This is a genomic window from Segatella maculosa DSM 19339 = JCM 15638 (assembly GCF_000382385.1).
GTDB classification, from domain to species: Bacteria; Bacteroidota; Bacteroidia; order Bacteroidales; family Bacteroidaceae; genus Prevotella; species Prevotella maculosa.
The window spans coordinates 1-57,671 of the sequence record NZ_KB908326.1 but is presented as its reverse complement, the minus strand read 5'-3'; the positions used below and the strand labels follow the sequence as shown (position 1 = coordinate 57,671).

The following is a 57,671-nucleotide window of genomic DNA, read 5'->3' as shown; positions in this document are numbered from 1 at the left end:
GTAATCAACAAGGGAAATGTTGCTGAATTCAAGTGGAAGTAGTTGTTTGGTGTTGTCACATGTTCCCTTTTTCCCGTCTTTTTTAACGATGAAATAGTCTAAATTGCGTCTCATAATCGTATCGGCATTGGTGATGATTGGTTTATTATGGGTGCCGATCAGTTTGTATTTACCGTTGGATTGGCGTACGATTACAGCGTCTTCTTTATATTTCTTAATGACTATCCGGGCTTGTGACAGTGTTGACAAGAGGGCTGCAAGGGTAAGAGTGAGGGCGACTTTCTTTTTCATCATCGGGATATTGCGAGGTCAGGGTAGGGAGGTTGCGTTTGAAGAAGGCAGAAACGCCTTCCTTTCTACTGCAGAAAGGAAGGCGTTTCGAGCCGTTTTTCAGAAGAATTTGGTCTCTTTCCCGAGGATTTCGCTGAGCAGGAGGTTGGTCAAGCGGCTGGTTCCCATGCGGAACCACTTGTTGGTGAGCCATTGTTTGCCAAGGACTTGCTGCACGATGGTGTAGTAGATGACGGCATCCATGACCGTGTTGATGCCGCCGGCAGGCTTGAATCCGATTTGAATGCCGGTCTTTTCGTGATATGCTTTGATGGCCTGACACATCACATATGCGGCTTCGGGCGTCGCACTTACCTTCTCCTTGCCAGTTGAAGTCTTGATGTAATCGGCCCCGGCATACATGGATAGCAAGGCCGCCTTCTTGATATTGCTGGCCGTTTCGAGGTCGCCGGTTTCGAGAATCACCTTCATCGGGGCGGCTCCGCAGGCTTGTTTCATCTCCGAAATGTCGTCGCAAACGCCCTCATAGTCGCCACTTAGGAACTTGCCTACGGGCAGAACGATGTCTATTTCGGTGGCCCCGTCGGCCACAGCCAGCTGGGTTTCGGCCACTTTCACCTCCATTCGGGCCTGTGAGGAGGGGAAGTTGCCGCAAACGTTGGTGATTTCTACGCCGTCGACCTCAAGGCTTTTGGACACCAATTCGGTGAAAACGGGATAGACGCAAACGGCTGCAACGTGGGGAATGTCGGGATATTCACGGTCGAAACGGTTGACCTTTTCCACCATGCGAAGTACTTTCTCCTCGGTGTCTGTGGTGTTGAGCGTGGTGAGTTCAATGCTTCCGAAGAGGAACTTCTTTACATCGAGGGTGTCGTTCTGCGGCACTTTCTCCTCAATAATCTGCTTTACGGCAGCCTGAACTTCGGCATCATTGAGGTTGGTTTCGTACAGTTCAAGGGCTTTTTCATATTTGCTCTTGTCGTTGTTTTGCGTGTTTTCGCCTTCGTTTTGCGGCAAAATGGTCTTTGTGTATGTCATATTGTGTGTTGATTGATTGTTATTTCAGCTTATTGTTGTTCAGATGGCGGTCGTGATCGCGCAAGGTTTTCTTGTCAAAACTCTTTTGTAGTTCGGTCGTGAGGTCCACTCCGGTTTGGTTGGCAAGGCAGATGAGCACCCAAAGTACGTCGGCCATTTCTTCACCAAGGTTGGCTTTCTCACCCGTTTTGAAGCTTTGTTCGCCGTATTTTCGGGCGATGACGCGTGCCAGTTCGCCCACTTCTTCGGTGAGGCACGCCATGTTTGTGAGCTCATTGAAGTAGCGTACGCCATAAGTTTTAATCCATTCGTCGACGGATTGCTGTGCTTCTTTAAGGGTCATAGTGGTGTAATATAAAATACCTCGCCTTAAATAGCTTCACTCTCAGCCCCTTTCTGGAGAGAAAAGGGAGTGATATGCTTGCTAACTTGAGGTTATTTTATGGTTTTATACTCGTTTATTGTGACTTTTATAAGTTTGATATCGTTTCCAAATAAATGGGATATCCGTTCGCTTCTTTTATTATTTATCTTTCATTTCCATTGGAAAAATCATATTATTCTCCTCCCTTTTCGGGGCGAGATAGGGGGAGAAGCCTACTCTCTCGCCTTACTGTCCATGCAAATCGTGACGGGACCGTCGTTGATGAGTGTCACTTTCATGTCGGCTCCAAAGCTTCCTGTGGCGACGTTTCGGCCGAGTTGGGCAGACAGTTCGGTACAGAAAAAGTTGTAGAGTGGCACGGATATGTCGTGTGTTGCGGCCCGAATCCATGACGGTCTGTTGCCTTTTTTGTAGCTTGCAAGCAGGGTGAACTGCGAAACGACAAGGATTTCGCCTTGTATATCCATGATGGATAGGTTCATAACACCTTGTTCATCGTCGAAGATCCTAAGGCCTATTATTTTGTGAATCAGCCAGTTGGCGTCGTCTTTTGTGTCGTTTTGCTCGATACCGACCAAGATAACGTAGCCCTTACCGATAGCTGCCGTGACCTGATTGTCGATGGTTACGGAGGCGTTGGTGGTACGTTGAATGACGATTCTCATAGGGCAAATATACTAAAAATTATTTTGTTTCGGCTGTTTCCGGGTGAAAATGTTGATAAACGAGGCTGCCTTTGACCTTTCCTAATATAGATATAATGCTTTGATTATCAGCTGCTTGTATCTGTTTTACGCTCTTTAGTTGCTTTAACAAAGCCTCTTTGCCTTTCGGACCGAGTCCTTTGATGTCGTCAAGTTCGCTATGTAGTGCGTGTTTTGAGCGTTTGTTGCGATGGAAAGTGATGGCGTAGCGGTGCACTTCGTCTTGTATTTGGGTGAGCACCTTAAAGAGTTCGCTCTTTATATCGAGTCCGATGGTCTGCGGAGGTTGGCCGTAAAGCAGTTCGTTCGTGCGGTGGCGATTGTCTTTAGCGAGTCCGGCAATGGGGATATCAAGGTGGAGTTCGCCTTCAATAACAGCTCTGACGACGTCCATTTGTCCTTTTCCTCCGTCGGTAATGATGAGGTCGGGCAGGGGTTGCTGCTCTTTTAACATGCGACTATAGCGGCGACGGACGACTTCTTGCATGGAGGCATAGTCATCAGGTCCCGTAACTGTCTTGATATTATACTTGCGATAGTCCTTGCGAGAGGGCTTCATTTTCTTGTAAACAATGCAGCCTGCCACGGCATCTGTGCCCGAAATGTTGCTGTTGTCGAAGCATTCTATGTGATAAGGTAGCTTGGGAAGTTTAAGTTTGTTTTGCAGTTCCTTCATCAATCGGGTCTGTCTTTGCTCGGGATTGAGCTTCTCTGCCTGTTTCAAACGGTCGAACTTGTATTGCTTCCCGTTCATTTCTGAGAGTTCAAGAAGGTGTTTTTTGTCACCTTTCTTAGGGATAATGAAGTCTGCATCTTTCATTCTCCACTCCATATCAAACGGTACAATGATTTCTTTGGCACGGCTGTTGAAGCGCTCTCTTATATCGGGTATGGCCGTAATCAAGAGTTCTTCGTCACTCTCTTCCAGCTTTCTTTTATACTCGAATGTGAAGCTTTGGTTGATGGTTCCCTTGCGAACGTGTATATAATTAATGTAGGCATTCCGCCTATTGTCGTCATCTACGATGGTGAATACGTCCACATCGTCAATCGTGTGACTGACGACTTCGCTCTTAGAAACAAAGTCATTGAGTAGTGATATCTTTCTTTTTAGATCTTGTGCAACCTCAAATTTCAGGCATTCGGCATTCTTTATCATTAGCTCATAAAGTCGTTTTCCGACCTCACGTGTGTTTCCTTTGAGGATTTCGCGAGCTTGATTCATGTTCTCCTGATAGTCTTCATAACTCTGTTTGCTGATACATGGAGCATCACAATTGTGGATATGGTATTCTAAACACGGCTTGTATTTACCTTGTTGTATGCCTTCTTTTGTAATAGGTTGGTGGCAGGTACGTGGCTTGTAAAGCTGTTTGATGATGTCAAGAATGGCATTCATGCTTCCGATATGTGGGAAGGGGCCATAGTAAGTTCCATAATTTTTGTTGATAGTTCGGGTCTTAAATATCCGCGGAAAGTATTCGTTGGTGATGCAAATACTTGGATATGTCTTTCCATCCTTAAGTAAAACGTTGTACCGTGGATTGTATTTTTTGATCAAACTGTTCTCAAGTAGGAGTGCATCTTCCTCTGTATTGACGACCGTATAGCTGATGTCTCGGATTTTAGATACCAGCACTTTTGTCTTAAATCGGTCCACTTCTTTATGGAAGTAAGAAGAGACTCGCTGTTTAAGTCGCTTGGCCTTGCCCACATATATAATAATGTGTTCCTCATCATAAAACTGATAACTGCCCGGTTTGTCAGGCATATTGAGTACGATGTTCTTCAAATAGGCCAGCCTTTTTTCGTTTTCTTCGTATGTCATACCTGTGCATTTCCTTTATATAAAAGGGAAGATTAAAATCTTGTTTCACGTGAAACGGGAGTGATTTGTGCTTCCTAGAACTTCAACAATGATGTTATTTCTACATCTTTGTCAAAGAGCTCTCGGCTATTCGGGAATTCTGAAGAAAGTTCTATAATGAAATTGCAATAGATTTTCTTTGGGTGGAACTTCTTAACAAGGTTACATGCGGCCTTCATCGTGCCTCCTGTTGCAAGTAAATCGTCGTGGAGAAGAATGGTGTCTTTCTCACTTATGGCATCTTTATGAATTTCGATAGTGTCTATTCCGTACTCTTTAGCATAACTTTCTTGAACGGTTTCACAAGGTAACTTACCGGGTTTTCTACACAATACAATGCCTGCACCTAATTTAACTGCAACAGCTGAGGACATGACAAAGCCTCGGCTTTCTATCCCAACGATTTTTGTTATCTTTTTGTCTTTATAAAGTTCAAACATCTCGTTAGTGATTTCGTTTAAGGCTTCCGGGCTTTTAAATAAGGTGGTAACGTCTCTAAAGTTGACACCTTTAATTGGCCAATCCGGAATGCAACGCAGATGGTCTAATAATAATTGATTGTTCATGTTCTATTTTTATTATTTTTTTTGTTTTGTCTTCTGTTAGTTCTGCTGCTTTAAGCATTTTGTGAATGTCTAATTTTCATTATATCAGAGTTTTATTTGTTGTTCGGTTTCACGTGAAACGCAATTATTGCATATCAATCTTACTTTTATTCTTGTTGAAAATGTTTAGCGTCCTAATAGTATTAAGAGTACATTAATGTCACTTGGAGATACTCCGGGAATTCTGCTTGCTTGTGCTAATGTCTCTGGATTAATCTTTTCAAGTTTCTGTCTTCCCTCTGTTGAAATCTCATGTAGCTCTTTGTATCTGAAACGTCCCTTGATTTTGATGTTCTCTAATCTGTGCATCTTGTCGGCGATAGCTTTTTCTCGTTCGATATATCCTTTGTATTTTATCCGAATCTCTGCTGCTTCTGCAATTTCTTCTTTTCTGTTTTCTGGTAGATTCATAGCTCTTTTAAGTGCAGGAATACTGTCAGATAGATTTTGAAGTGATAGCTGAGGACGTGCGATTAGGTCCGAAAGTTTACACCCGGCACGGAGAGGTGTTGTTCCTAATGCTTCTAATCTGGGATTGATTTCTTTTGGTTTGATAGGATATTCCATACAAAAACAAATCAAACGCTTAATGGTCTCTTCCTTTTGTAGCCACCAATCATAACGGTCACGTTTGGCTATTCCTATGTTATATGCCATTTCTGTGAGACGTGTATCTGCATCGTCCTGACGCAAAAGAATACGGTATTCCGCCCGAGAGGTAAACATTCGATAGGGCTCGTCTACACCTTTGGTGGTTAAATCGTCAATAAGAACCCCAATATAGCTTTGATCTCTTTGCATAATGAAGGGTTTCCCACCGCTACAATGTATAGCTGCATTGATACCGGCAGCGATTCCTTGGCCGCCAGCCTCTTCATATCCAGTGGTTCCATTTACTTGGCCAGCAAAAAACAATCCGTTTAGAACCTTAGATTCCAACGAATGTTTTAATTGTGTGGGGTCGAAGTAATCATATTCAATGGCATAGCCGGGACGATATATTTTGGCTTCGCGCAATGCTGGTATCTGATGAATAGCATTTAATTGAATTTCCATCGGCATACTCGATGAAAAGCCGTTCAAATACATTTCATTGGTGTTTTCTCCTTCCGGTTCAAGGAACAAAGGATGTTGTTCTTTCTCAGGGAATGTTATCAGTTTTGTTTCGATTGATGGACAATAACGTGGACCCGTGCTTTGAATTTGTCCGTTGAAAAGGGGAGAATATAGGAGTCCTTTCTGTAAAACATCGTGTACATTACTATTAGTATAGGTTGTCCAACAGGGTAATTGGCGGAGTTTTCTCTGTTCACTCGTCATATAGCTGAACTGATGGAAGTCGGAATCCCCTTGTTGTTCTTCCATATCTTCAAAATGTACACTTCGTTTATCAATTCTTACCGGGGTCCCTGTCTTCATTCGGGCGGCCCGAATGCCCCAACGTGTAATGCTTTCTGTGAAGTGATGGACCGCAGGTTCTGCACAGCGCCCGCCTTCAATCATTTTCTTTCCTATATGCATCAGTCCGTTAAGAAACGTTCCTGCGGTAATAACGATGCTTTTTGCGTGGAATTCGGCACCCCAGATGGTTTTTATGCCTATAGCTTCGTTGTTTTTAACAATAAGTTCGTTAGCTTGGTCTTGCCAAATGTCGAGATTTTCGGTACAATCAAGTGTGGAACGCCATTCCCAAATATACTTTTCTCTATCACATTGTGCTCGTGGACTCCATACGGCAGGGCCTTTTCCGATGTTCAGCATTCGGAATTGAATTGCTGTTCTGTCTGTTATTATTCCCATTTGACCGCCTAAAGCATCTATCTCTCTAACGATTTGGCCCTTTGCAATCCCACCTATTGCCGGATTACAGCTCATTTGACCTATCTTATTCATGTCCATTGTTATCAAACATGTATGAGCTCCCATTTTCGCAGAAGCTGTCGCAGCTTCACATCCGGCATGACCGCCCCCGATAACAATTACATCATAATTAAAAAGCATGTGAATTCTGTATGTATATTTTTCGCAAAAGTAAGAAATTAAATTGGATTTTTTATGAAATCGCTTTGAATTATCACTAAAATATAGTATTTTTGCACTGTATTTTAGGGGATAATTTACCCTTCATAAAGGTATGTCCTACCTAATATAAGGTATTAAGGAAGATGATTTTTCTATTTGTGCGCTCAAGATTATAAAATAATCCGATTATATTTTAAGTAGTTAAATAATTAAAAATCAATCATTTATGTGGTTAATCAATTCATCTATTGGTAGAAAAGTAGTGATGTCCGTGACCGGAATAGCACTGATTCTATTCATGACATTCCACTGTTGCATGAACATTGTTGCGCTTTTCTCCGGAGAGGCTTACAACATGATCTGCAAATTACTGGGCGCCAATTGGTATGCTGTTGTGGCTACGGCTGGCTTGGGTGCACTGGCGGTTTGTCACATTGTTTATGCATTCTTGTTAACGGCACAGAACCGGCGTGCTCGTGGCGCAGAGCGTTATGCTGTCACTGAAAGACCGGATAAAGTAGAGTGGGCCAGTCAGAACATGCTTGTTCTTGGCATCATTGTTTTATTAGGGCTTGCACTTCATCTTTTCAATTTTTGGTACAACATGATGTTTGCAGAGCTTGTTGGTATGCACACTGCACTTGAACCTACCGATGGTTTTGGTCTGATAGTGGAAACTTTCAAGAACAAACTCTATGTCGTTCTTTACATTATTTGGATTGTAGCACTGTGGTTCCATCTCTCTCACGGTTTTTGGAGTGCCATGCAGACCATTGGTATCAATGGTAAGGTGTGGTTTGAGCGTTGGAAGATCATCGGAATTGTTTATGTAACATTGTTGATGCTCGCTTTTCTTGTTGTAGTTCTTGCATTTGCTTTTGGTCGTGCACCAAGCTTATGTTGTGCTGCATAATAGCAATCTAATTATGAAAAAATTAATTCGGAACAATCATGACTAAGACATTAAATTCCAGAATACCCGAAGGACCGGTAGCAGAGAAATGGACTAACTATAAAGCTCATCAGCGGTTGGTTAATCCAAAGAATAAATTGAAGTTGGATGTTATCGTTGTTGGAACGGGACTTGCCGGTGCAAGTGCTGCAGCTTCTCTTGGTGAGATGGGCTTCAACGTGTTGAACTTCTGCATACAAGACTCTCCTCGTCGCGCACACTCTATCGCTGCGCAGGGCGGTATCAATGCCGCCAAGAACTATCAGAATGACGGCGACTCGATTTATCGCCTATTCTATGATACAGTTAAAGGCGGAGACTATCGTGCACGCGAGGCTAACGTATATCGTTTGGCCGAGGTTTCAAACGACATCATCGACCAATGCGTTGCACAAGGCGTACCTTTCGCGCGTGAATACGGTGGTATGCTGGCCAACCGTTCGTTCGGTGGAGCACAAGTAAGCCGTACTTTCTATGCCAAAGGGCAGACAGGCCAACAATTGCTGCTGGGTGCTTACTCTTCATTGAGTGCACAGATTCAAGCAGGAAAGGTGAAACTCTTCGCCCGTTACGAAATGGAAGATGTCGTTATCGTTGATGGTCACGCGCGTGGTATCATAGCTAAGAACCTTGTTACGGGCGAACTCGAACGCTTTACGGCCAATGCTGTGGTCATTGCTACAGGCGGTTACGGTAATGCCTATTTCCTTTCGACCAATGCCATGGGCTGTAACTGTACGGCGGCTATCCAATGCTATCGCAAGGGAGCCTATATGGCCAATCCATCTTATGTCCAAATCCACCCGACCTGCATTCCTGTGCATGGCGATAAGCAGTCCAAGCTGACCTTGATGTCAGAGTCGCTGCGTAATGATGGGCGTATTTGGGTTCCAAAGAAACTTGAAGATGCGAAAGCTTTGCAGGCCGGCACGAAGAAAGGCTCGGATATACCTGAGGAAGATCGCGACTATTACTTGGAACGTCGCTATCCTGCATTTGGTAATCTCGTTCCCCGTGATGTGGCTTCTCGTGCAGCTAAGGAGCGTTGCGACCATGGTTTCGGTGTCAATAACACCGGTTTGGCCGTGTTCCTCGATTTCTCTGAGTCTATCAACCGGCTTGGTATTGATGTTATTCTCCAGCGTTATGGCAACCTCTTCGATATGTATGAGGAAATCACCGACGTTAATCCGGGCGAACTTGCCAACGAAATCAATGGCGTGAAATACTATAACCCAATGATGATCTTCCCTGCCATTCACTATACGATGGGTGGTATTTGGGTCGATTATGAGTTGATGACCACCGTTCCGGGCCTGTTCTCCATCGGCGAGTGCAACTTCTCTGACCACGGAGCCAACCGTTTAGGTGCATCAGCTTTGATGCAAGGATTGGCCGACGGCTACTTCGTTCTGCCTTACACCATTCAGAACTATCTCGCCGATCAGGCACTTTGGGGCAAAATTCCAACGGATCGTCCCGAGTTTGATGAGGCAGAGAAAGCCGTTCGTGCTGAAATCGAACGTTTGATGAGCATTCAAGGCAAGCGTTCTGTTGATTCTATTCACAAAGAACTTGGGCATATCATGTGGGAACACGTAGGCATGGGACGCACTAAGGAGGGACTTGAAGAAGGATTAAAGCTATTGAAAGCACTTCGTGAAGAGTTCAATACCAACCTTTTTATACCCGGTAAGAAAGAAGGACTCAATATCGAGCTTGACAAGGCTATCCATCTTCGCGACTTTATTCTTATGGGTGAGCTTGTTGCCTACGATGCACTGCATCGTGAAGAAAGCTGCGGCGGACACTTCCGTGAGGAGCATCAGACCGAAGAAGGAGAGGCTAAGCGCGACGACGAACACTTCTTCTATGTCGGTTGTTGGGAATATCAAGGTGATGACACCAAGGCTCCGGAGCTCATCAAGGAGCCTCTCGAGTATGAGGCAATTAAGGTACAAACACGTAACTATAAGAATTAAACGATTATGGCAAAGAACATATCATTCACAATCAAGTATTGGAAACAGAACGGTCCTAAGGAACAGGGACATTTCGATACACGCGAGATGAAGAATATCCCGGATGACACCTCATTCCTTGAGATGCTCGACATCTTGAACGAAGAACTTATCGCCGAAGGACAAGAACCTTTCGTCTTCGACCACGACTGTCGCGAGGGCATTTGCGGTATGTGCTCGCTTTACATCAACGGAACTCCGCACGGAAAGACTGAGCGTGGCGCCACAACCTGCCAGCTCTACATGCGTCGTTTCAATGATGGCGATGTCATTACCGTAGAACCTTGGCGCTCGGCAGGCTTCCCTGTCATCAAAGACTGCATGGTTGACCGGTCTGCTTTCGACAAGATCATTCAGGCCGGAGGCTACACTTCCATTCGAACGGGGCAGGCTCAAGATGCCAATGCCATTCTTATTGCCAAGGAAAATGCTGACGAAGCCATGGATTGCGCCACGTGTATCGGCTGCGCAGCCTGTGTTGCTGCCTGCAAAAACGGCTCAGCTATGCTCTTTGTAAGCTCCAAAGTAAGCCAGTTGGCCCTCCTTCCTCAAGGCAAACCCGAGGCTGCAAGGCGTGCAAAGTCAATGGTAGCCAGAATGGACGAGCTGGGGTTCGGCAACTGTACCAATACGCGTGCCTGCGAAGCTGTTTGTCCTAAGAACGAAAGGATAGCCAACATCGCTCGCTTGAACCGCGAGTTCATCAAGGCAAAGTTCAACGATTAGGCCTCGTTTCGCCTCGCTTTCCGAAGCGTCTGCGGGCTTATGATAAAAGAGGATGTGCCATTTTTCCGGCCATCCTCTTTCTTTTTTCCAACCGTTTGAATGCTTTCTCCGCTCCCGTGTTTCCATCTTGCATTTCAGGGGCTCCCATTCTGCTTTCCAATATCAGCCATTTCATCGTGTAATATCAGCCATATTGTGCGGTAAAATGGCCCATATTGTACGGTAAAGTGGCTGATATTGAAACGTAAGACATAAGTTGTTGATTATCAACGAAGCTGGCATCACAATCTGTTTATGCATATGTAGGGACGCACGGTTCGTGTGTTCGTTCAACACGGCCTGTTTATAGCCCGATTACTGTCCACTTGTTAACCCGTTTATTCGTCCATTTGTTCACTCACTTCGTTTGAGCGGACGCACGAACCGTGCGTCCCTACATGCCGAATAACAATCAAATTATTCACCCGTTTACGCATCAACTGTCAACTGAAACAATGGGTTTCACGTGTTCCTTGGCTGTCTATGGCTCCGGCGCAACGAATTTTATGGGGCGAATAAGCTTACGTAACGGCTTGATATTGAGTTTGAAGAGGTCGAAAGCAAAGTGGGCTTGGTCTTGTTTGTGCTCAACCATGATGCGAACCACGTTTTTCTCTTCGAGAACACCAGTGTTGGGAACAAGCTGTTGATAGACTTTCTTGTAGTATTCTTGTTGATTGCAGGCGTCCATACGCAAGCAAACGAAGACGATTTTGCCATCAATCAGGAAGTAATGATTAGGATATATGTCATCAATCGACCATTCTCCACCCTCGAAAGCCTCGCGATAAGCGGGGTGAAAATAGAACACATCGTTGTTAATGCTCACGCCGTTTGTCAGCGTTCCCCGGTCTTCATACAAGTAAGAACAACTCAATATGAATGCCTTTTGCTTGGGAAAGAAACCTACAGCTTGATGAATGAGTTTCAGAAAAGCAGGCTTCATGTGCGTGGTGTCCACGCGTTCCAAGCTGTCCAACAAGCTCTTTTGCTGGGTTTCTTGCGTGTCAGCCTTACAAGTCACCCACAATAGAATGGAAAAAAGACCGATAAAAAGGGCAAAAATGGCAGTTTTTTGTCGTTTCATAGGCATGACGGTTTAGTGATGTAACAAAGATAAGTCTTCTTTCTGACAAATCCAAATCGGTCGTATGGTTTGTTTTGTGGCAGAAGGCTCGCTTTCTTCTTGCATCATCGGGCGCATCCTGCACGCAACTTTCGTTCATTCTCTTTCCCCCGATGATGTTACAAACAAAAAAGAATGTGCTACATCAGGGCTTGACAGATTGGAAAATAAAATCTATTTTTGCAAAATGAAGGTTTAATAATCATCCTAATATGAAAAGAAAAGCATTCTCTTTACGGCGCATGTTGGTTTGCGTTTTGTTGTCAATCACCGCTTTGACCGCACGTGCGGCAGCCGACCCCGACTTCTACATCTTCCTTTGTTTCGGACAATCCAACATGGAAGGCGCGGCAAAAATCGAGCCGCAAGACCTTGTGGGCATCGACAGTCGCTTTCAAATGATGGCGGCAGTGGACAACAATCGGTTGGGTAGGAAAATGGGTCAGTGGTATACGGCCGTTCCACCGCTTTGTCGGGAAAACACGGGACTGACTCCGATAGACTATTTCGGCCGGACGATGGTGGAACATCTGCCAAAAAATATCCGAATAGGCGTTATCAACGTAGCAATCGGCGGATGTCATATCGAAACATTCATGCGCGACTCCGTTGCCAACTATGTTCGAACCCGTGCACCGCAATGGATGAAGGGCATGCTCAAGGCTTATGGCGACAATCCATACGACAGGTTGATCGAACTTGCACGTAAAGCACAGCAAGTTGGCGTCATTAAAGGGATTCTTTTGCATCAGGGAGAGTCGAACACAGGCGATAAAACGTGGCCCGGAAAGGTGGCTTTCGTCTATCATCAGCTCATTGCCGACCTGCAACTCAAGGCGGAAGACGTGCCATTGTTGGCCGGAGAAGTGGTCAGAGCCGATGGTCGGGGCAAGTGTATTGCCATGAATCCCATCATTGATGCGCTGCCCCAGACCATTCATACGGCCCATGTCATCTCTTCCGAAGGCTGCACCAGCGGCCCCGATGACTTGCATTTCGATGCCGAAGGCTATCGGGAACTGGGCAGACGCTATGCTTCGAAGATGCTTTCGCTCTTGGGTTATCCGATATATAAGGCTGTCGACATCCCGAAAGATGCCGTTGTGGCTGCTACGGCCGTGCCGGGAAACGACTTTCCGAAGCTGGATACGGCACGACGTGGCTATTTTCGGCTGAATGCCCCATCGGCAAAAAGCGTGAAAGTGGACATCTGCGGCAAGAAATATGACCTGCAACGCGATGAAAAGGGTGTCTGGACAGGGGTTACCGAACCGCTTGTCGTGGGCTTCCATTACTATTTCTTCTGGGTAGATGGCGTGCAAGTGACCGATCCGGCAAGTGAAACTTTCTTCGGATGTTGCCGCCAGTCGAGTGGAATAGAGGTTCCCGAAGGCCGTGAAGGCGACTATTATCGTCCGCAACAAGGCGTTGCCAAGGGGCAAGTTCGGTCGGTGCAATATTTTGCTACGTCCACTCAAGCGTGGCGAAGGGCGATGGTTTACACGCCGGCCGACTATGAAAAAGGCAAAAAGCGTTATCCTGTTCTTTATCTGCAGCATGGAATGGGTGAAGATGAGACAGGTTGGAGTCGTCAAGGGCTGATGCAAAACATCATGGACAACATGATCGCAAAAGGAGAAGCCGTTCCGATGATTGTTGTCATGGAAAGTGGCGACCTGAAAGCGCCTTTCCGCGGCGGAAGCAGGGATGTGGAACACAGTACTTACGGCGCATCGTTCTATAAAGTGCTGCTTTCCGACCTCATTCCCATGATAGATAACACGTTCCGCACCCAATCCGACCGCGAACATCGAGCCATGGCAGGACTTTCGTGGGGTGGACATCAGACCTTTGATGTGGTTTTCACCAACCTTGACAAGTTCGCTTATGCCGGCAGTTTCAGCGGCGCCATCTTCGGATTGGACGTCAACAAGACCTATAATGGCATTTTTTCACGGCCGAATGAGGTGGACAGCAAGCTGCACTGCCTTTTCTTGGGCTGCGGAACAGATGAAAACATGGGTACGGCCAAACTGATTGACGACTTGGGGGCGGCCGGAATAAAGGTCGACAGCTATGTTTCCAAGGGTACCGGCCACGAATGGTTGACATGGAGAAGGTGCTTGAAAGCATTTGCAGGCAAGCTATTTAAATAGGGAAAAAAACCGATTTCATCGTAAATATTTGCAGAAAAATCTGCAGCATGAGGCGTTTTGAATAGCAATGGCTATTAAATAAAAACATATGAAGCAACTTAAACAACAATATTTCAGGCCAGTTCTCCCTCTTTTTCGGGAGCATCGGGCCGGACTTCTGGCTTGTCTTGGCTGCCTGTGCCTTCTTTTTTCAGCGCTTCCGCTTGCTGCTGCCGACCGCTTTGTCAGCTTTTTAAATGGTGACTTCCTGTTGAACGAAGGCGGGAAAGTGGGCATTTTTGTCGATGAAACCGATCAAAAAGGCATTTCTTTGGCGGCATATAACCTCGCAGAAGACCTGAAAAAGGTGTGTGGAGCACAGGTTGTTTTCACCGAAGCAGCGGCTGCCCGCATCGTCATCGGCTCCATCGGACACTCCAAAGCCATCGATAAACTCATCAAAGAAAAGCGACTGAATGGGGCTTTATTGCGTGGAAAACGGGAGAAATTTATACTGCAACGCATCGGAAAACAACTGATCATAGCCGGTAGCGACCGTCGTGGAACGATCTATGGTATCTATGAATTGTCGCAACAAATGGGTGTTTCTCCGTGGTATGATTGGGCAGATGTGCCCATAGAAAGGCATGATAAAATATATATTTCGGCCGGGATTTATACGGACGGAGAGCCTGCCGTGCGCTATCGCGGCCTCTTTTTAAATGACGAAGCGCCCTGTCTGACCTCGTGGGTGAAGCATACTTACGGCACCGACTATGGCGATCATCGCTTCTATGCACGCGTGTTTGAGCTCCTGCTGCGGTTGAAAGGCAACATGCTTTGGCCTGCCATGTGGGGTTGGGCATTCTATGCCGACGACCCGGAAAACAGCAAAACGGCCGATGAAATGGGCATTATCATCGGTACATCGCACCATGAACCGATGGCACGCAACCATCAGGAATGGGCTAGAAAACGCAAAGAATACGGTGCATGGAATTACCAAACGAATCAAAACGTGCTGGATCAGTTTTTCCGCGAAGGCATCCGGCGCAAGGGAAAAGAGGATATCGTGACGATAGGCATGCGGGGTGACGGCGACGAAGCGATGAGTGCAGCGGCCGATACAAGGCTTCTTGAACGCATCGTCAGTAATCAACGCCGCATCATCAGGGAGGTTTCGGGGCGTCCGGCCGGTGAAACACCGCAGGTGTGGGCCTTATATAAAGAGGTATTGGAGTATTATGATAAGGGCATGCGCGTGCCGGATGACGTCACCATCATGCTGTGTGACGACAATTGGGGCAACGTGCGCAGGGTGCCAAATGAACGGGAACGCAAGCACAAAGGAGGCTGGGGACTCTATTATCACGTTGATTATGTGGGTGCACCCCGCAATACCAAGTGGCTCAATGTGACCCCGACACAGCACATGTTTGAGCAACTTCAGCTCGCTTATCAGTACGGATTGGACCGCATTTGGATATTGAATGTGGGCGACTTGAAGCCTATGGAGTATCCCATTTCACTATTCATGGACATGGCATGGAACCCAAATGAATTTGCCATTTCGGCCATTACCGACCACACTTTGCGCTTTTGTGCAGAGCAATTCGGCGACAGTCAGGCCCCTGAAGCGGCCCGCATTCTGAACCTGTTGAACAAATATAACGGGCGCATCACGGCCGAAATGCTCGATAAAGACACTTATAATCTGGCCACGGGTGAGTGGAAAACGGTCGTCGGTCAGTACGAACAATTGGAGATGGAAGCCCTGCGTCAGTTCATCACTTTGCCTCCCGAGCAGCGAGATGCCTATCAACAATTGATTTTGTTTCCGCTGCAAGCGATGGGAAACCTCTATAACATGTACTATGCACAAGCCATGAATCATCGGCTTTATGCACGTAACGACCCCGACGCAAACCTTTGGGCCGACCGTTGCGAGGCTGCTTTCAAGCGTGATTCCATGCTTTGCCGGGCTTACAATCGGGATATTTCGGGCGGCAAATGGAACGGAATGATGACGCAGAAACATATCGGTTACACGAGTTGGAACGATGATTTCGCCCACGACATGCAGCCGAAACTCTACCGCATCAGCGACACTTCGGCCGGTGGTTTCAGCTTTGTCGGCCGGCAAGGTGTCGTTTCGATGGAGGCCGAACACTATCATACTGCCACCGATGCAGCACGGGCCAAATGGACAATCATTCCCTTTATGGGGCGCACTTGCAGTGGAATTACGCTCACGCCTTACACGGAAAGCGTTGCCGGTGCACGGCTTTCTTATCGTTTCTCGATGCCTGATTGCACCACCGACAGCGTGAAGATACACGTCGTTGTGAAGTCTACTTTGGACTATCTGAACAAAGGCAGCCTCACGTATACCGTGAAATTAGACGATGAAATGGGCGAAAACGTGCGGTTCAATGCCCGCCTGAACGAGAAGCCGGAGAATATCTACAGCATCTATTATCCCACGGTTGCCCGTCGGGTTATCGAACATGTCGTGACACTTCCCGTCAAAAAGGCCGATTGGCACACGCTGACGCTTGAGCCGTCAGATCCAGCCATCGTGTTTGAAAAGGTGATCGTAGACTACGGAGGCTATCAGACTTCCTATCTCTTCATGGAAGAAAGTGACCACAGACGCTGAAAATGCTTGACGGAACAGAATGCGAGAACGCACAAAATCCATGGGGCGCAGCATCCGGTTCAAGTCGTATGAGCGCCGTCAGGGAGCCGGTTTGTATCGTTTCGGGCTTTCTTTTCAATGATAACTTTGATGAAATACCAATGGTTTATGACGCATCGTAGATTTCTGATGGCGGTGGTTTTTATCGGTTTCACCGCTTTTCCATCGGTTGCACAAATGCCTCGACCGCTGCCTTCGCTCCATGTTGAGGGCCGAAACATGGTCGACAGACATGGCAACAAAGTGTTGCTTCATGGCGTGATGGATACACCTCATCCCTATTTCAATGGCGGAAGATGGGGTTGGAATATTGATGACAGCAGCGTTCCGGCCTGTCTGAACTATTTTGAAAAGCTCTTTCGGGGCCTGACCGATGCTTCGCAGGGCGCTTATTGCAATGTGTTCCGCCTGCATCTCGACCCTTGTTGGACCAATGATCCGGCCAAACCGCTTGTCGGAAAAAAGGGCGAAGAGAACATTTCGCAGTTCAGTGCCGACCGACTCCGGCGCTATTTGCAATCGCTTTATATCCCCTTGATGCAGAAAGCCATGGCGCATGGGCTCTATGTCGTGGTGCGTCCGCCGGGCGTCTGCCCTCATGAAATCCGTGTAGGCGATGCTTATCAGCAATATCTAACGACGGTTTGGGACATCGTTTCGCGTGAAGCTGTCGTTCAGCAATATGCCGGTCAGATTTCATTAGAGCTGGCCAATGAGCCCGTAGTCGTTAAGGATGCGACGGGAAATGCGTCGGATCATGCGCTGCGCGACTTCTTTCAACCCATCGTTGACAAGATTCGCGGCAACGGATTTAAGGGTATTCTTTGGATTCCCGGCAGCAGTTGGCAGGGCAATTACGTGGGTTATGCCCGCCATCCCATCACGGATGACAACTTTGGCTATGCCGTTCACGACTATCCCCGCTGGTATGGTATGAGCGACGAACGGCCAAATGCCGAAGAAGGTATACGCCGGTTTAAAGGTCTTGTGCCCGTTGTCGAGCCCCGACCTGTCATGATTACAGAGGTGGATTGGAGCCCCGAAAAGGCGGGAGAAGGCCATTATGACGAGCATGGAAAATGGGTGAAGGCCAATTACGGCACGTGGGCTACGGCCTCAACAAGCAAATGGGGCGTTGCCTATAAGCGCATGATCGACCATTATGGCAACATATCCATGACGCTTTCGGGCACGGGTTGCTATCTCGATATTGATGAATTGGTTGGCAAAGGACGTGTGGTTGCAGCCTTTGGCGAACTGAAAGAAGCCTGCGGTGCGGCTTGCATGGGGTGGTATAAAGCCTACAACACCACCGCAAAACCCTATCCCGACGACTATGTGTTCAGTGCTGCCGAACGCCGAATCGACAGTATATGCTGGGCATTGAAAGACACCTTGCTCATGCCGGGCGATTCCTATCATGCACCACTTACGCTTTTCTTCCCCGGCGGAAGAAGCGTGGAAGTATTGCCGAAAGCCATTCAATATACCGTTTCGGCACCCGATGTCGTGGGGATAACGGATGGGGTAATCCATGCAAAAAGCGATGGAACCGCACAAATCACGGCCGTTTATACGACCGAAACCGGTGAGACGTTATCGCGAAAGATAACCGTTCGGGTGCAGATGTTCTCGTTTGAAGCCTCGGCCATAAGGACGGATATTTTCGATCATGGCACGTATGACGAGACCAAACGAGTCTTCCAGCCCGGCAAATGGGGGCAGATGGGGTGGCAGTTCGATGGCGGCATCGGGCTTTCGAAGCATTATCTGGTGTTGAAACTCGACAAACCGCAGACCTGCGGCGCCAAATTGATGCTGTTCCCTCAACAAAGTATTTGGGGAGACAACTATGAGATTGCGTTGGAAAATAAGACGACTATCGTTGTAGACCTGACCAAGGAAAAGACCAAACAGGGCAAGGTGCTTGGCCACACACCTATTTATATCGTGAGCTTATGGGGCAACGGAGCAGGAGAAATAGACGTAAACAACCTCTATCTGACCGATAATGCCGACGATATGCCCACGGCTATCACCCCCATTGTCAATCCAAATCCCGACTTCACCGACGTTTATAACCTTTATGGAATACGTGTGCGTTCGCACGTTTCCACCGAGATTGCCACTGCGGGGCTTCCTCCCGGCATCTATATTGCAGGCGGGAAGAAAGTGGTGGTGAGGTAAATCAGGGTGCAGTTGCCTTCCCTTTCGTTCGTTCGATTATGCAAACAAGGTGCGACAAAGGGTGATGGCGACACGAAGGAAAATTCAACTTTTCGTATTCAATCATTATTTTCATAGCAACCATGAACAAAATCAAGACCATTCTTTTGTCGTTCGTGACCGTGATGACGGCATCATCGGCATTGGCGCAGCCGTCGCTAACCGGCATGGCGTATCCGTATCAGAATCCAAACCTTAGCGCCTTGACACGCGCACAGGATTTGTTGAGTCGCTTAACCCTTGAAGAAAAAGCCCTGTTGATGCTTGATGAGTCGCCGGCCATACCGCGGTTGGGCATCAAGAAATTCTTTTGGTGGAGCGAAGCCTTGCATGGTGCGGCCAACATGGGCAACGTGACCGTGTTTCCCGAGCCCATTGCGATGGCGGCTTCGTTCAATGATGCACTGTTATATAAGGTGTTTAGCGCAGCAAGTGATGAGATGCGGGCTCAGTATCATCATCGAATAAGGAACGGAGGCGAGGATGAAAAGTTCCATAGTCTGTCGGTTTGGACACCCAATGTGAATATTTTTCGCGACCCACGATGGGGACGTGGACAGGAAACCTACGGTGAAGATCCCTATCTGACGGCTGTTATGGGAACGGCGGTTGTGCGTGGTTTGCAAGGACCTGAAGACAGTAAGTATCGCAAACTGTGGGCTTGTGCAAAGCATTATGCCGTGCACAGCGGGCCCGAATATACGCGTCACACGGCCAATCTGAACAATGTGTCGCCGCGTGATCTGTGGGAAACCTATCTTTCCGCATTCAAAACGCTCGTTGAGGAAGCCAAGGTGCGCGAGGTGATGTGTGCTTATCAGGCGCTCGATGACGAACCTTGTTGCGGAAACAGCCGACTGCTGCAGCAAATTCTGCGCGACGAGTGGGGCTTTCAGTACTTGGTAGTGAGCGATTGCGGTGCCGTGAGTGACATTTGGCAGAACCACAAGACCTCAAGTGATGCTGTTCATGCCACAGCCAAGGCCGCGCCGGCCGGAACCGACGTGGAATGCGGTTTCAACTACACCTATAAGTGTATTCCCGAAGCTGTGCAGCGCGGCCTGATCAGCGAGAAGGAGGTCGACAAACATGTGCTTCGTCTGCTTGAAGGACGTTTCGACCTTGGCGAAATGGACGACCCGGCGCTTGTTCCATGGTCGAAAATCCCTTGTTCTGTAATGGATAGCAAGGCTCACCGCCAACTTTCGCTCGATATGGCACGCCAATCTATCGTGCTGTTGCAGAACAAGCGAAACATGCTTCCACTGAAGAAAAACAACGAACGCATCGCTGTGATCGGCCCGAATGCCGATAATGTGCCGATGATGTGGGGCAATTACAACGGTACCCCCAACCGTACGGTGACCATCCTTGACGGTATACGGGCCAAGCATAAGAACGTGAAATACATCAAAGGCTGCGATCTTACCGACACAATGGTGGTCGATCCGTTGTTTGAAGCATGCATGATAGCCGGCAAACGCGGGCTACGTGGTACCTTTTGGAACAATACAACGATGACCGGGAAACCTGTTACGACACAATATTATCATGGTGAAGTGGCTGCAACGACAGCCGGTATGCACAGCTTTGCGCCCGGTGTAAAAGTAGAAGGCTTCTCGGCCAAATATGAAACCGTGCTGCGATCAAAGCGTGATGGCGAGGCCGTTTTGAAAGTAGAAGGGTGTGGCGACTTTGAAGTATGGGTCAATGGCAAGCAGATGCAGCACCAACACACATGGCGAACAACACCGACTCGTACACCTATTCGGCTTGAGGCCGGCAAAGACTATCGCATAGAAGTGCGCTTTACCTATGTGAATACATGGGGTGCAAACATTCGAATCAATATCGGAACCGAGCGACCTATTGACTACCAGGAAGTCATTCGGGCATTGAAGGGCATTGAAAAAGTGGTCTTTGTAGGTGGTATCTCACCTGCTTTGGAAGGCGAAGAAATGCCTGTGGACATACCGGGGTTCAAGGGAGGAGACCGAACAGACATCGAACTTCCACGTGTTCAGCGGGATTTCATCAAGGCCCTTCACGCTGCAGGCAAGCAGCTTGTCTATGTGAACTGTTCGGGGTCGGCTATTGCTCTGGAGCCGGAAACCACAGCCTGCGACGCCATTGTACAGGCATGGTATGCTGGGCAAGAGGGCGGAACGGCCGTTGCCGATGTGCTCTTCGGCGATTATAATCCTTCGGGAAAACTGCCCGTCACCTTCTATAAGAACAGTAATCAGCTGCCCGATTACGAGAATTACAGCATGAAAGGGCGCACTTATCGTTATTTCTCCGACCCGCTCTTTGCTTTTGGTCATGGCCTTAGCTATACAACGTTCAATATGGGAACGGCTGAAATCATCAAAAAGGCTGATTCCATCGTGGTGCGTATTCCCGTAGAAAACGTTGGCAGTAAGGACGGAACAGAGACCGTTTTACTGTATATCAAGAACCATCAGGACCCGAACGGGCCGATAAAATCACTGCGCGGCTTCAGTCGTGTCTTTGTGAAAGCCGGACATAAGGCCGTAGCAGAGCTTGTATTGACACGTAAGTCGTTTGAGTTCTTTGACGAAAACACAAATACCGTGCATTTCAAGGAAGGAAATTACGATTTGCTATATGGTGACAAACGCGTCGAAATAAGAATGTAGTGACCCTAAACCCTTGCATAACATTCACTTTGTTACATGGCGCAAAATGAATGTTACAATACCATGTATGCTGTTAAAAAGGTATTGAATATCTTTGCAAATGTGAAATCTAATTCTAACCTAATAATTAAAAAATGAGACAAGTACACAGACTTTTTCAACGCTTTTCGCTGATCGTGGCCATGCTGTTCGCGTCGATTGTGGCGGCTTTGGCGCAAAACACCATTCGCGGAACGATCTTAGACGCCGGAGGTGAGCCGTTGATCGGGGCCACTGTCGTCATGAAAGGAAAGCCTTCTGTTGCCGCTGTCACCGATTTTGACGGTAATTTCGAACTGAAGACGCCGGCTAAAAAGGTCACACTCGTTGTTTCTTACGTGGGAATGGTCACCAAGGAGGTTGTCGTTGTCGAGGGACATGCGGCAAAAATCGTCCTGAAAGACGACGATCACACCCTTCAAGAGACCGTTATCGTGGGCTACGGCCAGCAGAAGAAGGCCAGTGTCGTGGGTTCTATCACTCAAACAACGGGGGCTGTGTTGGAACGTGCGGCAGGTGTGAGCGACATCGGAGCCGCTTTGACGGGCAATCTTCCCGGCGTTGTCACCATACAAGGCAACGGTATGCCCGGAGAAGAGGAGCCCCAGATCATCATTCGCGGCTCCAGCACATGGAACGGTAGCGACCCTTTGGTGCTGGTTGACGGTATCGAACGCCCAATGAGCAGTGTCGACATCGCTTCGGTGGCCAATATCTCTGTGTTGAAAGATGCATCTGCGACGGCCGTTTACGGTGTAAAGGGAGCCAACGGCGTTATTCTTATCACGACAAAGCGTGGCACGGAGGGCAAAGCAAAGATAGATGTGGGCTTCAATGCTACGTTGAAAGCCCCCTCGAAGCTACCGAACAAATACGATTCATACGATGCTTTGATGCTTCGCAACCGGGCCGTGGAGCACGAACTGGGTGTTTCTCCCGAGTCATGGTCGTATGTTCGTCCGCAATCCTTTATCGATAATTACCGAAATCAATCAACCTTGGAACAACGTGAGCGTTATGCGAACGTAGATTGGCAGGACGCGCTGTTCAAAAAGTCCACGATGTCTTACAATACGAATGTGAACATCAGTGGGGGCACCAAGTTTGTGAAGTATTTTGCGTCAGCCGACTTCGTACATGAGGGAGATTTGTTCCGAGAATACGACAACGGACGCAACTATAAGGCGGGTTACGGTTACAACCGCATCAATGTTCGCAGCAATCTTGACTTTCAAATCACGAATACCACAACGCTTCGGGCCAACATTTCGGGCTCCAATGGCGTAAAGAAGTCGCCATGGAGCAACTCCGTGGACAGTGAATGGCAGATAGGACAGCAGTGGGCGGGTGCCTATAACATTGCGCCAGACGTGTTCCTGCCCAAGTATGCCGACGGGTCTTGGGGCTTTTACCCCAATGCCTCTAACGTTTCGAACTCCGCGCAAAGCCTTTCCATCGGCGGTGTACGCCAAATGACGACGACACGCATCAACACTGACTTCACACTTGAGCAGAAATTGGACTTCATTACCAAGGGTCTGAATGCCCGAGGAACGGTTTCTTGGGACAATATCTTCGTGGAGACAGGTCGCGGCATCAACGATCTTTACAACACGTCTCCCACAAAATACATCGATCCGGAGACCGGAAAGGTAACCATCGGCAAGGAACTTGAAGGCAATAATAAGTTTGATTGGCAGCAAGGAGTCAACTGGTCGACCGAAGGAGGCACTGTAGATAACAACGCAACTGTGCGTAATCTCTACTATCAGCTGCAATTAAACTGGGCAAGAAGGTTCAGATTGCACGACATTTCGGCCATGGGACTGTTCTCGCGTCAGGAGAATGCGCGTGGAAGCGTGATGCCAACCTACCGAGAAGACTGGGCTTTCCGTGCCACCTACAACTATGCGGGTCGTTATTTCATCGAGTATAACGGCGCATACAACGGTTCTGAGAAGTTCGGTAAGGACAATCGCTTCGCATTCTTCAGCTCCGGGGCTCTCGGTTGGACGGTTACGGAAGAGAAGTTCATGGAACGGCTCCGCGAAAAAGGCCTCATTGACTTACTGAAGTTGCGTGCTTCGTACGGCGAAATCGGCGACGATAACATCGGAGATCCATTCGATTCTTCGCGACGGTGGCTTTATATGAGCCAATGGGCCTATGGTGGGCATACAACAATGGACCTTGACCACACCGAAAGCATCTATACTTGGTATCGACAGAGCGCACTTGGCAACGAGAAAGTGAGGTGGGAAACCGTTCGAAAGACCAACTTTGGCTTGGATTATGGCTTCTTGGGCGGTCTGATTGCAGGCTCCATAGACTTCTTCTGCGACCGTCGTAACGACATTCTCATTTTTGGTAGCGGCCGTTCTGTGCCAGATTATTTCGGAACCACGGCTCCGACTATCAACAAGGGCAAGGTGCGAACGACGGGTTATGAGCTTGAGATAAGGCTCAACAAGAAGTGGACAAACGGCTTGCGCCTGTGGGGAAACTTCAATATGACCCATGCCAAGAACAAGGTGCTGCTCAAAGACGACCCAATTTTGCGGCCGGCCTATCAGAAAGACGCCGGGTTTGCCATGGGACAGTACCGCTCTTACCTCGATAGAGGCTTCATTAACAACATCGACGACCTTATCGGTTCGCCCGCACATGAGTCGAATGACAACCATAGGCTCGTGGGTGACTACTACATTGCCGACTTCAACGGCGACGGAATCATTGACAATAAGGACGCGGCGCCTGTGGGTTACAGTGCTTCTCCAATGAACACCTACAACGCAACGATAGGTTTTGAGTGGAAAGGACTGTCGGCCATGGCACAGTTCTATGGTGTTACCGACGTCACCCGCGACGTTACGCTGACCAGTTTCGGCAATAAGCTGAACAATGTCTATGACACTGGCACTTGGTGGAGCAAGGATTCGCCCGATGCCGACGTCATTGTGCCGCGATGGGGAGCCAATGAGTCGAGCTATAGCAATGGAACACAGTTCCTTTATGACGGCTCTTATGTTCGTTTGAAGAACGTTGAAGTGGCTTATACATGGACCAATGGCTGGATAAAGCACTTGGGTATCAACTATCTCAAGCTCTATTTGAACGGTAATAACCTTTGGCTTTGGACGCGAATGCCTGACGATCGCGAGGCAAACCTCGGGGGCGGAGGCAATCTCGGCGCCTATCCTACCGTCAGACGCTTCAATGTCGGCGTTAAATTCTCATTGTAGTATTAAACAAAACAGACAAATGAAAACGAACATAAAAACCATTTTGATGTTGATATGCGCCTTGTTTGCACTCAACACGGCGTTGGTTTCTTGCGAAGACTACTTGGATAAGGAGCCCGACTCAACCGTTTCGCCCGACGATGCCTTTGTCAACTTCCGCAATTTCCAGGGTTTCGTGGAAGAAATCTACAATTGTATCCCCGATAAAGAGAAATGTAACTGGTGTCCGTCGTGGAATTGGGGCGATGATGAGGTCTTTAATCCCGAGGCCGACAACCGAATGACGCATCAAGTTGACCTTGGTAACTTCCGTGCATGGGAGACTACGGGTAACTGGCTCTATAAGACAGGGAGCAATCCCACCTCAACCAACAAGTTTGAACACTCGCTTTGGCCACACGCATGGTACTGTATTAGAAAGGCAAACCTTGGCCTGAAGAAGCTCGACAAGCTGGTTGCGGCTTCCAAAGAAGAGAAAGATATGATCGCAGGTCAGCTTTATTTCTTCCGTGCTTGGTGGCATACGGAGCTCATGCAGTACTTCGGAGGCCTCCCTTACGTTGACGTTTACTTGGATGCCAATGCAGAACTCAACCTTCCGAGGCTTTCTTACCAAGCTTGTGCCGACAAGGCTGCGGCCGATTTCCGCCGAGCTGCCGACCTGCTTCCCGTCAATTGGGACCACACGAGTGCAGGGGCTGCGACGCAAGGAAAGAACGATTTGCGCATCAATAAGGTCATGGCCCTTGGCTATCTGGGTAAGACTTACTTGTGGGCGGCAAGCCCTTTGATGAAGAACGGGGCGCAATTGGGGGCCTCGAAGAACGGGAAAACCTACGACTATGACCAAGCTTATGCCGCGAAAGCGGCCGAAGCCTTCGGTGAATTGCTGAACCTGACGGAGTCGGGGCAGGCACCTTACGCGCTGGCCCAGTTCAAATATAAGGACATTTACAACCATGAGAGGGCCTCAGGTGCCACAAGTTGTTTCTCAGACATCTTCTATACGACCAAACAGAACTGGAAAATGCCCGGCTCAGTCGAGGCTATTTTCCGCGGACCTTCAGCAGATTATAACGGATCGAACTGGAATACGTCCAAAGTATTCGGGCCGAAGGTCGATAAAGTCGTTGCCCACGACAACGTAATCCATCAACCTACGGCCAATCTTGTAGAGATGTACGGCATGGCTAACGGCCTTCCGATCACCGATCCCGCCTCGGGTTTCGATCCAAACCACCCATTTAAGGACCGAGATCCACGCTTTTACCACGACATTGTCTTTGATGGTTTCAAGTATCTCAATGGAACGCCCGGCCAATATGCCCGATTACAGTATTGCGAACTCTTCACCGGAGGCAGCATGCGCCCTGTGGCAAACGCCAGCCGGACAGGATATTTCATTCAGAAATTGGTGCCCCACACTTGCAATGAGGTTGACAGAACCTATGATTGGGGCGGAAATCTGCACTGTTATCTGCCTTATATGCGACTCGCCGACATCTATTTGATGTACGCAGAAGCCTGCGCTGCCGTGGGAGGTGCCACGGGTAAGGCCTCTAATTTCAATAAGACGGCCGCCGATGCCATCAATACACTGCGCGATCGTGTAGGGGCTGGCCATGTAGGGAGCGCATACTTGGCCGACAAAAACAGGTTTATGGACGAAGTCCGCCGTGAACGTGCCGTCGAACTCTCCTTTGAAGGCTTCCGATTCAACGACTTACAGCGATGGTTACTCCTTACGGAAGCTCCCTATAATGAGAAGTATTCGCAGGAATTCGACCGTGTTGAGGCCTCTGATTTCTACAAGACACACGACCCAAAGGACGCACGTGTGGCCAATTACCGCAAGGAATTGATTCTCACCCGCGACTTCGATACGAAGCATTATTGGTTCCCTTTGCCCATCAAAGAGGGCTATTATTATCCCGAACTCTATCAGAATCCGGGTTGGTGACACCATCGTTTTACGTTTATTTCCATCTACCGACCGACAAAAAGAAATGAGACCGAAAACCAATGAAAAGACCCTTCGCAGCCACCTGTGCCCGAACCGCGAAACAAGTTGGGCCACACTGCGTTGCAAAATGGGCCATATTGCGCGCCAATATCAGCCATTTTACACGGTGAAATGGGCCATATTGCACGGTAAAATGACCCATATTGCAAGCCGATGTGCAAGGCATTGGTTATCAAGCTGCTGCACATCGAAAGACAAGGGCTGCAGCGTTGGTTCCGTTTCTTGCTCGTCCGCGGGACGTTTCTCTCCAAACAGGCCGTCTCCGTCTGCCGGAAATCTATTTTAAGTAGCACAAAACAGAAGAAAAGACCCTATGAATCTGAAAATCAAATCATGTAAATCGAAGTTCCTGCTGGCAGGTCTTGTTGCGTTGGTTCCTGTCAGCATCGACGCCAAGGCAGCCACAACGCCTGCGAACGACACGGCCGATGCCAATAAGGAAATGGTGCAGGTGACCTATCGCAAGGTAGGCAGGCGGGATATCCTTGGCGGTGTGGCCGTTGTTGACGTGGCCCAACTGTTGAAAAAGAACTACATCACCTACAGTCTTGACAACATGCAGGGCTATATCGGCGGTTTCAACGGTAATTCCCTTTGGGGAATGGACAGCAACAACGCCGGTTATCTGGTGTTGGTTGACGGTGTTCCCCGCGATGCCACCAACGTTATGCCGAGCGAAATCAGCCAGATCACCTTCCTGAAAGGCGCACAGGCGGTCGTACTCTATGGCAGTAAGGCGGCCAAGGGTGCCGTGCTTATCACGACAAAGCGCGGGAATAACGACGGACTGAAGGTAGAAGTGCAGGCCAACACGGGCCTGAACGTGGCGAAATCTTTCCCCGAATACCTCGGTTCGGCAGAGTATATGACGCTCTATAACGAGGCGCGCGCCAACGACGGCCTGGCTCCTCTCTATTCATCGACCGACATTTATCATCATGCTTCGGGCCTTAACCCCTATCGTTACCCTAATATCGATTATTATTCTTCGGATTATATCCGCAAGATGTACGCCCGTCACGAGGCAATTGCAGAGATTAGCGGTGGCGGAAAGCTTGCCCGCTTCTACAGTAACATTAATTACTATCGCAGCGGCGACTATTTTAAGTTCGGAGAAGCCCGTAATAACCATGTTTCTCGGTTCAGTGTGCGTGGCAATGTCGATGTAAACATCAGCGACGACATCAAGGCTTGGGTCAATTCCAATGCAACTTTCTACGATTCCAGCACGGCTAAGGGCGATTATTGGGGCGTTGCGTCGACGATGCGGCCCAACTTCCCACAGAACGCCTATCCTTTGATACCGAAAGACATGGTAGATCCGCATGCAAAGGCCGCATGGGACTTGCTGGGCGTAGCCAAATTGATTGACGATAAGTATTTCCTTGCGGGTTCACAGGCCAATGCTTCGTCGCTGTTCGGCGATATTTATGCCGCAGGAAAGCGCAAATGGACAAGTCGTCAGTTCCAGTTTGACACGGGACTTAACATCGGTTTGGGGAAAGTATTGCCGGGATTGTCTTTCGAAACACGCTTCGCCGTGGACTATGCCACCGCTTATACGACATCGTTCGACAACAGTTATGCCGTTTATATCCCCACATGGTCGCATCATAACGGCAAGGACGTCATCGTCGGACTGAAGAAAGAGGGCGAAGACAAGCGTTCGGGCAATCAGAACATCAGCGGCAGCACCGATAACCAGACGATGTTGTTCGCAGCGCAGCTCAACTACGCCAATACCTTCAGCAACGTGCACAATGTTTCAGCCATGTTGATTGCCTCAGGCTACCAACAAGCGAAGTCAGGTCAGTATCATAAGACCTCAAGTGCCAACATGGCGTTCGATGCTTCCTATAACTTCATGCAGAAGTATTACGCAGATTGGGGCCTGGCGGCCATACATTCGGCGCAATTAGCACCCGGTCATCGCGAGGCTTTCTCCCCTTCTCTGACGTTAGGTTGGCGACTTAAGCGTGAAAGTTTCCTGAAAACGGTCGATGCCATTGATGATATGATGCTGAGTTTTTCGGGAAGTATCATCAATGAAGACATTGATTTGGCCCGCGGAGACGTGCGTTACTATCTCTATAAAGGCATTTGGACATCGGACGATGGCTACAATTGGTATGATGGTTCGCAAGACAAGTACACCTATTCCAAGCGAGGTGAGAACGAAGACCTTGGCTTTATCAAGCGCAAAGAGCTTTCTTTGAGTCTTAAAACCTCGTTGTGGGGGCACTTTGTTACGCTTGATGCCAACTTCTTCATCAATTCCATGGAGGGCTATCTCATTGATTCGCCCACCTTCTTCCCCTCACATTTGAACACAGGTTACCCCAAAGGGTCTTTCATGCCCGTGCTGAACTACAACAACAACCGCCGCATTGGCTTTGATTTCGCCCTGAACTTCAACCGGAAGTTCGGCGAAACGGATCTCTCACTCGGCCTTACTGGCACCTATTATGACACGAAAGCCACGAAGGTTGATGAGAATAACGTTGAAACCTATCAGAACCGGCAGGGCAAACCGATAGACGGTATTTGGGGATATCGGTGCGCCGGCTTCTTCCAAAGCGAAGCTGAGATCGCAACATCGCCCGACCAAAGCAAGCTCGGCAGCACCGTCAGGCCCGGCGACCTGAAGTATGTAGACGTAAACCATGATGGTAAAATCGATAACTACGACCAAGTGTATCTTGGTAAAGGGGGATGGTATGGTGCTCCTTTCACTTTGGGCGTGAACTTCACGGCCAAGTGGCGCGGTTTCACGTTCTTTGCGCTCGGTGTGGGCAACTTCGGCGCGCATGGTGTGAAGAACTCCTCCTATTATTGGGTGCGTGAGGCCGGCAAGTACTCTGCCGTCGTTCGCAACCGTTGGACTCCTGCCACCGCAGCTACGGCAACTTACCCCCGACTATCGACACTTTCGGGCAGCAATAACTTTGTAACTTCCGACTTTTGGCTGTATAAAACCGATGCATTCCGCTTGGCGAAGGTTCAAATCACCTATGATTTGCCACGCCGTTTGTTTGGTTCGACATGGGTGAAAGGCTTGTCTGCATTCGTCAGTGGGGCCAATCTGCTCACCATTTCGGGCGAGCGTGAGGTGCTGGAGCTGAATGTTGGCAGCGCACCACAGACACGTTACTACAATATCGGGGTGAAAGCGACTTTCTGATGAAATGAAATTAAAAACAAAAGCTATGAAAATAAAGAAGCTATTCCTATTGACGGCATTGGCATTCAGCTTGGTTTCGTGTTCCGATTTGTTTGAGCCTGCACAGGAAAACAACCGGGGTTTGGACGAAATCTACAACGAACCGACTTATGCCCAAGGGCTGTTGGGCTATGGATACGCCATGTTGCCCTACAATACCAAGAGCGTGACGGACGTTGCCACTGATGATGCGGTGAGTAATGACCTGTCTAACGGTTATTTGAAGATGGCCACGGGTGCTTGGGCAGCCAATAACGACCCGATGTCTCAATGGACCAATCGCCGGGCCTGCATACAATACCTGAATATTTTCTTGGAACAGGCAGACAAAGTGAACTGGGCTAAAGACGAAAAAGCCCGAAAGATGTACTGTGATAGCCGTAAAGGCGAGGCTTATGCCTTGAGAGCGCTCAACATGTACTTCTTGTTAATGAACCATGGTGGCTGGGATGCCGATGGGAAACTGCTCGGTGTGCCGAACTTAACGGCCTCAGAGAAACCCTCGGATGACTTCAATAAGGCGCGTAACACGTTCCAAGAGTGTCTCAATCAGATTTATAACGACTTGGAAGAAGCCGGGAAATTGCTCCCACTCGACTATAACGACCTGACGAACGACGCCGATGTTCCGGCCAAATATAAGGCCATCGGCGTTCAGACGGCAGGCGAATACAATCGCGTTTTCGGCGCAATCATGCGCGGACGTATCAGTGGTCGCATTGCAGAAGCCATTTGTTCGCAGGCCTCTTTGCTTGCTGCCAGTCCGGCATTTGCTGCAGGTACGACCGTCAACTACGCCAAAGCGGCCGACGATGCAGCCAAAGTGCTCGACCGTATAGGCGGCGTGAGCGGCATATCGCCCACGGGTAACAAATGGTTTGCACAGACTTCGGAGATTGATAACCTTGGATCGGGTGCCGTTCCACAGGAGATTCTTTGGCGAGGAAGCCGTACAAACGGTGATGAAGACTGGAACCTTGGTCTGAATCAAGAGGCCGATAACTTTCCACCAAGCCTTTATGGCAAGGGAAGAATCAATCCGACGCAGAACTTGGTCGATGCTTTTCCGACCGTTACGGGCTATCCCATCGCCGATAGTCGTGGAGGCTATGATGCCGGTAAGCCTTATGAGAACCGCGATCCACGCCTCGATATGTACGTTATCCATGATGGCAGCAAGTATAAAGGAAAGGAAATCAAAACCGATATCACGACCACTGGCAACGATGATGGCTTGAACAAGGTGAGTAATTCCACGCGAACGGGTTACTATATGAAGAAACTTCTGCGCGAAGATTGCGACCCTAACCCGAATTCCAAGAACGCTAAGTATCACTATCCCGTGTATATTCGCTACACAGAGCTGTTCCTTAACTATGCCGAAGCAGCCAATGAGGCGTGGGGTCCCAAGGGTTCGGGGTCGCATGGTTATTCTGCTTACGATGTCATCAAGGCCATTCGCGACCGTGCAGGGATTACCGATGTGGCCTATCTCAATGAGTGTGCGTCCGATAAAGGCAAGATGCGCGAACTGATTCGCAATGAACGACGCCTCGAACTCTGCTTTGAAAACAAGCGATTTGCCGACCTTCGCCGTTGGAAAGCACCCATCGACGTGGCTGCCGGTGGCGTGCAAATCAAGAAAGATGGCGGAACAACGACGTATAAAGCCTTCAAAGTGGAAGACAGAAACTATAAGGAGTATATGTATTATGGGCCGATTCCGCAGACAGAAATACAAAAATGGACGAACCTCCACCAGAATAAAGGCTGGGAACTGAACAACAAATAACGCTTAAACTTCAAGAAAATGAAAGTAAACAACTATATCTCAATCACCTTGATGGCTGCTTTCGCCTTGGTTCTTGGCGCTTGTAAGAACGGAGAACCGGAGTTCCCAGACTACGAAGGCGGCACTTCTGTGTACTTTGCACGCCAAAATGTCGTGCGTAATATCGTGCTGGGGAACGATGAAACCAGGGATAATACCGACGATAATAACCATGTTTTCTATATTGTTTCAACGATGGGAGGGGCCTATCACGGCCGGAATATCACGTTGGAGACAGCAGTTGACAACTCACTTTGCGACCATCTCTATTTCGAAGATGGAGTTACGCCCGTTAAACCCATGCCCGAGAGCTATTATACCATTCCTTCAACCACCGTATCTTACAACGGAAGTTTCCAAGGACGCTTGCAGGTGAAGCTGACGGACGCGTTTTTCAACGACCCAGACGCTGTAAAAGAGACCTATGTTATCCCGATCCTTATCAAGAATCAGGTGGGAGCAGACCGCATTCTTGCCGGAACGCCAACGATAAAAGGCGCAACTCCCCCAAGAACAAAGGCGAGTTCGTGGAACATTAAGCCCAAGGATTACGTGCTTTATTGCGTGAAATACATGAATAAATGGGCCGGATTCTATCTCCGTCGCGGCGAAGATAAAATCACTGTCAATGGAAATACGACGACAAAAGTAAGGAAAGGCGCCTCAATAGAGAAGGATGAGGTGTGTCAACTCACGACAATGGCTTTGAAAACGTGCCTGTTTCCGGTCTCTGTCAACAAGACTGTAAAGGACATTCACGGCCATGATGTCGTTCAAGCTGCGACATGTAGGCTGAAACTCACGTTCGATGAGAACGGAAATTGCACGGTTTCTTCCGCAACGTCGGGCATGACAGCCACCGGAACGGGTAAGTTCGTCGTGAAGGGTGCGAAGATGGCTTGGGGAAACAAGGATCGTGACCAGCTTACACTCGCCTATAAGGTCGACTTCGGCGATAATGTCACGATGGAAAGCAAGGACACTTTCGTTGCTCAGACGCGGGGTAATACGAACGGTGTGATTACCTTTGCCCCGCAGTATAAGTAACTTCCTTTCGGGAAATAATAAGAACAAGATGATGAAACTAAGGAAATTGAATATCGGTTTGGGAATAATCGCACTCGCAGTCTTGGCTTCTTGCGCCGAAGATAAGTTCTCTACATACACAACCGACATGCCCCAGGACTTGGCCGACTATCAGTATCTGAACGATTATGAGCCTTTGAAGAACTATATCGAGCAGGCTAAGGCGGCAGGGAAGTGTAATCCAGACTTCAAATTGGGCGTGGCATTGGAGGCAACTGACTTCAATAAGCGCGAATTAAGCTATAGTTTGGCGGCAAGTAACTTCATGGAGCTGACCACTGGCAATGCAATGAAGTACGCTTCTTGCGTGAAAGAAGACGGAAGCATGGACTTCTCAACGGTAAAGGAGTTCGTTTCCAACGCAAAGGAGGCCGGACTGACCGTCTATGGTCATACGCTTGCGTGGCATGCCCAGCAAAACAACAAGTATCTCAACAAACTGATTGCCGACAAAGAGCTTCCTCCGGCTTCAGACAACCCGGGATTGGTCATCAAGGCAGGTGCACCCAAGGCCAATGTCTGGGATGCTGAGATCTATTATGACTTAGATGCACCGCTGAAAGCCGGGAAAACCTACAAACTCTCATTGAATGTAAGAGCAACGAACGCAGGAAAGATAGACTTTTGGCCGGGAAAGAAGAACGGAACCGACACACAATACGGGGCAGGTTCCATCATGTTGACCAACGATGCGGCTGACCATACACTCTCTTTCACGCCAAATGCCGACATCGAACGGCTGAGGTTCTGTTTCGGAAAGGTGGGCGGCACGATTTATTTCGACAATGTTGTGTTGAAAGCACAGGGCGACAGCAAGAACCTTATTGTAAATTCGACGTTTGATGGGGAAGATTTGTCGCATTGGACAAAGGCTTCGTGGCAGGATTTCACTTATGCGAGAGGCAATGTGGCGGCCGCCGCATCTGTCGACATTGAAACCGAGGTCTATAAGCAGACATATACGGACGGACCTTTCCCCTTTTACAATATGGGTTGCACGCCTCCTGTCGTCAATGGGAGCATTCATTTCGTCCCAACGGGGGCTTGGTCGCAGTTCTTTGTGGCTACGGGTATTGCGCTGACCGAGGGGAATTACATGCTTCATCTTGACCTTACGGCTTCCAAAGCGGCCTCCGGTGTGCAGCTGACCATTCAAAATGGCTGGGGAGCGAGCGCACAATCGATTACCCTTAGCGTTCCCGTTGAGGCGGGACATCACGATGTGAAGCTGTCGGTTCCGGGCATCGTGGGTGGTAATTACGATGTAATTCTCAAGCCACAGACGGCAGATGCCACGCTTGACTTAAAGACAGTAAAAGTTTGTTCGGTGAAGAAAGCCAACGCTGTTCCGCTTACTGACAACGAGAAAAAGGTCATTCTGACGACAGCCATGGGCACATGGATTGACAAAATGATGGAAGCTGTCGACGGTTACGTGACGGCATGGGACGTTGTCAATGAACCTATCTCCGGAAAAGACAAGGATGGCGACGGATGGTACGACCTTCAGTCGGCTACGCGCGGCACTGTGTCGCCTGATGACGCCAAGAACAACTTCTATTGGCAGGACTATTTGGGCGATATCGACTATGTCCGGACGGCCGTTGCTGCTGCCCGTAGGTGCTTTGCTGCCCATAATGGTGATGCCGCTAAGCTGAAACTCTTCATCAACGACTATAACCTTGAGTCGGATTGGGACGACAACAAGAAGCTCAAAAGCCTGATTCATTGGATTGAAGAATGGGAGAAAGACGGCAAAACGAGGATAGATGGCATCGGAAGTCAGATGCATGTGTCGTTCTCGGCCGACCCTAATACGCAGAAGAAAAAGGAAGAACATGTGGTGAAAATGCTGCAACTGATGGCCAAATCGGGTAAGCTCGTCAAGATTTCCGAGCTGGATATGGGCTATAATGACGCTGCGGGACAGCCTATTATGACTGAAAATCTGACGGAAGAGCAGCATAAACAGATGCGTGACTACTATAAATTCATCGTCGGACAGTACTTCAAAATCGTCCCATTAGCCCAACAATACGGCATTACACAGTGGTGTATCACGGACGCTCCCAAGGGTTCAAGCTGGCGAGGTGGCGAACCTACGGGCCTATGGAACGCCAACTTCCTCCGCAAACATACCTATGCCGGCTTCGCAGACGGCTTGCGTGGGGAGTGAAAAGCCCACCCCCAGCCCCTCCCAAGGGAGGGGAGTGCGGGCTTGCGGAGGCTTCCAAACAACATAACCTATGTCATTCTATGCAGGAAAGTGATGTCCGTGACTGCCAAACGCACAATGCGCAGGGCCTCGGTCACCCATAACAACAAAATCTTTTTAAGGCATACCGACGTCAGTTTCCTGCTTCCAATCCCGTTTTTTCTTTGATTGAGTCCTGTTGTTCTTCAAATAAAAGTCGTAATTTTGCAGTCATAAACATCGTAACCTATGTACGACGAATGGAATAAAATGTTGTGCGGAGCACCTTATAATGCCACCGATTCGTATTTTTATGAGCGACTTCTCAAGACAAAAGAGTTGATTCTGCACTACAATCAGCTGCCTCCCAGCGATTCAAAAGGTCGTGAAAAGGCCCTTAAAGACCTTTTCGGGCACTGCGGAGTAAGGCCCGTTGTCAACTCACCTTTCTGTTGTGACTTTGGTTGCAACATCAGTATAGGCGACTATTTCTTTGCCAATTTCTACCTTACCATACTTGATGAGGCGAAAGTCTCCATCGGAAATCATGTCTATATAGGCCCCAACGTGAGCCTATATACCGCTTGTCACCCCACAGATCCAGTGGAACGGCGTAACGGAATAGAGTGGGCTTGCCCCATAACCATTGGGAATGATGTATGGATAGGGGGCAGTGTGACCGTCCTTCCGGGCGTAACCATCGGTCATGGCAGCACGATTGGGGCCGGTTCGGTGGTCATTCAGGACATTCCCGACGGCTCGGTTGCCGTGGGAAATCCCTGCCGTGTGGTCAAAACGGTGGCTTATTCGTCGGCCGATGCCCTGCAAAACGCCTCGCAGGAATAAAGTAATGGGACGAAACTTAGCGGCATCAACGGGCAGACACGTTGAAGTTAACGTCGCAAGCATAGAATAATGAAACGAAATACAGGCAATATAAATGATAAAAAGTAAGGAAAAATGAACCCGATAAAAGCTTTTCTTTGCGCCGTTTGCTGCCTTTCGGCCTCCAACGGTATGGCTTCAGGCAACCCAAATGGCGCACCCAAGCACAGGGCTTTGCAGGCGAGCTTCGGTGGAACGACCCTCGCTGACGACACATCCGACGGACAAGACTTCTATATGGGCGACGAAGAAGGCAACTATTTCGCCCTTTCGGCCGACTATTATCTCAATCCTCACCTCGCTTTGACAGGTAACCTCTACTACGAACAGGACGGTATTGCCACGCAATATGCCGCAGGTATCGGGCTAAAAAAGGTGAATATGCTCGGTCTGGAGGGCGGCATCAAGTGGTATTTCTGCCCACAAAAATGGGTTGTTCAGCCTCATATCGGTGGCTTAATACAGACAAATTTCCTCAATTTGAAGCGTATGCAAGGCAGTGAAACCCATGTGTTGCGACAGGCATATCCCGGCAGTCACGTCCAAATGAACTACGATGTGCAGTGTCCAGCCATTGGCCTGAAACCTAAAATCGGCGTGGATATCCGTATCATCAGTTCCGTTTCGCTCTGCTTCGCCTACGACATCGGCTTCGGATTGGGCGGACATCACCGTGCCAACATGCGGTTTCTAGACCTTCCGTTCACGGGGCAAACATGCCAATATCAGGCAGACAACATTCGGACAACTGTCAGTTTGGGACTCAAAATTGACTTCCCGATGAGGCCAGTCTCCGGAAAAACGGTCAACAACCTATTCATGATTCTAAGCGCATGGCTTGAATCCAAGTCGCAGAACCGCTCAACTTTCTCCCATGGCTCATTTTGATTTCGAACTATTCCGGCAGGAAGTGGCGAATATCGTCAGCCAAATTCCGCGCGGATATGTGCTCACCTACGGTCGGATAGCGCGTCTCTCGGGCTATCCTTTGCATGCCCGTCAGGTGGGACGTGCGCTACACGGCATGACCGATAAGGCCATTCCGTGCCACAGGGTGGTGGACAGTGTGGGTCGAACTGCCCCTAACTGGCCCGCTCAACGGACACTGCTCGCTGCTGAAAACGTGTGCTTCAAGGCCAATGGTAACGTCGACCTGCGCCGTTCGCAATGGGATTACGAGGCCGAGGAAGTCTGATTCGGAACCGATCGCCGCAAAATTAAAATTCAACACGCCTTCTCCTCGTTTTTTATTTCAGCTATATTGCGCGCTAATCTCAGCTATTTTAGCGTGTAATATAGGTGATATTGCACGGTAAAATGGGTGAGATTGGAATGTAGGAAGTAAGTAATTGGTTTTCAATATAGCCGACATCTTTTCTTTGATGAGCTTATGCAATAAGTTTTCCCACTCGTTATGGATTTTCAATTGAATTGAAACGATTTCCATCTTTGTTTATTTTGTTCCGCCAACTCGTCCGAAAAGCCGGCCGAAACGCAAAAAAAGACCTTGCAACGGTTGCCCATTGCAAGGTCTGATAACTGTGGTCTCCGTGCTTCCCTCCATTGAAAAGGGGTGGAGGAGACCTCGAATTGAATGCTTAGAGCTGCGGACCTGCGGCTACGAGTGCCTTACCTGCAGCGTTGCTCTCATACTTTTTGAAGTTCTTAATGAAGCGAGCAGCCAAGTCTTTAGCCTTTTCTTCCCACTGAGCAGCGTCAGTATAGGTGTCACGTGGGTCAAGAATGTTTGTTGCAACGCCTTCGAGCTTCGTAGGAACAACGAAATTGAAGTATGGAATGGTCTTTGTTGGAGCGCTATCGATAGAATGATTCAAGATAGCATCAATGATTCCGCGCGTGTCGCGAATGGAAATGCGCTTTCCAGTGCCGTTCCAACCGGTGTTGACCAAGTAAGCCTTGGCGCCGCTCTTATTCATCTTCTTCACCAATTCCTCTGCATATTTCGTCGGATGAAGCTCAAGGAAGGCTTGACCGAAGCAGGCAGAGAAGGTCGGTGTGGGCTCTGTGATGCCGCGTTCTGTACCAGCCAACTTGGCAGTGAAGCCTGAAAGGAAGTAGTATTTGGTCTGTTCTGCGCTCAAAATCGATACAGGAGGCAACACACCGAAAGCGTCTGCAGAAAGGAAGATCACCTGCTTTGCAGCCGGACCCTGCGACAATGGACGCTGAATGTTCTTGATGTGGTAGATAGGATAAGAAACACGGGTGTTCTCGGTCACGCTCTTGTCGGTGAAATCAATCTTTCCTTCCTTGCTAACCGTTACGTTTTCAAGCAGAGCATCGCGGGTAATGGCACCGTAGATGTCTGGTTCTGACTCCTTATCAAGGTTGATTACCTTTGCATAGCAGCCACCTTCGTAGTTGAAGACGCCCTTGTCGTCCCAGCCATGTTCGTCGTCTCCGATGAGTTTACGCTTGGGATCGGTAGACAAAGTGGTCTTTCCTGTACCCGACAGACCGAAGAATATAGCGGTGTTCTCGCCATTCATGTCGGTGTTTGCAGAGCAGTGCATCGACGCCATGCCCTTCAATGGCAAGAAATAGTTCATCATTGAGAACATACCTTTCTTCATTTCGCCACCGTACCATGTGTTGATAATCACCTGTTCCTTGGAAGTTACGTTGAAAACAACAGCTGTCTCGGAGTGCAATCCCAGCTCTTTCCAATTCTCAACCTTGGCCTTTGATGCGTTGTAAACAATGAAATCGGGCTCTTGTTCGAAGTCGGCTTCGCTCTGAGGACGGATAAACATGTTGGTTACAAAGTGAGCCTGCCATGCCACCTCAACGATAAAGCGCACCTTCATGCGTGTATCTTTGTGGGTACCGCAGAAACCATCTACGACAAAAAGACGCTTATTGGACAGCTCTTTCTTTGCAATCTCTTTCACAGCAGCCCATGCTTCCTTGCTTGCACGGTGATTATCGTTGTGATATTCCTCAGAATCCCACCAAACGGTATCGTGTGAAGTCTCGTCATCCACGATAAACTTGTCCTTAGGTGAGCGACCTGTGTAGATACCTGTCATGACATTGATGGCGCCGAGCTCTGTTTCGTGGCCAACCTCAAAACCTTCGAGACCTTCTTTCGTCTCTTCATTGAACAAAACTTCGTAAGAAGGATTGTAAAGTACCTCTTTGGTACCTGTAATACCATACTTTTCGAGTACGGATTTGTCAAACTTTGCCATTTTTCAAATGTATTTAAGTTGTGAAATATAAGTTTGTATACGCTTCAATTTTAGCTTTTCCGACGGCAAAGATAAAGAAAAAAAATATAGCTTCCAACTTTAGGTGCGTAAAAATATGGGCTCTTCAATCCTTTTAGGTTAAAGATATTAAAAAACAACGGCATGGAAACGGATTTGCAAAACTCACTTTACAAAAGATAAATAGAATTCCATAACTTTGCAAAAATCATTCAAAACGACCTATGAAAATTGTAAATTTCTCCGAGAAAAACAGCATCATCAACCAGTATATGGCTGAAATCAGAGACGTGAATTATCAGAAAAACCGACTCCTTTTCCGCAATAATATCATGCGAATCGGCGAGTTCGAGGCTTTTGAACTATCGAAAACACTTGACTATGAGGCCCAAGATATCACTACACCTTTGGGCATTTCCAAGGTGAACGTGCCCACAGACAAGATTGTTTTGGCTACGATTTTCCGCGCCGGACTGCCTTTTCACAACGGATTCCTCAACGTTTTCGACCACGCCGGCAATGCTTTCGTGAGCGCCTATCGCGAATATAAGGATGCCGAACACCACGAAGTGGGTATCCACATCGAATATCTTGCCACGCCGAACATCGACGGTAAGAACCTCATCATAGCCGATCCGATGCTCGCAACGGGTGGAAGCATGGAGCTGGGTTACAAGGCTTTCCTCACAAAAGGAACGCCGAAGCAAATCCATGTGTGCTGTATCATCGCCTCTCCTGAGGGTATTGCGCACATAAAAAAGACATTTCCCGAAGATAAGACAACCATTTGGTGCGCCGCTATCGACCCCGGAATGAACGAACACAAGTATATCGTGCCCGGATTTGGCGACGCCGGCGACCTGTGTTACGGGGATAAGCTGTAGGGGGGAGCCTCCCCCGGCCCCTCCAAAGGAGGGGAGGGCGAGCTTGCGACAAGGTTATGAGAAACAAGAAAAATACGATTGATAATCAATAACTTACATTCTGTGTTCCAATCTCAGCCATTTTACTGTGCAATGTCAGCCATATTAGACGCTAAAATGGGTGAGATTGGCGCGTAATATAGCTGAAGTTGTATTGCTATATAGCTGAGGTGGCTTTCAACGCAAGTGGGTTCGATTTACTGGCCTGCCCATTCGCTCTCCCTTTTGCAAGGAGCAGGGTGGCTTTTTGCCGCTTTTTGGCATTGCTTTCTTGCGTATTACACGATAAATCCATACCTTTGCGGGCAAGAAAACCACGACACACATGAACACCATTGCACCTTTCGGACGACCCATGTACATGATGCTCAAGCCCGCAGGTTCGCTTTGTAACCTGCGATGCAAGTATTGTTACTATCTGGAAAAGGGCAAACTCTACGCCGACCGACGCAATCATGTCATCACAGATGAGCTTTTGGAGAAGTTCATCAAGGAATATATCGAGGCCCAAACCACCCCTCAAGTGCTCTTCACATGGCACGGCGGCGAAACATTGATGCGGCCCTTGGCCTTCTATCAGCGTGCCATCAAACTGCAACAAGCTTATGCCGGGGGTCGACAAATAGCCAATTGCATTCAAACCAACGCCACTTTACTCAACGATGCGTGGTGCCGTTTCTTCAAAGAAAACAATTTCTTGGTGGGTGTTTCCATTGACGGACCACAGGAGTTTCACGACGAATACCGGAAAACGGCCACGGGAAAGCCTTCCTTCCGACAGGTGATGAGGGGCATAGACCTGCTCAACAAGCACGGCGTTGAATGGAATGCGCTGGCCGTTGTCAATGATTTCAATGCCGATTATCCGCTCGATTGCTATCGCTTTTTCAAAGAGATTGACTGCCATTATATCCAATTTACGCCCGTTGTGGAGCGCATTATAGCGCGCAACGACGGCCTGAAACTGGCCCCGGGCATGCAGGAAGGTGGTACGATTGCACCCTTTTCGGTCACGCCGGAACAGTGGGGCAGCTTCCTATGTGCCGTCTTTGACGAGTGGGTGAGGCATGATGTGGGCGACTATTTCGTGCAACTTTTCGACGCAACGCTGGCAAATTGGGTCGGAGTTCCACCCGGAGTATGCACCATAGCCAAGGAATGTGGCCACGCAGGTGTGATGGAATACAACGGAGATGTGTTCTCTTGCGACCACTTTGTCTATCCCGAACATCGGTTGGGTAACCTCAATCAGCAGACAATCTTCGAGATGATGAACAGCGAAAAGCAGCAGACTTTCGCGCAGATGAAGCGTCGTTTGCTACCAAGACAGTGCAAGGAGTGTCGTTTTCTCTTTGCCTGCAATGGCGAATGTCCCAAGAATCGCTTCACGCGCGACCGCTTCGGAGACCCCGGTCTCAACTATCTCTGTGCGGGCTATCACCGCTTTTTCGCGCATGTGGCGCCCTATATGGACTTTATGAAGAACGAACTTGACAACCAACGCTCTCCGGCCAACGTGATGAACCAAGTGTTTACGGAGAGTGGCACGCCCTGAATAGAATTTTTTTCAGCCATTTTGCGACGTAATATGGACGTATTACGAACGGGTTGCACGCATGTAGGGACGCACGGTTCGTGCGTCCACTCTAACAATCGTGTATTTGTGTTTCATTCTCCTTGAGCGGACGCACGAGCCGTGCGTCCCTACATGCCTCTTATCAGCAATTCATCTTATCGTTCCAGCTAATCATAAAGTTCAAAGTCCAAAGTTCAAACTTCAAAGTCAAAAACCTCAAAGTTCAATGTTCAAGGTTCAAACTCCAAAGCCAGCAAATCATAAAGTTCAAAGTTCAATGGTCAAACTTCAAAGTCAAATTCCCTACATCTCAATCTTACTGCGCCGATGAGACGACTGTGGCGTTCGTGCCCACCGTTAAGCGCAGGGATTGCAGGTCTTCTTTCCTTGATGAGCTGCCCACCATAAGGGTAAAGGTGCCCGGTTCCACGCCGTATTTCATGGCAGCATCGTAATAAGAGAGCGATTCGGGCGTGATGAAGAACGTAACCGTCTTGGTTTCGCCGGCTTTCAAGGCTATTCTTTCAAATCCTTTCAGCTCTTTCACGGGTCGCGTGGCCGAACTATAGTCGTCGCGGATATAAAGTTGCACCACTTCTTCGGCATCAATCGTTCCTGTATTGGTGACATCGACGCTGATGCGGGCACTGTCGCCCACGGAGATGGCCGAGGTTGACAGGCGAGGACGTGAATAGCGGAAAGTGGTGTAGCTCAGTCCGTATCCGAAAGCATAGAGTGGGGCCGTTGTTCCGGTTGCATATGGGAAGCGATAGGCGCTTTTCTTGTGGTTGTAATAGCAGCCGATCTGTCCCGCATTGCGCGGTATCGTGATGGGAAGTTTCGCCGATGGCGACACTTTCCCATAGAGAATCTCTGCCAAGGCCTGCCCTCCGAGCAGTCCGGGTTCCCATGCTTCAACGATTGCTGGGACGTTATCGGCTATCCATTCGGTGGAAAGCGGACGCCCGTTGACCAATATCACGATGGTAGGCACGCCTGTTGCCACGACAGCCTCAACGAGTTGCTGCTGCATTCCGGGCAACGATAATTCATATCTGTCGCTGTTTTCACCGCAAGTTTTCTCTTTCCAGTGGTACCGCATGGAGTTTTCTCCCACCACAAGTATGGCTAATTCTGATGCTTTTGCACGCTTCACGGCCTCTTCGATCTGCGGTTTTGTGAGCGAACGCACGTTGCGTCCGACATCAAGATAGTCGATTTGGGCATCCGGTTCTTGCGCTTTGATGCCTTCCAATACCGTGATGACGTTCTCTTCGGGCTGTTCAAAGCTCCAGTCTCCCAGCGTAGATTGATTGTCAGCATTGTGTCCTGTGATGAAAATCCTGCTGAAACGGCCTCGCCGAAGCGGCAACATCTGGTTCTCATTCTTCAACAACACGATGCTTCGGCGGGCCATGTCGAGTGCCGTCTGCCGGTGTTCGGCGGTCAATACGGCCTTCGGAATGGCCTTGATATTTACGAATGGCTGCTCGAAAAGACCCAGATCGAACTTCAATTTCAGGATTTCGGCTACCCTGTCGTCTATGTTCTTCGGATTGATTTTCCCCTCCTCGACGGCCTTGATGACGCATTCTCCAAAGCCGGGGCCATGCATGTGGACATCTATCCCTGCCGCTTGCCCCATGAGATAAGCCTCTTCCTTGGTGGGAACGACCGTATGTAGCGTGCTCATGCGCTCAACATCCAGCCAATCGCTGACGATAATGCCCTTGAACCCCAGCTCTTTTCGAAGCAAATCGTTCAAAAGCCAGCGGTTGCCATGGCAGGGAATGCCGCTCAAATCGTTGTGTGAAGGCATGAGCGACATGACACCGGCGTCAATACACTTGATAAACGAGGGCAAAAACACCTCGCGCAGCATGCGTTCCGACATGTCTGCCGGCGAACCATTGATGCCGTTGGTCGTCAAACTGCCGCCAACGAAATGCTTCATGCATGCCAATACCTTGTCTTGTCCTTGCAATTTGGAGGTTTGCAAGCCGCGAACGGTAGCGCTTCCCATGCAGCCTGACAGATAAGGGTCCTCGCCGAACGTCTCACCCACGCGTCCCCAACGCGGGTCGCGGGCTATTTCTACGTTCGGAGCAAAGGCCCATTGCACGCCACATGCGCGAAGTTCAACGGCCGTTTGGCGTGACATGCGCTCTATCAGACTTGGAGAAAAGGTCGCAGCCTGCCCGATTGGCGTGGGATAAACCGTGGCTCCGCGATACAATCCATTGCCATGCATGGCGTCGATGGCGATGAACAGTGGGATTTTCAGCCTGCTTTGCCGGGCTAACTGCTGCAGATAATTGGCCTCTTCGGCTGTAACAACGTGGAGAAAAGAGCCTATCAAGCCCTTTCTTGTCATCTCGCGGATACGTTCAACCGTGTAACCGGGATAGAAACCTGAGGCATCACTCGTCTCCAATTCCTGCAAAGTGAGTGCCTGTTGTGCGCCTATCATGTGGCTGATGCCCACATATTGGCACATTTGTGCAACCTTTTCTTCGAGCGTCATGCGGCTCATCAGGTCCTTGACGCGCTGTTCTGTCGGAAGTTTCGCATTGGTATAGTCGGGCTTTTTCGCTGCTGAAGCATTGCCGGCAAAGCCCAATGACAAGAATATCAATATCAGTTTATACATAAATTTGGTGTTGTTTATCGAACGACATATTTCTTTCCGCCTTGGATATAAATGGTTCCGGCGAGCTGTTTGCGGGGGACTCTGATGCCCTGAAGCGTATAAATGGCATTTTTATCGGCCGAACGGGCCGTTTGATGGCAGCCAGTTCGTTGGCCAATATGCGTGGTCGGACCGTCGGGCGTGCCGAGAACGTGCATCTCCCACAGGCTTGCTCCCCAAGAAGAAGAGCCGCTTTTCAGTTGTTTCAGCTTGATATACCGTGCCTTAACGGGGGCGTCCAAGACATGAGGGTCGGGGAAATAACTGCCAGCGGCAATGTCGTTGGAGACATAAGTGCGCCGGTATTCGCCGAGATGTTTCTTTTGTGAGATGACAGGTGCCGTGCTCCATTGCGGCGTTCCGTCAGGGTTCGCCTCTGTTGCCACGTATATTTCATACTGTTTCGCGTAGTTTTCCCACAGTGGACAAATCATATTGACGGCATAGATGCGTCCTAAATCGACCCACCAGTCGCATTCTCCGACATTCTTTCCAGCTCCCCAGCGCGTATTATACGTGCCATCGATGGCCTTATCCGCCCCATAAGTCCCGCTGTTGTTGTCGGTTGCGTAGGCTTTGACGGCGGGATTGTTCTTCAAAGAAGCGATGTTCAGGCGTTCCCAGTCTGTCTGTGCATTCACGATATAGGCATCATTGATTTTCGATACCTCGGGGGTAACAAAGCCAAAGCCGCCTTGAAAGTTCCAAAGGCAATGGCCGATGCCGTATTCCCGACAGATTTGAGCGACGTCTTCCAGCCATTTTAGTCTGCTTTGTCGGGGCGTTCGGTTATAGCATCCAAACTCTCCGCACCACACTTGCAGCCCTAATGCCTGGGCTTTGTCAATGGCTTGCTTCATCAAAGTCTTCAATATTGCTTTGTCAAATGTGCGTCCTTCGCTGGCAACGGCAGCCTGATCGGCAGGGCTTAATGCATTGAAATCGTCGTCAGTTACAGCCAATCCGGGGTATTGTATGGGCACCGTGAGATGGGCAAATGCGCTCAACCATGAGGCTTGATAGTGGGTAATCAAATGAGGATTGTAGAAATGGAACGTCAGAATGATGTTCTTATCGCCCGAAGGTACTTCTAAATGGGAGAATTCCTTGACGTTGTTCCATAGGTTACTCCCGATAACAACCTTGCGAAGTGGCTCTTCTTTGCGTATTTCGGCCAGCGTTTTGGCGGCCAAACGGTTCCAGTCTGCAGCCGTGGGAGCTGTAGGTTCGTTGAGAAGTTCATAGGCCAACAGGTCTTCGGGATAGTGTTTCAGTTCACTTTGCAGCTGCTTCCACAGACCGATGAAGTGCTGTTGGGCCTCAACGCTGCTCCACAAGTTTTGCTTAACGGCCGTCTGATAGCTGCTATGACTGCTGCTGAAGGCCACATCGTCAATCCATAGCTCAGCCATTTCATTGTCGGGGCGTATCGTTATGCGTGTGATTTTCTTCCCTTCTAACTTATGATAGGGCGAAACATCGGCCTCTATCCAATGGTCTTTCACCTTTACGTCATAGCCGAGATAGGCGGTTGTGCCGTCTTCTGCCTCAAACTTGAACGTGATATAGCCCGTCTTGCTCTTGCGAACCTTGAAACGGAGATACTTGAACTGTGAAGAACCGACGCTGATATTCACTTCTTTCCGCTCTGTTCCTTTCCAGTTGCTGTTCTCCGTCAGGCTGACATGAAGCACTTTCCGGCTCTTATTGATGCCCGTGGCATCGGGGTTGTCGACGACTTCCACCTTGATACCGCTGCTGCTGTTAGATTTCCACTTGCCGACAAGGCCGTCTTCAAAGTCGTCGATGAAGCTTTCTGCACCTCCACCGAAGTCGTGTTCCTTAATAATATGAAGGTCGACGACGGCTTTCATGTGGTGTTTCTCAATCCAACCGAGAGCTGTATGGAGACGGGCAAAGCTTTCAGCGTTCTTACTTCCGTCCGTTTTGAACAGTTGGCACTCGTCAACGGGAAGCCGAACATGGTCGAATTGCAAGGCAGACAGCATCTCTACATCTTTCTCTTTGAACGAGACATTCGCCTTTTGTGACAGCCAATCGCCGATATTCACACCTTGTTTCAGACGGAAGACATCGGCTTTCTGGGCCAAACCTTTCGAAGAATAACTGCACATCAGCCCCAAAAAGTACATGCCCACTGCATATTTCAGCAGGCAATGTGATACATGTTTTCGATTCATACGCATTATTTCAACAAGTAAAGTTTAAGAAGTCGGTTCCACAACACTGATAATAGCTTCGCGAACCGTTTCATATTTGGGTGTTTTCACAACCAATTTGATATTGAATTTTCCCTGTGTCGTGGGCACATACGTGTAACCTATGCCCCGATGCACCTCCACTCCGTCGACATACCATATCCCTTCACAACAACGTGAAGGCGTATATTGAACTCTTATCTCCAAGGGTTTGTCTTGTGGCGTGCTGAATTCGCCGAGCGTTCCGTCAGCTTTCTTCTCGGGCCATTGGCCGAATATGCGTGGATATTCATCTTCCGTGAGTTCCGGAGTGTCTGTTTCATCGTTGCTACAACCAGCAAACAAACCGCCTATCATCATTAGGCTGAACACAATATATATAAAATGTCTCATCATTATTTGTTTTTAAGGGTTATTCTATCTTTCGTTTCATCATGCCATTTGGTCTATCTTTGGTCATTGGTCCCACCATACAGGTTTGTTCCAATCGTCGGTTCCGCCCATTCGGTCTATGGCTTCGTTATAATGAACCTTGTTGTAGGAACTCTCAAAGATAGGATAACAGAGGCGCAATGGGGTGGTTTGCGAGTCAATGCACTTGGCTCCGTAGTCTGGCGACGGCTTCAATATGGGGTAACCGCTCCTGCGCCAGTTGGCATATCCCTCCCATGGATTGTTGAAATGCAGGATCCACAGTTGCGTATTGATTTTTTCTAACTGGTCATCCAAGTCGGTTGACACGTTATTATGCCTGATATAGTGGTCTATATCCCTGTCTTTAAAGGCATCAGCCCCATAGTTTTCCAAGAAATGGAACGCTGCTTTCACACCTTGAGCATAAAGCTTTTCGACCGTTTCGCTGCTCATTTCGCTTCCCCAACGCGCCACGGCTTCGGCCTCCAACAGCTTGGTTTCGGCGGCAGTCATAATGACTCCGGGCGACGTTAGCTTCAAGAATATGTTGTTGATTTGCGGCCGACACTCTTTCATCAAGTACTTCTTGACCTGTTTACTCCAATATCCACTGGGCCATTTCTCATAATGAAAGTAGCCTGGGTCAACAGGTTGGAACTTGGCTTTCGGTGTATTGATCATCTCATCGGTGATGTCTGCACGCCCAAATGGCTTATTAGGCGAGCTTTGATCGTAGTTACGGCAGTAAACGAACTGCCGGGGGTCCTTCGTTTTACCTAAATAATTGAAGAAAGTGGAGCAGATATACATCGTAGGATGGTCCTCACGACCTCTCATTAACTGTGATAAACCGTTGCGACGATACTCATCATTGGTCCAATCAAAGCTGTCATAGACATACCTGACGAGTGCTTCTTCCTTGTCAGATGCAATCAATCCGCCGCTATTGTGCAGGGCTTTGCTCGCTTCTTCCTTGGCCAAGTCGGGCGCAACGTTTACCATTCGCATGGCATAACGCAGATGTAGCGCGTTGGCCAGCTTCTTCCATAGGCCGACATCGCCGTTATAGATGAGGTCGCCCGTCACTTTTAATGGCTGATTTTCGTCAAGAGAGTCGTTGGCTACCTGCAATTCGTTCATGAAATCCTTGTAGATATCTTCCTGACGGTCGAACTTTGGCTGCACGATACCATTGATATAGCCACGCCCGGCCTCTGTGTAAGGCACGTCACCATATAGGTCTGTGATGATACCGGAGACGAAAACCTTAAACACCCGCGCCATATAATAGAGGTTACGTTGGTCGCTTTCGCGCGTATGGTCAATGATGTCAACCAGATTCTTCACCGTCATGGGATACATTTGCTCGTAGATATAGCCCATATATTTGTCATCTTTCAGGTAATGACCACCATAATTGGTCACTCCCCAGTCTCCCATTAGGTACTGACAAAAGGGCATTGCGTACTTCAAAGCCGTCTCCTGCCATATCCAATAGCCCCAAACTTGGGCCTCACATTGCGAGAGTTGATAATTAGGGTCTGTATCCGGCGACTTCGCAGGGTTGGTATTCAATTCGTCGAAAGCGCTGTCGCTGCATGATCCCAGCGTCATAGCCAGCATACAAAGCAAAGATACGGAGATTCGATATATTGTTTTCATAATCATTTCAATTGGTTAGAATTTGAGATTTACGTTCAATCCGAAACTTCTTCTTGAAGGAAGCGAACCGAATTCAAGGCCCATGCCGGTCCCGTTGTTGTAGTTGGAGTCGGGATCGATGTTGGGAACGTTCTTATAAATATTGAAAAGGTTACGCGCAACGAATGAAATCGAGAGCGAATTGACCACCTTTCCCAACATTTGCTTGGGGAAAGCGTACGACAAGGTCAGCTCCCTCAGCTTGACATATGAGTTATCATAGATGAATGGACGGGCCGTTTGCGTGGTCACATACGACCAATATTCCTGCGGATTGACGTAGATGTCATTCGGTTTATAGGTGCCATCGGCCTGCTTGATCACGCCCTTGGCGATGTATCCTCCTGTTGGTTTCCACTTCTTGGGGGCCACTCCGGCAGCCAATCGCTTCTCTTCCGATCGATACCAGCCCTCTCTTCCCTCGAGTGTTTCCTTGTGTTTACCTGTGCTGTAGGCCGAACGGGCCGACATGGAATAGAGGTCTGCTCCCACTTTCACGTCAAAAATGGCCCCAAGAGAGATGTTCTTGTAACGGAAGTTGGTTGTCAATCCGCCCGTCCAGTCCCACGTTGCGTTGCCTAAGACCTTGAGGTCGTCGGTCATTTTGGGCAATCCCGTCGTCCCATCGATGATGATATCGCCGTTTTCATTGCGTAGGAAGTCCTTTCCCATGATGCAACCGTAGTTCTCGCCCACCTTTGCAACGACCTTCACACCAAGCCATCGGGCCGAAGCCAGCTCGAATTCATCAATCCCATTGGCCAATCTTTTCACCTTATTTGCGTTCTTTGCGAAGTTAATATTCAGGTCCCAACTGAAGTCTTTCAGCACTATTGGCCGCGTATTCAGCACAAGTTCGATGCCTCGGTTCTCAATATCTCCGGCATTGATCAGCTGGTATCGGTAGCCTGAACCATACGAAGTGTTCATTCGAAGGATTTGATCTCGGCTGTGTTGGTTGTAATATGTGAAGTCAATTCCTATTCGGTTGTTGAGGAACTTCAGTTCAAATCCCAGCTCCATAGAGTTGGTCATGGTTGGTTTCAGGTCTCTATTGGGTATCACATCACCCGAGATGGAAGCCATAGGAAAGCTTCCGAAGCTGTTAGGAGCCATCTCATAGATGTTCTTCAGCATGTAAGGATTGGTGTCATTTCCCACTTTTGCCCACGAAGCTCTTACCTTTCCGTAGGGCAATATGGCCTTGTTTATGTGGAAAAACTCCGAGAATAAGAAGCTTCCCGAGGCCGAAGGATACCAATAAACATTGTTATTTACCGGAAGCGTTGACGAACAATCGCCCCGCAATGTCATGTCTAAGAACGCGAAATTATCGTAAGCCAGATTGACACTTCCATAGAGAGAGTTGATTTGTTTGCGGTAAGTATCCTCCTTATTTACCTTTTCTGTGAAGCTTTGAAGGGCCTTTGTGCTACGCATAATCATGTTTTGTGCGGTCACGATATGGGTCTCATTGTCCACCTTATAGATGTTTCCTCCGAGCGTAGCACCATAATCCCACTTCTTATATTTGTCTTTATAGATGGCCAAAAGCTCTGCCGTATGCATCCGGTTCTGATAATTCTTGCGCTCGAACCAGCCGCGTTCACGCCCTGGAGACGTGGGATAAGCAAACTCTTCAAAGGTGAAATAGTTGATATCCGTGCCGAGCGTGGCCTGCAAGGTCAGCTGTTTCAGGGGGCGATACCTGAGGATTGCCGACCCTTTATAGTTGTCTTTCTTCGACTCGTTCGTCATCTTATGGAGCACCCAATAGGGATTGATGTTGTAAACATCGCCGTTGTTCCAATTGTAATACTCCCCTTTGGCGTCCTCATAGTTATGTTTGAGCCACGCTTGGTCAAAGGTCGTGGAGAGCGTCATCAGGTTCTTTGCCACATTGGCACGGTGATCGGCCACCGCAGGACGGTTCGTTACACGCTCTCGAGTGTAAGTAACTTTGAAGTCTAAGTCGACATATTTCGTGATATTTGTATTGGTTCTGAGGTTCAATGTGTTGCGTGCCATGTGCGTTTTGGGCAGAAGATCCCGGTCTCTCATGTCGGTATAGGTCACACGCAAGCCCGTTTTGCCCGTCTTCTTGTTGACGATGAGCGAGTTGGACGTGTTGATTCCCGTACGGAAAAAGCCGTCGATGTTGTTCTTGACAGCGACATACGGACGCGCCACACCGTCAAAATAGGTCAGATAAAGGCCCGGATCAAGGCGCGGTCCCCAGTTCCTGTTAGACGAGAAACGGTCGTCTGTCATCGTGATGCGGCCGTCGGAACCTTGTCCGAACTTGTATTGTACGTCGTTCCATTTCGTGAGTTGCGTCTCAAAAGTGGTCGTACTGTTCAGTTCAACCGAGAAGTCTTTCTTCGTATCTGCCCGCTTTGTCGTGATGAGAATAACGCCGTGAGAAGCCCTACTGCCGTATAAAGCCGAGGCAGCCGGCCCTTTCAGCACCGAAATGTTCTCAATATCGTCGGGGTTGATACTTGAGATTCCGTCGCCAAGGTCGTAACCTCCCCACTGATCGGAGCTGTCGAAGTTGGTGTTATCCATGGGAACACCGTCGATGACATATAGTGGTTGGTTGTTACCCGTAAGCTCCGTGCTGCCTCGAAGGATTACTCTTGTAGAACCAGATGGCCCGGTTGCCGTCTGACTGACGGTGAGTCCGGCCACTTTTCCGGCCAACGAGTTGATGACATTCGGCTCTTTTGCCTTCTGAAGTTCGCGTCCGTTGATTTCGCCTAACGAATATCCCAACGCTTTACGGTCGCGCTTGATGCCTAAAGCAGTAACGACAACCTCGCCCAACCGCTTGGTATCTTCCGTCAACGTAATCTTTAACGGCTTGTTTCCAGCTGTTTTCACTTCCTGTGTGACGTATCCGATGTAGCTCACTACAAGCACTGCGCCCGGAGCTGCATTGATACTGAAACGTCCTTCCGCATTGGTTATCGTCCCGTTGTTGGCACCTTTGACCATGATGCTGGCCCCGATGATCGGCTCATTGCCAGCATCTGTCACCTGACCTTTGATGGATTGCGTCGGCGTCTGGGCCTGTACGCCATTCCCGAATAGCGAGAATAGAGTCAGAAACATGAGAAAAAGGAAAAAATGTTTTTTCATAAGCAGATATTATTTTTTAAGTATGGTCTTGTCATTCCGCGTATATTTAACGCCGATGTTTGCCACAAAGTTCTGAAAAACCAATGACACAGACCTTGAAAATCTATCGGAAAATCTTTAAAATATATCGGAAAAAGATGCAGAAATCATTTAACAAGTGACTCAAAATGCTTGAAGTATTCGCGAACGCTTTTCCATTTGCCGACAAATAAGCGTATTTCATTGCACAATAAAACTGATTGGAAGATGTAGGGACGCACGGTCTGTGCGTCCGCTCAAGGAGAATGAAACACAAATGCACGATTGTTAGAGCGGACGCACGGGCCGTGCGTCCCTACATGCCTCTTGTCAACAGTTCATCTTATCATTTTGCTAATCATAAAGTTCAAAGTTCAAAGTTCAATATTCAAAGTCAAGGTCCCTGCATGCATTCGAACGGTTTGCAATCTCAGCCATATTGCGCGGTAATCTCAGCCCTTTTAGCGCGTAATATGGCTGACATTGCGCGGTAAAATGGCTGGAATTGGAACGCAGGATATAAGTTGTTGATTTCCAATGTCAAAGACCTTGGATTTTGTTCTCCTAACCGCAAGCGGTATATTGATGAAAATCGTAGAATACCAAAAATGTTTTATAAATCAATAGGGTTCACTTTCTTTTATATATTCTCTGGTGTTTTTTATATACCGCTTGCGGTTAGGCGATAAAAAACCTTTCATCTCCATTCCATCTGATTTGAATAAAATGGAAGATGCTTGCGGTTAGGCGATAAGAAACCTTTCATTGGGAATTAGGAAAACCTTTCATTGGAAGAAAACGCAACGCCCTTGGCATTAGCTTCTTGCTCGTTGCTCGGTGACAGGGTTGACGTGCAACGTCAACCCTGCCCTATAAACAACGAAACCGCGATGCGTTTTGCTATATACGTATTGGGAATGCAGAACATAAAGAGAGGATAAACAACGAAATTCCGATGGGGTTTGCTCCTCAAAACGCTCTTGTTCGCCCTTATGGTTTATCGAGTAAGTCAAAAAAAACAACAGGCAAGTAGTTCTTATTAGCGCATGTTGGTCTTTACCTCCCTTGTCTTTCGTCAAAAACCAACAGCAAGTATCTCTCATTGACATTCCTTTGGCCCCTTTCCTGCCCCATCTTTTCCATCATAACCCCACTTTTAGTCCTCCTTTTTGCCTGCAGTTGCGAAAAAAAGCGTAATTTTGTGACAACCAGTTTCAATACAATGAAAAAATACTTGCTGTGTTTTCTCTTGTCATGTTCACTCGTTTCGGGGGCCCGACCCACGCTCCGGAGCGACATGTTCCGCTGCTATCAGCTCTCTTCCGACCGCGGATTGAGCAGCGACAGAGTGTTTTCACTGTGCCGTGATAGCTGGGGACGCATGTGGATAGCTACCAAATCGGGTGTCGATTGCTACGATGGAACGCGCATACGCAACTACCGCTTGTTCGGAACCGGGGTGATTGAAGACGACATGGGCCATAAGATCAGGCTCTGTAAACCGGCAGAAAGCGGCGTGACGGCCTATACCAATGCCGGGAAAATCTTCCGTTTCGACCCCTATGCCGACCGTTTTCGCCTGCTGGCCGACTTGGGAAAGCGGCTGCGGCGGCCCATCTATCTCTACAGTTTGACTGTGGACGGGACGCAGGCTTACGCTTGTACGTTGGAAGGTGTCTATAAAATCGGTGCCGGTTGGAAGCATATCAGCCGCATACATCATGCAAAAACCGCCGACATTGCCCTTGATTCTGCCTTCATCTACATGGCCACGGACGAGGGATTGTACCGTTTGCCCAAGACAGGAAAGCGTGGCGGAGGGTGGATTTTCAGCGGCGTCAACGTGCAAACGGTCTTTCTCGACCGACAGACGGGGCTGCTCTGGGCCGGCACAAAGCATCAAGGTGTGTTGCTTTATGACCGTCGGAAAGGGCGACGCGTTGCTGCATTGAGTCTCGAAACCCTGCCCGATAAGACCTGCAGAAGCATATCGGGCTATGACAAACAAACGTTGTTGCTCGGCATAGACGGCGAAGGTGTCTATGCGGCACGGCGAAACGGCACCGCAGCATGGAAGCTGTTGAGCACGGAAGGCAGTGCCGACACGCGCTTGATGTCGAATGATATCTACGATGTGCTGGGCGATGGCAACGGAAATATATGGATTGGGAAATACACAGAGGGCGTAACGGTGTGCAATCTCCTGCGGGCACGCTATCAAACCGTGCAGCATGAGTCGGGCAACGGGCAGAGTCTTGTCAACAATCATGTGAATGCCGTACTCGAAGATGGGCGGGGTAACCTTTGGTTTGCTACCGACGACGGCATCAGTATCCGTTCCGTTGCAGGCACATGGCAGCATCTTTATCCCGGGAAAGTGTTCCTGACGCTGTGCAGGGGAACCCAAAATGACGTGTGGGCCGGCAGCTATGGCTTCGGATTATGGCAGATAGATGGCGGTGGAAACCTGCTGAAAAGGCTCACAACTGCCAACTCTCGGCTCACAACGAACAGGATATACGCTGTTTATAGAGACCGTTTGGGCAACCTATGGATAGGCGGTCACAAGGGCGCCTTGGTCAGATTGTCGCGCGACAAAGCCGTGCGTAGCTATCCGGTAGACTTCGTTCACCATATCACGGAGGCGGATAAGCACACCTTGGCCTTTGCCACTGCCAATGGATTCTACACGATTGACGTGCAAGGAAACGGACTTCAAAGGCACTTCGACTATCCCAAACGCTACGGAGTGAGGAGCAATAGCTACATCAACTTCATTTTTCCGATGGGCAAAAGCTTGTGGTTGGCCACGGATGGTGGCGGACTTGTGTGTCTGAACCTGCAGACGAAGCATGCCAAGGTCTATACGACGGCCGACGGACTGCCCTCGAACGATGTCTACACCGTGGCCGTTGACAAGCGAAACAGGGTGTGGGTGAGCACCGATCACGGCCTTGCCTACATGCCATACGGCAGAAATGCCGCTACAAAGTTCGCTTCATTGAGTACGCTCAATGAGCAGGTGGCCAACTATAAGCCTGCTGCTTTTGCGCAATTAGCCGACGGTAGGTTCCTCTACGGAAGCAACAACGGGGCTATTGCCTTCAATCCTGTCGACTTCGGTAACTATCATTACCGCGCACCCTTGCGGATTTACGGGTTCAGCGTTACCCATCCTTCGGGCAGGAACGACCGCCGACGTGACGCAGAAGTGAACCGAATGCTCCTCAGGGATAGGGATATCCGATTGGCATACGATGAAAACATTTTTACAATCTCGTTCACCTCGGTTTCCTTTCAATATCAGAACGATATGCTTTATACCTACCGTATGGAGCATTTCGACCGCAACTGGTCTCCTCCTTCGCGTGCAACCGACGTGCGATATACCAACCTTCCGCCCGGAAACTACGTCTTCCACGTGCGCAGCATCAGCCGGAATACCGGCAAACAGATAGGCGAAGCGCGGCTGATGATACACATTTCGCGCCCTTGGTGGACCACGCTTTGGGCATGGCTGGCCTATCTTCTGTTCGCGTCATTGGTCTTCTACAGCCTTTGGCGCAACTATATGGGACGGCTCGAAAGGGAGAATTTCAAGAACAAATTGCAGTTCTTTGTCAACACCGCCCATGACATACGAACGCCGGTGACGCTGATTATCAACCCGCTAAGGGACTTATACAAACGCCAAAGCCTTGCCCTTGAAGACCAAAAGCTGCTGTCTTTGGCCCTAAACAGCGCACGGGACCTTCATCATTTCACCACCGAACTGCTCGATTTTCAGAAGATGGACCTCCATACATCGGGAAGAAAGCAGATGAAAGTGGCCCTCTGCGACCTGAAATCCTGCCTGAAAGAGATTGCAGGAAGCTGTGCCTCGCTGTTCGAAGAAAAGGAAATACGCATGCGACTGATAGTTCCTGAAGAGGAAGTTTGGGTATGGATGAACCGCGAAAAAACAAACCATGTATTATATAATGTGGTGGTCAATGCCGTAAAATATAACCGTCGCGGTGGGAAAATCATCATCAGGCTCTCCAAAAGCAAGCATCAGGCCGTCATTGCCGTGCGCGATACGGGCATAGGTATACCACAACGGTCGCAGAAAAAGCTCTTTTCGCTGTTCTATAGAGCCGACAACGTGGCCGAAACGGGTCAAAGTGGCAATGGGATAGGACTGGCCTTTGCCCGCGAAATCATGCGAATGCACAAGGGAGACATCACATTTAGCAGTACAGAAGGGAAGGGAACGACTTTCTTTATCGTCTTTCCAAGGAAGAACAAGCACCGGGAGTCGCTTCGATTGTTGCCGCCACTGACCGCTGAAACGGCTACCCTTCACCCTCAAAAAGATGAAGACAGCGCCTCGGAAACGGCCTTTTCCGTGCATCAACCGGCCACAATTGAAGGCGAGTGCGACCATGAAAGCAACCCGAACCGAAAGCGGTTGATGATCATTGAGGATAATGATGCGCTGCGTTTCTACCTGCATCGTATCTTCGAAGCCGACTATCAGGTCATTGACATGCCTGAAGGAGACAGCGCCCTCGCTTATTTGGAACAGCACATGGTTGACTTTATCATCAGTGATGTGATGATGCCGGGGATACAAGGCGACATATTATGTCGCAAAATCAAGACTTCTGTGGCGACATCGCATATTCCTGTCGTCCTGCTTACGGCCAAAGCAGGGCGCGAAGACGCCATGAAAGGACTCGACAGCGGGGCCGATGACTACATTCCGAAGCCGTTTGACTCGGAAATGCTCAAAGCCAAGGTGCGCAACAGAATGAACAGTCAGCGGCAACTGCGCGAGCATATCGTGCAACAGTACCGATTGGAGCATGGAACGGCTACCGCCTCACGGACTGAAAACGTGGAAAGCTACCCCGAACTGAACGAAATCGACCGCCAATTCCTTGACCGTTGCATGGCATACATCATGGAAAACATGCACGAAACCGACTTCAATATCACCTCCCTTTGCCGGGAAATCGCCGTGAGCCGCACCGTGTTGTATGAGAAACTCAAGGCCCTGACCGGGAAATCACCCGGAGACTTCATCACGATTCTGCGCATGCAAAAGGCCGCCGAACTGCTGCAAAGGGGCGAGACGATACAAGATGTGGCCGTAAAAATAGGACTTTCAGATGCCAACTACTTCAGTACGGCTTTCAAAAAACATTATGGTGTACCGCCAAGTAAATACAAAAAGGAGCCGACGACGGCGGATGGTACGTACAAAACGCCATAGATAGGTTCAAATCCACTTGGGTGTTCGCATGCGTTTTAGTTGACGGTAAGCGCGTAAACAGGCGAACAAGTTGATTGTTGCACGGCATGTAGGGACGCACGGGTCTGTGCGTCCGCTCTAACAATCGTGCATTTGTGTTTCATTCTCCTTGGGCGGACGCACGAGCCGTGCGTCCCTACATACCTCAAAGCATGCAAATCATTTTTTAACATAACGTGAGTTCGATGAATTATAAGTGTCTGTAAATTTGGTGATTAGCGAAATTTGTTGTAACTTTATAGTACTGATTTACAAAGAAATACAAACAAAAATCGCTATGATCACCGAGGACAAAGTTACGGAAATATTTTGTATGGCAGACGACTTCTGCAAGTTTTATGACGCAATGATGGCAAAATACACGCTAAAACCAACCAATAAGAGCCCATATCACCGTGATTCCACGATGTCAAAGGCTGAAATCATGCTCATCATGATTCTCTTTC

Annotated in this window: 33 protein-coding genes and 1 pseudogene (1 of these 34 running past the window's edge); 20 read left to right on the top strand and 14 right to left on the bottom strand. The window is 48.8% G+C overall.

What is annotated here, in order from left to right; translation table 11 throughout:
* From H164_RS0108240 to mnmG, 7 genes are all read right to left on the bottom strand, one after another.
* Positions 1-294, bottom strand: partial view of a WG repeat-containing protein gene (locus H164_RS0108240; RefSeq protein ID WP_019968172.1) — the beginning only. It extends 1,062 nt beyond the left edge of the window; only the first 294 of its 1,356 coding nucleotides appear in the window; its start codon is at positions 292-294; its stop codon lies off the left edge, out of view.
* 96 nt (positions 295-390) lie between these two features.
* Positions 391-1,332, bottom strand: a complete 942-nt coding sequence (deoC, locus tag H164_RS0108235) for a deoxyribose-phosphate aldolase (protein WP_019968171.1) — start codon at positions 1,330-1,332, stop codon at positions 391-393.
* A 19-nt stretch (positions 1,333-1,351) separates the two neighbouring features.
* A complete protein-coding gene (locus H164_RS0108230) occupies positions 1,352-1,675 on the bottom strand; it encodes a nucleotide pyrophosphohydrolase (RefSeq protein ID WP_008564347.1) in 324 nt (107 codons plus the stop codon).
* A 254-nt stretch (positions 1,676-1,929) separates the two neighbouring features.
* A complete protein-coding gene (dtd, locus tag H164_RS0108225; protein WP_019968170.1) occupies positions 1,930-2,382 on the bottom strand; it encodes a D-aminoacyl-tRNA deacylase in 453 nt (150 codons plus the stop codon).
* 19 nt (positions 2,383-2,401) lie between these two features.
* Positions 2,402-4,249: an excinuclease ABC subunit UvrC gene (gene uvrC / locus H164_RS0108220; RefSeq protein ID WP_019968169.1), complete on the bottom strand. Its 1,848-nt coding sequence runs from the start codon at positions 4,247-4,249 to the stop codon at positions 2,402-2,404.
* A 74-nt stretch (positions 4,250-4,323) separates the two neighbouring features.
* Positions 4,324-4,854, bottom strand: coding sequence for an adenine phosphoribosyltransferase (locus tag H164_RS0108215; RefSeq protein WP_019968168.1), 531 nt, complete (start codon positions 4,852-4,854; stop codon positions 4,324-4,326).
* A 165-nt stretch (positions 4,855-5,019) separates the two neighbouring features.
* Positions 5,020-6,894 (bottom strand): tRNA uridine-5-carboxymethylaminomethyl(34) synthesis enzyme MnmG, encoded by a 1,875-nt coding sequence (gene mnmG, locus H164_RS0108210; protein WP_019968167.1) that lies wholly within the window; start codon positions 6,892-6,894, stop codon positions 5,020-5,022.
* A 247-nt stretch (positions 6,895-7,141) separates the two neighbouring features.
* Between mnmG and H164_RS0108205 the strand changes: the two genes are divergently transcribed.
* The 3 genes from H164_RS0108205 to H164_RS0108195 are packed head-to-tail and all read left to right on the top strand — an operon-like array spanning position 7,142 to position 10,614.
* Positions 7,142-7,828, top strand: a complete 687-nt coding sequence (locus H164_RS0108205) for a fumarate reductase (protein WP_025830126.1) — start codon at positions 7,142-7,144, stop codon at positions 7,826-7,828.
* Positions 7,829-7,866: 38 nt separating this feature from the next.
* Positions 7,867-9,849 carry a fumarate reductase/succinate dehydrogenase flavoprotein subunit gene (locus H164_RS0108200; RefSeq protein WP_019968165.1) on the top strand — a complete coding sequence of 661 codons (1,983 nt, stop codon included), beginning with the start codon at positions 7,867-7,869 and terminating at the stop codon, positions 9,847-9,849.
* A gap of 6 nt (positions 9,850-9,855) precedes the next feature.
* Positions 9,856-10,614: a succinate dehydrogenase/fumarate reductase iron-sulfur subunit gene (locus tag H164_RS0108195; RefSeq protein ID WP_008564356.1), complete on the top strand. Its 759-nt coding sequence runs from the start codon at positions 9,856-9,858 to the stop codon at positions 10,612-10,614.
* A 520-nt stretch (positions 10,615-11,134) separates the two neighbouring features.
* Here H164_RS0108195 and H164_RS0108185 read toward each other — a convergent pair.
* Positions 11,135-11,740 (bottom strand): hypothetical protein, encoded by a 606-nt coding sequence (locus tag H164_RS0108185; protein WP_019968163.1) that lies wholly within the window; start codon positions 11,738-11,740, stop codon positions 11,135-11,137.
* A 251-nt stretch (positions 11,741-11,991) separates the two neighbouring features.
* On the opposite strand from H164_RS0108185, the gene H164_RS0108180 reads away from it, so the two are divergent.
* The 13 genes from H164_RS0108180 (at position 11,992) to H164_RS0108110 (ending at position 37,213) form a co-directional block, all read left to right on the top strand.
* Positions 11,992-13,935 (top strand): sialate O-acetylesterase, encoded by a 1,944-nt coding sequence (locus H164_RS0108180; RefSeq protein WP_019968162.1) that lies wholly within the window; start codon positions 11,992-11,994, stop codon positions 13,933-13,935.
* A gap of 88 nt (positions 13,936-14,023) precedes the next feature.
* Positions 14,024-16,573, top strand: coding sequence for a glycosyl hydrolase 115 family protein (locus tag H164_RS0108175; RefSeq protein WP_019968161.1), 2,550 nt, complete (start codon positions 14,024-14,026; stop codon positions 16,571-16,573).
* 147 nt (positions 16,574-16,720) lie between these two features.
* On the top strand, positions 16,721-18,799 hold the full coding sequence (locus H164_RS0108170) for a cellulase family glycosylhydrolase (RefSeq protein WP_019968160.1): 2,079 nt from the start codon (positions 16,721-16,723) through the stop codon (positions 18,797-18,799).
* 122 nt (positions 18,800-18,921) lie between these two features.
* Positions 18,922-21,498, top strand: coding sequence for a xylan 1,4-beta-xylosidase (xyl3A, locus tag H164_RS0108165; protein WP_019968159.1), 2,577 nt, complete (start codon positions 18,922-18,924; stop codon positions 21,496-21,498).
* Positions 21,499-21,632: 134 nt separating this feature from the next.
* Positions 21,633-24,779 (top strand): SusC/RagA family TonB-linked outer membrane protein, encoded by a 3,147-nt coding sequence (locus tag H164_RS0108155; RefSeq protein ID WP_026356295.1) that lies wholly within the window; start codon positions 21,633-21,635, stop codon positions 24,777-24,779.
* Between the two features lie 19 nt (positions 24,780-24,798).
* Positions 24,799-26,739 (top strand): RagB/SusD family nutrient uptake outer membrane protein, encoded by a 1,941-nt coding sequence (locus H164_RS0108150; RefSeq protein WP_019968157.1) that lies wholly within the window; start codon positions 24,799-24,801, stop codon positions 26,737-26,739.
* A 376-nt stretch (positions 26,740-27,115) separates the two neighbouring features.
* A complete protein-coding gene (locus H164_RS0108140) occupies positions 27,116-29,983 on the top strand; it encodes a SusC/RagA family TonB-linked outer membrane protein (RefSeq protein WP_019968155.1) in 2,868 nt (955 codons plus the stop codon).
* A gap of 25 nt (positions 29,984-30,008) precedes the next feature.
* Positions 30,009-31,814, top strand: coding sequence for a RagB/SusD family nutrient uptake outer membrane protein (locus H164_RS0108135; RefSeq protein WP_019968154.1), 1,806 nt, complete (start codon positions 30,009-30,011; stop codon positions 31,812-31,814).
* Between the two features lie 18 nt (positions 31,815-31,832).
* Complete coding sequence (locus tag H164_RS0108130; RefSeq protein ID WP_019968153.1) at positions 31,833-32,900, top strand: DUF5627 domain-containing protein; 1,068 nt, start codon at positions 31,833-31,835, stop codon at positions 32,898-32,900.
* 31 nt (positions 32,901-32,931) lie between these two features.
* Entirely contained in the window at positions 32,932-35,115 is a 2,184-nt protein-coding gene (locus tag H164_RS0108125; RefSeq protein ID WP_025830131.1) for an endo-1,4-beta-xylanase, read from the top strand.
* A 267-nt stretch (positions 35,116-35,382) separates the two neighbouring features.
* Positions 35,383-35,979 carry a sugar O-acetyltransferase gene (locus H164_RS0108120; RefSeq protein WP_019968151.1) on the top strand — a complete coding sequence of 199 codons (597 nt, stop codon included), beginning with the start codon at positions 35,383-35,385 and terminating at the stop codon, positions 35,977-35,979.
* Between the two features lie 114 nt (positions 35,980-36,093).
* Entirely contained in the window at positions 36,094-36,906 is an 813-nt protein-coding gene (locus tag H164_RS0108115; protein WP_025830132.1) for a hypothetical protein, read from the top strand.
* Positions 36,893-37,213 carry an MGMT family protein gene (locus H164_RS0108110; protein ID WP_019968149.1) on the top strand — a complete coding sequence of 107 codons (321 nt, stop codon included), beginning with the start codon at positions 36,893-36,895 and terminating at the stop codon, positions 37,211-37,213. The genes H164_RS0108115 and H164_RS0108110 overlap by 14 nt, the downstream gene beginning before the upstream one ends.
* Before the next feature lie 403 nt (positions 37,214-37,616).
* On the opposite strand, the gene pckA is transcribed toward H164_RS0108110, so the two are convergent.
* On the bottom strand, positions 37,617-39,230 hold the full coding sequence (gene pckA / locus H164_RS0108100; protein ID WP_008564374.1) for a phosphoenolpyruvate carboxykinase (ATP): 1,614 nt from the start codon (positions 39,228-39,230) through the stop codon (positions 37,617-37,619).
* 242 nt (positions 39,231-39,472) lie between these two features.
* Between pckA and upp the strand changes: the two genes are divergently transcribed.
* Both upp and H164_RS0108090 read left to right on the top strand, forming a co-directional pair.
* Positions 39,473-40,132: a uracil phosphoribosyltransferase gene (gene upp, locus H164_RS0108095; RefSeq protein ID WP_008564375.1), complete on the top strand. Its 660-nt coding sequence runs from the start codon at positions 39,473-39,475 to the stop codon at positions 40,130-40,132.
* A 364-nt stretch (positions 40,133-40,496) separates the two neighbouring features.
* Positions 40,497-41,726, top strand: coding sequence for an anaerobic sulfatase-maturation protein (locus tag H164_RS0108090; RefSeq protein WP_019968147.1), 1,230 nt, complete (start codon positions 40,497-40,499; stop codon positions 41,724-41,726).
* 337 nt (positions 41,727-42,063) lie between these two features.
* Here the strand turns inward: H164_RS0108090 and H164_RS0108085 are convergent, their stop codons facing one another.
* From H164_RS0108085 to H164_RS0108065, 5 genes are read right to left on the bottom strand one after another with little or no spacing between them, the layout of a single operon-like run.
* On the bottom strand, positions 42,064-44,397 hold the full coding sequence (locus H164_RS0108085) for a glycoside hydrolase family 3 N-terminal domain-containing protein (RefSeq protein WP_019968146.1): 2,334 nt from the start codon (positions 44,395-44,397) through the stop codon (positions 42,064-42,066).
* 14 nt (positions 44,398-44,411) lie between these two features.
* Entirely contained in the window at positions 44,412-46,637 is a 2,226-nt protein-coding gene (locus H164_RS0108080; RefSeq protein WP_025830133.1) for a cellulase family glycosylhydrolase, read from the bottom strand.
* A gap of 24 nt (positions 46,638-46,661) precedes the next feature.
* The gene (locus tag H164_RS0108075; protein ID WP_008564379.1) at positions 46,662-47,051 is read right to left on the bottom strand and encodes a hypothetical protein; all 390 of its coding nucleotides are present in this window, start codon (positions 47,049-47,051) and stop codon (positions 46,662-46,664) included.
* A gap of 60 nt (positions 47,052-47,111) precedes the next feature.
* The gene (locus H164_RS0108070) at positions 47,112-48,731 is read right to left on the bottom strand and encodes a SusD/RagB family nutrient-binding outer membrane lipoprotein (RefSeq protein WP_025830137.1); all 1,620 of its coding nucleotides are present in this window, start codon (positions 48,729-48,731) and stop codon (positions 47,112-47,114) included.
* A 15-nt stretch (positions 48,732-48,746) separates the two neighbouring features.
* The gene (locus H164_RS0108065) at positions 48,747-51,911 is read right to left on the bottom strand and encodes a SusC/RagA family TonB-linked outer membrane protein (protein WP_025830138.1); all 3,165 of its coding nucleotides are present in this window, start codon (positions 51,909-51,911) and stop codon (positions 48,747-48,749) included.
* Positions 51,912-53,151: 1,240 nt separating this feature from the next.
* Here H164_RS0108065 and H164_RS0108055 point away from each other — a divergent pair.
* Positions 53,152-57,186: a hybrid sensor histidine kinase/response regulator transcription factor gene (locus tag H164_RS0108055; RefSeq protein ID WP_025830140.1), complete on the top strand. Its 4,035-nt coding sequence runs from the start codon at positions 53,152-53,154 to the stop codon at positions 57,184-57,186.
* A 316-nt stretch (positions 57,187-57,502) separates the two neighbouring features.
* Positions 57,503-57,671: pseudogene (locus H164_RS15900) on the top strand (IS982 family transposase); the annotation flags it as partial.

Coding starts and splice junctions, on each gene's coding strand:
- H164_RS0108185 (WP_019968163.1), bottom strand. CDS start 11,740: ATGAAACGACAAAAAACTGCCATTTTTGCCCTTTTTATCGGTCTTTTT.
- H164_RS0108070 (WP_025830137.1), bottom strand. CDS start 48,731: ATGAAAACAATATATCGAATCTCCGTATCTTTGCTTTGTATGCTGGCT.
- H164_RS0108200 (WP_019968165.1), top strand. CDS start 7,867: ATGACTAAGACATTAAATTCCAGAATACCCGAAGGACCGGTAGCAGAG.
- upp (WP_008564375.1), top strand. CDS start 39,473: ATGAAAATTGTAAATTTCTCCGAGAAAAACAGCATCATCAACCAGTAT.
- H164_RS0108170 (WP_019968160.1), top strand. CDS start 16,721: ATGACGCATCGTAGATTTCTGATGGCGGTGGTTTTTATCGGTTTCACC.
- H164_RS0108205 (WP_025830126.1), top strand. CDS start 7,142: ATGTGGTTAATCAATTCATCTATTGGTAGAAAAGTAGTGATGTCCGTG.
- H164_RS0108125 (WP_025830131.1), top strand. CDS start 32,932: ATGAAACTAAGGAAATTGAATATCGGTTTGGGAATAATCGCACTCGCA.
- dtd (WP_019968170.1), bottom strand. CDS start 2,382: ATGAGAATCGTCATTCAACGTACCACCAACGCCTCCGTAACCATCGAC.
- H164_RS0108090 (WP_019968147.1), top strand. CDS start 40,497: ATGAACACCATTGCACCTTTCGGACGACCCATGTACATGATGCTCAAG.
- xyl3A (WP_019968159.1), top strand. CDS start 18,922: ATGAACAAAATCAAGACCATTCTTTTGTCGTTCGTGACCGTGATGACG.
- H164_RS0108150 (WP_019968157.1), top strand. CDS start 24,799: ATGAAAACGAACATAAAAACCATTTTGATGTTGATATGCGCCTTGTTT.
- H164_RS0108110 (WP_019968149.1), top strand. CDS start 36,893: ATGGCTCATTTTGATTTCGAACTATTCCGGCAGGAAGTGGCGAATATC.
- deoC (WP_019968171.1), bottom strand. CDS start 1,332: ATGACATACACAAAGACCATTTTGCCGCAAAACGAAGGCGAAAACACG.
- H164_RS0108130 (WP_019968153.1), top strand. CDS start 31,833: ATGAAAGTAAACAACTATATCTCAATCACCTTGATGGCTGCTTTCGCC.
- H164_RS0108080 (WP_025830133.1), bottom strand. CDS start 46,637: ATGAATCGAAAACATGTATCACATTGCCTGCTGAAATATGCAGTGGGC.
- H164_RS0108120 (WP_019968151.1), top strand. CDS start 35,383: ATGTACGACGAATGGAATAAAATGTTGTGCGGAGCACCTTATAATGCC.
- H164_RS0108075 (WP_008564379.1), bottom strand. CDS start 47,051: ATGATGAGACATTTTATATATATTGTGTTCAGCCTAATGATGATAGGC.
- H164_RS0108230 (WP_008564347.1), bottom strand. CDS start 1,675: ATGACCCTTAAAGAAGCACAGCAATCCGTCGACGAATGGATTAAAACT.
- mnmG (WP_019968167.1), bottom strand. CDS start 6,894: ATGCTTTTTAATTATGATGTAATTGTTATCGGGGGCGGTCATGCCGGA.
- H164_RS0108180 (WP_019968162.1), top strand. CDS start 11,992: ATGAAAAGAAAAGCATTCTCTTTACGGCGCATGTTGGTTTGCGTTTTG.
- H164_RS0108140 (WP_019968155.1), top strand. CDS start 27,116: ATGAATCTGAAAATCAAATCATGTAAATCGAAGTTCCTGCTGGCAGGT.
- H164_RS0108195 (WP_008564356.1), top strand. CDS start 9,856: ATGGCAAAGAACATATCATTCACAATCAAGTATTGGAAACAGAACGGT.
- H164_RS0108135 (WP_019968154.1), top strand. CDS start 30,009: ATGAAAATAAAGAAGCTATTCCTATTGACGGCATTGGCATTCAGCTTG.
- uvrC (WP_019968169.1), bottom strand. CDS start 4,249: ATGACATACGAAGAAAACGAAAAAAGGCTGGCCTATTTGAAGAACATC.
- H164_RS0108115 (WP_025830132.1), top strand. CDS start 36,094: ATGAACCCGATAAAAGCTTTTCTTTGCGCCGTTTGCTGCCTTTCGGCC.
- H164_RS0108215 (WP_019968168.1), bottom strand. CDS start 4,854: ATGAACAATCAATTATTATTAGACCATCTGCGTTGCATTCCGGATTGG.
- H164_RS0108055 (WP_025830140.1), top strand. CDS start 53,152: ATGAAAAAATACTTGCTGTGTTTTCTCTTGTCATGTTCACTCGTTTCG.
- H164_RS0108175 (WP_019968161.1), top strand. CDS start 14,024: ATGAAGCAACTTAAACAACAATATTTCAGGCCAGTTCTCCCTCTTTTT.
- pckA (WP_008564374.1), bottom strand. CDS start 39,230: ATGGCAAAGTTTGACAAATCCGTACTCGAAAAGTATGGTATTACAGGT.
- H164_RS0108155 (WP_026356295.1), top strand. CDS start 21,633: ATGAGACAAGTACACAGACTTTTTCAACGCTTTTCGCTGATCGTGGCC.
- H164_RS0108085 (WP_019968146.1), bottom strand. CDS start 44,397: ATGTATAAACTGATATTGATATTCTTGTCATTGGGCTTTGCCGGCAAT.
- H164_RS0108065 (WP_025830138.1), bottom strand. CDS start 51,911: ATGAAAAAACATTTTTTCCTTTTTCTCATGTTTCTGACTCTATTCTCG.